Annotated in this window: 38 protein-coding genes; 22 read left to right on the top strand and 16 right to left on the bottom strand. The window is 36.0% G+C overall.

Annotated features, from left to right (window positions below; genetic code table 11):
• From OMO38_RS18675 to OMO38_RS18710, 8 genes are all read left to right on the top strand, one after another.
• Window positions 1-230, top strand: a 230-nt coding sequence (locus OMO38_RS18675; RefSeq protein WP_264751691.1) for a hypothetical protein, incomplete at its 5' end; no start/stop codon positions are given.
• A gap of 12 nt (window positions 231-242) precedes the next feature.
• Window positions 243-1,541 (top strand): hypothetical protein, encoded by a 1,299-nt coding sequence (locus tag OMO38_RS18680; protein WP_264751692.1) that lies wholly within the window; start codon window positions 243-245, stop codon window positions 1,539-1,541.
• 279 nt (window positions 1,542-1,820) lie between these two features.
• Complete coding sequence (locus OMO38_RS18685; RefSeq protein ID WP_264751693.1) at window positions 1,821-2,456, top strand: hypothetical protein; 636 nt, start codon at window positions 1,821-1,823, stop codon at window positions 2,454-2,456.
• Between the two features lie 5 nt (window positions 2,457-2,461).
• Window positions 2,462-3,046, top strand: coding sequence for a hypothetical protein (locus OMO38_RS18690; RefSeq protein WP_264751694.1), 585 nt, complete (start codon window positions 2,462-2,464; stop codon window positions 3,044-3,046).
• Window positions 3,047-3,168: 122 nt separating this feature from the next.
• The gene (locus OMO38_RS18695) at window positions 3,169-3,702 is read left to right on the top strand and encodes a hypothetical protein (protein WP_264751695.1); all 534 of its coding nucleotides are present in this window, start codon (window positions 3,169-3,171) and stop codon (window positions 3,700-3,702) included.
• 568 nt (window positions 3,703-4,270) lie between these two features.
• Window positions 4,271-4,396 (top strand): hypothetical protein, encoded by a 126-nt coding sequence (locus OMO38_RS18700; RefSeq protein WP_264751696.1) that lies wholly within the window; start codon window positions 4,271-4,273, stop codon window positions 4,394-4,396.
• 57 nt (window positions 4,397-4,453) lie between these two features.
• Window positions 4,454-7,321 (top strand): DNA polymerase I, encoded by a 2,868-nt coding sequence (gene polA, locus OMO38_RS18705; RefSeq protein WP_264751697.1) that lies wholly within the window; start codon window positions 4,454-4,456, stop codon window positions 7,319-7,321.
• A 17-nt stretch (window positions 7,322-7,338) separates the two neighbouring features.
• Window positions 7,339-8,316 carry a hypothetical protein gene (locus OMO38_RS18710; protein ID WP_264751698.1) on the top strand — a complete coding sequence of 326 codons (978 nt, stop codon included), beginning with the start codon at window positions 7,339-7,341 and terminating at the stop codon, window positions 8,314-8,316.
• A gap of 44 nt (window positions 8,317-8,360) precedes the next feature.
• On the opposite strand, the gene OMO38_RS18715 is transcribed toward OMO38_RS18710, so the two are convergent.
• The 5 genes from OMO38_RS18715 to OMO38_RS18735 all read right to left on the bottom strand — a co-directional run bounded on the left by OMO38_RS18715 (window position 8,361) and on the right by OMO38_RS18735 (window position 11,768).
• The gene (locus OMO38_RS18715) at window positions 8,361-8,747 is read right to left on the bottom strand and encodes an immunity 22 family protein (RefSeq protein WP_264751699.1); all 387 of its coding nucleotides are present in this window, start codon (window positions 8,745-8,747) and stop codon (window positions 8,361-8,363) included.
• Between the two features lie 249 nt (window positions 8,748-8,996).
• A complete protein-coding gene (locus OMO38_RS18720) occupies window positions 8,997-9,560 on the bottom strand; it encodes a DUF4256 domain-containing protein (protein ID WP_264751700.1) in 564 nt (187 codons plus the stop codon).
• Between the two features lie 26 nt (window positions 9,561-9,586).
• Complete coding sequence (locus OMO38_RS18725) at window positions 9,587-10,297, bottom strand: hypothetical protein (RefSeq protein WP_264751701.1); 711 nt, start codon at window positions 10,295-10,297, stop codon at window positions 9,587-9,589.
• An 86-nt stretch (window positions 10,298-10,383) separates the two neighbouring features.
• Entirely contained in the window at window positions 10,384-10,941 is a 558-nt protein-coding gene (locus OMO38_RS18730; protein WP_264751702.1) for a YdeI/OmpD-associated family protein, read from the bottom strand.
• Complete coding sequence (locus tag OMO38_RS18735) at window positions 10,938-11,768, bottom strand: GLPGLI family protein (protein ID WP_264751703.1); 831 nt, start codon at window positions 11,766-11,768, stop codon at window positions 10,938-10,940. The genes OMO38_RS18730 and OMO38_RS18735 overlap by 4 nt, the downstream gene beginning before the upstream one ends.
• 197 nt (window positions 11,769-11,965) lie before the next feature.
• On the opposite strand from OMO38_RS18735, the gene OMO38_RS18740 reads away from it, so the two are divergent.
• A complete protein-coding gene (locus OMO38_RS18740; RefSeq protein ID WP_264751704.1) occupies window positions 11,966-14,845 on the top strand; it encodes a M16 family metallopeptidase in 2,880 nt (959 codons plus the stop codon).
• A 151-nt stretch (window positions 14,846-14,996) separates the two neighbouring features.
• Here the strand turns inward: OMO38_RS18740 and OMO38_RS18745 are convergent, their stop codons facing one another.
• The 7 genes from OMO38_RS18745 to OMO38_RS18775 form a co-directional block, all read right to left on the bottom strand.
• Window positions 14,997-16,076 carry a GNAT family N-acetyltransferase gene (locus tag OMO38_RS18745; protein WP_264751705.1) on the bottom strand — a complete coding sequence of 360 codons (1,080 nt, stop codon included), beginning with the start codon at window positions 16,074-16,076 and terminating at the stop codon, window positions 14,997-14,999.
• Window positions 16,073-17,032 carry a polysaccharide deacetylase family protein gene (locus OMO38_RS18750; RefSeq protein WP_264751706.1) on the bottom strand — a complete coding sequence of 320 codons (960 nt, stop codon included), beginning with the start codon at window positions 17,030-17,032 and terminating at the stop codon, window positions 16,073-16,075. Before OMO38_RS18750 ends, OMO38_RS18745 begins: the two co-directional genes overlap by 4 nt.
• A 77-nt stretch (window positions 17,033-17,109) precedes the next feature.
• Window positions 17,110-19,251, bottom strand: a complete 2,142-nt coding sequence (locus OMO38_RS18755) for a S46 family peptidase (protein WP_264751707.1) — start codon at window positions 19,249-19,251, stop codon at window positions 17,110-17,112.
• A gap of 203 nt (window positions 19,252-19,454) precedes the next feature.
• Window positions 19,455-20,036, bottom strand: coding sequence for a Crp/Fnr family transcriptional regulator (locus tag OMO38_RS18760; protein ID WP_264751708.1), 582 nt, complete (start codon window positions 20,034-20,036; stop codon window positions 19,455-19,457).
• 121 nt (window positions 20,037-20,157) lie between these two features.
• Window positions 20,158-20,802 (bottom strand): MgtC/SapB family protein, encoded by a 645-nt coding sequence (locus OMO38_RS18765; RefSeq protein WP_264751709.1) that lies wholly within the window; start codon window positions 20,800-20,802, stop codon window positions 20,158-20,160.
• Between the two features lie 225 nt (window positions 20,803-21,027).
• Window positions 21,028-21,177, bottom strand: coding sequence for a T9SS type A sorting domain-containing protein (locus OMO38_RS18770; protein ID WP_264751710.1), 150 nt, complete (start codon window positions 21,175-21,177; stop codon window positions 21,028-21,030).
• A gap of 217 nt (window positions 21,178-21,394) precedes the next feature.
• Complete coding sequence (locus tag OMO38_RS18775) at window positions 21,395-22,156, bottom strand: response regulator transcription factor (RefSeq protein WP_264751711.1); 762 nt, start codon at window positions 22,154-22,156, stop codon at window positions 21,395-21,397.
• 78 nt (window positions 22,157-22,234) lie between these two features.
• Here OMO38_RS18775 and OMO38_RS18780 point away from each other — a divergent pair, with 78 nt between their 5' ends.
• Window positions 22,235-22,795 carry a sugar O-acetyltransferase gene (locus tag OMO38_RS18780; RefSeq protein WP_264751712.1) on the top strand — a complete coding sequence of 187 codons (561 nt, stop codon included), beginning with the start codon at window positions 22,235-22,237 and terminating at the stop codon, window positions 22,793-22,795.
• A gap of 16 nt (window positions 22,796-22,811) precedes the next feature.
• The gene (locus tag OMO38_RS18785; protein ID WP_264751713.1) at window positions 22,812-23,465 is read left to right on the top strand and encodes a DUF1349 domain-containing protein; all 654 of its coding nucleotides are present in this window, start codon (window positions 22,812-22,814) and stop codon (window positions 23,463-23,465) included.
• A 56-nt stretch (window positions 23,466-23,521) separates the two neighbouring features.
• On the opposite strand, the gene OMO38_RS18790 is transcribed toward OMO38_RS18785, so the two are convergent.
• Both OMO38_RS18790 and ligA read right to left on the bottom strand, forming a co-directional pair.
• A complete protein-coding gene (locus OMO38_RS18790; protein WP_264751714.1) occupies window positions 23,522-26,005 on the bottom strand; it encodes a DUF7619 domain-containing protein in 2,484 nt (827 codons plus the stop codon).
• Between the two features lie 49 nt (window positions 26,006-26,054).
• Window positions 26,055-28,058 (bottom strand): NAD-dependent DNA ligase LigA, encoded by a 2,004-nt coding sequence (ligA, locus tag OMO38_RS18795; RefSeq protein WP_264751715.1) that lies wholly within the window; start codon window positions 28,056-28,058, stop codon window positions 26,055-26,057.
• A gap of 241 nt (window positions 28,059-28,299) precedes the next feature.
• Here ligA and OMO38_RS18800 point away from each other — a divergent pair, with 241 nt between their 5' ends.
• The 9 genes from OMO38_RS18800 (at window position 28,300) to OMO38_RS18840 (ending at window position 42,724) form a co-directional block, all read left to right on the top strand.
• Window positions 28,300-31,389: a TonB-dependent receptor gene (locus tag OMO38_RS18800; protein WP_264751716.1), complete on the top strand. Its 3,090-nt coding sequence runs from the start codon at window positions 28,300-28,302 to the stop codon at window positions 31,387-31,389.
• A 65-nt stretch (window positions 31,390-31,454) separates the two neighbouring features.
• Complete coding sequence (locus tag OMO38_RS18805) at window positions 31,455-32,204, top strand: glycerophosphodiester phosphodiesterase (protein ID WP_264751717.1); 750 nt, start codon at window positions 31,455-31,457, stop codon at window positions 32,202-32,204.
• 277 nt (window positions 32,205-32,481) lie between these two features.
• Complete coding sequence (locus tag OMO38_RS18810) at window positions 32,482-35,457, top strand: SusC/RagA family TonB-linked outer membrane protein (protein WP_264751718.1); 2,976 nt, start codon at window positions 32,482-32,484, stop codon at window positions 35,455-35,457.
• Window positions 35,458-35,470: 13 nt separating this feature from the next.
• A complete protein-coding gene (locus OMO38_RS18815; RefSeq protein ID WP_264751719.1) occupies window positions 35,471-36,922 on the top strand; it encodes a SusD/RagB family nutrient-binding outer membrane lipoprotein in 1,452 nt (483 codons plus the stop codon).
• A gap of 20 nt (window positions 36,923-36,942) precedes the next feature.
• Window positions 36,943-38,529 (top strand): calcineurin-like phosphoesterase family protein, encoded by a 1,587-nt coding sequence (locus tag OMO38_RS18820; RefSeq protein ID WP_264751720.1) that lies wholly within the window; start codon window positions 36,943-36,945, stop codon window positions 38,527-38,529.
• Window positions 38,530-38,690: 161 nt separating this feature from the next.
• Entirely contained in the window at window positions 38,691-39,404 is a 714-nt protein-coding gene (locus OMO38_RS18825) for a 3-ketoacyl-ACP reductase (protein WP_264751721.1), read from the top strand.
• 422 nt (window positions 39,405-39,826) lie between these two features.
• A complete protein-coding gene (gene prmA, locus OMO38_RS18830; RefSeq protein WP_264751722.1) occupies window positions 39,827-40,672 on the top strand; it encodes a 50S ribosomal protein L11 methyltransferase in 846 nt (281 codons plus the stop codon).
• Window positions 40,669-41,505, top strand: coding sequence for an SH3 domain-containing protein (locus OMO38_RS18835; RefSeq protein WP_264751723.1), 837 nt, complete (start codon window positions 40,669-40,671; stop codon window positions 41,503-41,505). Before prmA ends, OMO38_RS18835 begins: the two co-directional genes overlap by 4 nt.
• A gap of 133 nt (window positions 41,506-41,638) precedes the next feature.
• Entirely contained in the window at window positions 41,639-42,724 is a 1,086-nt protein-coding gene (locus OMO38_RS18840) for a GEVED domain-containing protein (RefSeq protein ID WP_264751724.1), read from the top strand.
• Between the two features lie 43 nt (window positions 42,725-42,767).
• Here the strand turns inward: OMO38_RS18840 and OMO38_RS18845 are convergent, their stop codons facing one another.
• Both OMO38_RS18845 and OMO38_RS18850 read right to left on the bottom strand, forming a co-directional pair.
• Window positions 42,768-43,256, bottom strand: a complete 489-nt coding sequence (locus OMO38_RS18845; protein ID WP_264751725.1) for a YcxB family protein — start codon at window positions 43,254-43,256, stop codon at window positions 42,768-42,770.
• Window positions 43,257-43,265: 9 nt separating this feature from the next.
• Complete coding sequence (locus OMO38_RS18850; protein ID WP_264751726.1) at window positions 43,266-45,413, bottom strand: endonuclease MutS2; 2,148 nt, start codon at window positions 45,411-45,413, stop codon at window positions 43,266-43,268.
• 129 nt (window positions 45,414-45,542) lie between these two features.
• Between OMO38_RS18850 and OMO38_RS18855 the strand changes: the two genes are divergently transcribed.
• Both OMO38_RS18855 and OMO38_RS18860 read left to right on the top strand, forming a co-directional pair.
• Entirely contained in the window at window positions 45,543-46,055 is a 513-nt protein-coding gene (locus tag OMO38_RS18855; protein WP_264751727.1) for a GNAT family N-acetyltransferase, read from the top strand.
• Between the two features lie 19 nt (window positions 46,056-46,074).
• Window positions 46,075-46,411: hypothetical protein (locus tag OMO38_RS18860; protein WP_264751728.1), on the top strand; the 337-nt coding region annotated here is incomplete at its 3' end.

Here is a 46,411-nt window from a genome sequence, read left to right on the forward strand (position 1 = left end):
ATATTATAGGTTTTTATTCATATAATTATAATTTGAATACTCCTCAAAAAAAATCAGCTTTAAAATTAGAATTGCTACTTGTAAATGATAGAAAAATATTTATTGATAGTATTGAGGGAATGGATGTTAGTGTTTTGATAAATATAGTCAAAATACTACAGAGTGAACTTAATTTTGAAATCATTAAGAAGAATAAATTTAATAATAGATTTTGGTACTCCAAAAAATAAAAATATAATATTATGAGTGCTTCATACATACCTAAAGACGTATATGCTATTTGTACATTTCAAACAGATGCAGAACCCAGACAATTTGTTGATACAAGAGATGCTCCAACTGTATTTTATGGAACAGATACAACGAGACCATTGCTTACCGTTGCAGATAAAAATATAAGAGATAAAGAATTTCCCTGTAAAAGCCCTAAAAATGCAATGTGGGGATTTATTTGTTTTGGTGCAGGACTTATTGTGGGCGCGCTTTTAATTTTGTCAGGTCCTGTTGGCTGGGCTGCATTGACTGTTGGAGCTGGAGTACTCTTGTGCGCAGGAGCAGCTGTTTATCATGGTACAAAAATAAATCACTTATGTACAGGATCTCTAGAGAAAGGAAATTGGAAAATCGAACATGAAAAAGTAACATTTGACGAGCAAAAAGCCATTACTCAAAATTCTATATTAGTGTGTGATGCAGGAGGGCTTTTAAGTCCAATTTTTAGTTATGCAATAGCAAAAAAATATGCTGAACAAATTAAATCCAATAATAATACAGAAATAGGATTGAATGCTTTTGCTTCTTTCTTTGGAGGAGCTGGAATTGTTATTGCTGGAGTAGAAATGGGAATAGCAAAAACTTTACTATGGATGGGAGGAACTATGTTGGCAATGAATGAAGGAACTTATTGGGAAAGAGAAATGATCAGAAATAATTCTCTGGAAGACAATATTCATTATCAGGATATGAATGAAAGGGTTGATGAAAATAGCAGAATGCCTGGGTATCTTAAAGATCCTCTTAATGCCACACCAGGTGATCTGGCTAGTCCAGATATTTTAGAGCTTGATGAAAAGGGAGATATAAAGAGCCAAGATGGAAAGAGACCAATCTTTTTCAGCGGTAAGTGGTATGTTCAGGATTGGCAGAAAAATCTCATAGAAATAAAACAGGGTACTGCACTATCTAAGGATTTATCTGCACTTGAAGGCGTAAATTCACGGGAAGTATGGAAAACACAGGAGGGGAAAGTGATCGTAGAGAATATTCGAAATGGAAAATATTCCGAATCACTTGTACAAACAGCGAAAGACGGATTAGGTAGAGTCCGTCCTAGAAATCTTCCTAATTTAGCAAAAGAGTTACCGGCTCTAAAAATGCAAAACATTAAAAACATAGGAAAACTTGGTGTAAAAGGAGGTGGGTTCATTGGATTCTTTTTCCCGTTTATTGCAACTGGTTTTTCAGAAGACTCACGAAAAGCGTTAGCCAATGCAATGGCAGAAGATGCTGGAAATGGTATCAACATAATTTCAAACAACTAAAATACGATACACTTTATAAAATTAATGAGAATCATTTAAATATAGACATGGCTAATACTGGTGATTATTAATCTTGCGAATTAGATTACAGACCGCCCTACTATAATGTGAGGAATGTTTCAGTGAGATGTGTAGAGAAAGCAAAAGTATTTACAGCTTACGTTAATCAAGATTAATTACATAACCCCAACAAAGTATGGAACAAAAAAATCTGGTTCCCAGTTGTTGTAAAGGTATAGCTAAAGCTCAAACATCACTATGTCAAAGTACTACAGTTGTATGAAAAATTTAGTATTCACATTAATTTTTATTTTTCCTTTAATCGTTACAGCTATTTTTATTACAAGAATTATCAAAGTCGATTCAAAATTAGAGTTGGTTAAAGAAAATCCAGTTCTACAAGGAAATCTCAAAAAAAGATTAACCATAGATAAGCATGCCAGTATCGGATGTGATATTAAATTTGAAGATGGTGATAACTCGACATATGATATGGAGAAATTTAAGTCTGAAACCGAAGAAACAATCACTGAAGAAAGTATCGGGCTGGGTGCAGATGCTATCGAAGAAGGCAGTGAGATGTATAGTATTACACAGCATAATCAGGCGGTAACACGTGAGATGACGCAATACAGCACCGATGCCATTAATGCGGGGATTGCAGGCGATGCTTCAAGGCAGGCAAGCCGGGAACTGGCAGCAGATATTGCATCCCGCTCATTCAGAGATTACGGTTGGAAGAATGCATTGAAAGGTGTAGGACTTGGTCTGGGAGGAGCGGTTGTGGGCTTTGCTTTAGAGCAATCCGTGAATGTTTATGAGAATAGTTTGCAAGATGAAAGTATATTAAAACAGGGTAATTTAGATAAATCTGATTCAAATAACCATATTGGAGTTATCGCTACAACAAAATAAATATTATGAAAAAAGTGGGCTATGTAACAGGTTTATTAGTTGGTATACCTCTATTTATTTTAATTTTGAATTTCTTTTTTTTTAGAGGAAATAATCCTACAGAATCAGAAATTAAAAACTTTATTCGTGAAAGTAAAATTGACACAATAAATCTAAATAAAGCAGTAGAGCCCCAAAGTAATCAATATATTATTGGGTTAAGCAGAAGAGGTCAGCCATCAGCTTTTTTGTATAGCTATTTAATTTATAATAATAAATCATCCAAGTATTTTAATTTAATGATATTTAAAGGCTTTGATAAAAATTCTGAAAAAAGATGGGGGATTTTAGGATATAATGATAAAGGCGATAATATCACTGTTATGATCAATCAGGAACAATTAGAAAATCCAAAATATGGCACCAAAGATAATCCAATACCTGTTTTTCCAATAAATATAATTTTACCAAAAAATACTTCATCGTGGGAATCCCGTGGATACGACAGTGATCCATTCCATGTTTCAGCTGAATTAAATTACATTTTTGTAGAGCAATACTTAAAATTCTTTATGCCAAAAGAAGAATTCAAAAATATGTTCAAAGAATAGTTTTGAATGAGAAACAGATAAAAGTTAATAGCAACCGCATTTATGAAAGAAGAGGTTAAAAATAATTATCAGTTTGTTACCCAGTTTTATTTAAGACAAATTGAATTCTAAGGAATAAATGAATGTCCAGAAAAAAGAAAATTATACTCCATAATGTCTACATGCATCACGCTGCAAAGGGTACGCTGCTTGCGGTACCTTGTATGGTTCTGTTTGCATTTTTATATTACCTTTTTCTGGGAGATAATTTCAAGCTTGGTTTTGTGATGATTTTCACCGGATTGTGTTCTGGTACAATCGTGTTTATTATTAAGAAAAGCTCAAAAGATATTTTAATATGGTTTAGTGAGCAGTATATGTTTATTGAAATCGATGGAAAACAACAAAAGTATCTGAAAAATGATATATCTGGTTTTTATAGCTACGATTATCAGACACAAACAACTTTACTGAAGAAATCATTAATAAAGATCAAATTTAAATTTAAAAATGGAAAAATAATTTACCTGAATGATTCCGAATACCGTAATAAATATGATGACGAAAAAGGAAGGATACTAAACAATTTGATTCAAACTGCACAATCTGAATTAGGTTTTAAAAAAATAAAAAGTATTGGAATGTCAAATATGTATTGGTATTCAAAACCAAAATAAAAATTCACTATGAGCGCTTCGTACATACCAAAAAATGTTTATGCTATCTGTACTTTCCAGACAGATGCAGAACCAAGGAAATTAATTCCCACCAGAGCAACAATAACTGTTTCCATTGCCTTCAGTTATATTAATAATCAAATTTTTGGATCTAAAATATACAACCAATCAAACCCAATTAACTATTTTTTGCCTTTGCATAATATTTGGCTTTTTAATTATTGTAATGAAAAGTACCATGCAAAAAATAAATATTGTAAAAGTATACAAATAGGCATTTTATAAAATATAAAAACGGTAAGAGATTCATATTATCAAATGATGTAAATTATAACATTTATAATCACAATTCGAGAAAAGCTTTTATATTAAGAATTTCAGATGGAAAAGAAACAAAATTTCTATCATCTCCAGACATGGATTTAAAATTTGAAGTTGAATTTTTTTTAAGGATTTTACAAAAAAAAACACCAAAGATCTTGGAGCATTAGCATTTCCCATAATCATGTGTATCGTATATTTTATTATCAGAATAATCTTTGCATTATTTATTCCTAAATTTTAGATTATGGCAGTTTCATATATTCCACAGGATAAAGTTTTTGCAATCTGCACTTATCAGATGAGTTCAGCTCCACAGAAATTTTCTTTCAACCGGAAAGAGGCGGATCAAAATCAAAATATCTCTTTTTAAATCTTCAAACATTTTCCAGACAATCCCATTTTCTTATATTTGTTCATTATTCAAGATATGGACGCAACACAGGACAAAAGGCTTTTTCTCATCGATGCTTATGCAATGATTTACAGAGGGTATCATGCAATGACAAAAAATCAGAGATACACTTCTTCAGGAATGGAAACTACAGCTATTTTTGGTTTTATGAACTCTCTTATCGAGTTGATTAGAAAAGAAAAACCCACTCACTTAGCAGTTATTTTTGATGTTGGAGAGGCAAGTATCCGGACTAATGATTATGCTGATTATAAAGCGAATCGAAGTGATACGCCTGAAGCTATTACATTGGCAATTCCATATATACATCGAATTTTGGAAGCTATGCATGTTCCAAGTTTAGGAATTGCGGGTTATGAAGCTGATGATGTTATTGGTACAATTGCATGCAAAGCAGAGAAGCAAAATTATACAAGTTATATTGTAAGTGGAGACAAAGATTTTGCACAGTTAGTTACTGATAAAATTAAGCTTTACCGACCTGGTTTTAGAGGTGGTGAAGTTAGTATTTTAGGTGTAGAAGAAGTAAAAGCTAGATATGGTGTCGAAAATCCGAAACAGGTGATAGACTATCTGGCGATGATGGGAGACGCGTCTGATAACATTCCCGGTTTGCAAGGTGTAGGAGAAAAAACAGCCATGAAATTTCTTCAGGAATATGGAAGCATAGAAAACCTTTTAGCAAATACACATCAGTTAAAAGGTAAAATCAAAGAAAAAATAGAAGCCTCAGCCGAGCGTGGAATTTTATCTAAAAAATTGGCAACAATCATTTGTGACGCACCCGTGGAATTTCATCAGGAACAGTATGATCTTGAAACGCCTGATTTTGAAAAAGTAAAAGAAATTTTTGACGAAATTGAATTCAGAAGACTGTACGAAAATCTGTACAGAGCATTCGCACCGGCCGAAACAGTTACTGTAAAAACCACAACGGTTGAGAAAGATGGGGTAATTATCAGCGAAACCGAAGTTTCAACTTCGGAAACGCCTCAGCAGAAGGTTGCGAGAAATGTCGGACAGCTCGATCTTTTTGCCAGCTTCGAAGAACTCGATCAGGCAACTTCTACCAAAGAAACCATTATAGAAAACGATCATCTGTATCAGTTTGTTGATAATCCGAAGGCTCAGAAAATATTAGTTCAGAATCTTTTAAATCAGAGAGCAGTCTGTTTTGATACGGAAACCAATTCTTTGAATGAGCTGGAAGCCGAACTGGTAGGAATGAGTTTCTCTTACAAAAAAGGCTTGGCGTACTATGTTCCGCTTTCAGCAGATCAGGGTGAAGTTTTGCAGACGCTTGAGATTTTCAGGCCGTTTTTTGAAAAGGAAGATTTAATTAAAATTGCACACAACTTAAAATACGATTACAAAGTTCTGAAACAGTACAACATGACCGTAAAAGGTGCCATGTTTGACACGATGATTGCGCATTATCTTCTCAATCCTGACGGAAGACACGGTATGGATTATCTTTCAGAAGTATATTTAAATTATAAACCGGTTTCCATTGAAACTATTATCGGTAAGAAGGGAAAAAATCAGGGAAGTTTCAGAGATGCTGATTTGAGAACACAGACCGATTATGCGGCAGAAGATGCTGATGTAACTTTCCAGTTGTATGAACTGTTTGCGCCACAGTTAAAGAAAGAAAATCTCGAAGATCTTTTCTACAACATCGAAATGCCTTTGATGGAAGTGTTGGCTAAAATGGAACTCGAAGGAATCTCTTTAGATGAAAAATGGCTGGCTCAGGAAAGCATCGACCTTGAAAATGATTTAAGACAGTTAGAATCAAAAATATTTGAAATTTCCGGCGAAGAATTTAATATGAACTCTCCGCGACAGTTGGGAGAAGTTCTGTTTGAAAAAATGCAGCTCGACCCCAAAGCAAAAAAGACAAAGACCGGACAATACGCTACATCGGAAGATATTCTTCAGAAATTATCTTCCAAGCATGAGATCATCCAGCATATTTTAGAATACCGAACGTATCAGAAATTAAAATCAACTTACGTGGATGCATTGCCTTCGCAGATTGATAAAGATGATAAGCGTGTGCATACCAATTTCTCGCAAACTACGGCTGCAACAGGTCGTTTGGCAAGTGTAAACCCGAATTTACAGAATATTCCGATCCGTACTTTGAGAGGTCAGCAAATCCGTGGAGCGTTTGTTTCAGGTGAAGGAAAGAAAATTATCTCTGCCGATTATTCTCAGATTGAATTGCGTCTGATCGCTGAAATTTCAGGTGAAGACAATATGATCAAAGCGTTTCAGGATGGTGAAGACATTCATGCTTCTACGGCTGCAAAGCTGTTTAATATTCCCTTGGAACAAGTTTCAAAAACACAGCGTGGACAGGCAAAAACGGTCAACTTCGGAATTCTATACGGTCAGGGCGCTTTTGCTTTGGCCGAACAGACCGGATTATCAAGATCGGAAGCAAAGCAGATGATCGAGGCCTATTACGAAACCTATCCAAAATTAAAAGCTTACATGGCTTCGCAGGTACAGATTGCCCGTGATCAGGGTTATGTAGAAACAATTTTAGGAAGAAAACGTCATTTAAAAGACATCAATTCTGGTAACTTTGTAGTTCGCGCTCATGCTGAGAGAAATGCCGTGAATGCTCCTATTCAGGGAAGTGCCGCCGATGTTGTAAAAATGGCTATGATTAAAATTCAGAAAGAATTGGAAAAAGAAAAATTGAAGACAAAAATGCTTCTTCAGGTACATGACGAACTTATTTTTGAAGCTCCGGTTGATGAGGTAGAAGTTGCTACGCATATCATTAAAACTGAAATGGAAAATGCGATTGAAACGCAGGTTCCGCTATTGGTTGAGGTTGGAGTAGGGAAGAACTGGCTGGAAGCGCATTAAATTTAATCGCTGAAAAATTGAAAACTAAAACCGCATATTTTCTGATTTTTCTGCTTATTGCAGCAGTGATTTTTGGGGCATTTTATTTCAATGCTGATAAAAAAACACAGCAAGAGAAAGTTGTTTTAGCTCCGAAAGCAAAAGATTCTGTAAAAGCAGAAAAAGATTCTGTGGCGGTTTTTTCAAAGTTCGTCAAAGATTTTAATTCACACAAAGCTAAAAATTTAGATCAATACATAAATTCGAAACTGGGGATGATGATGTACTATCACGACGGCCCATATCCAATCATCAGTTTAAAGTCAAGTGTTGAAAATGAAATAGATTGGTTGGACAGTGAAATTTTTGAAAACATAACGTTTCATCAATTTCCGAATTATATAGGAGATTTTAAGTTTGCAGATACCGGTTTTTTTGTTAACGAAAATAAGGGTGCTTTCTCTTTGAAAGATTTTGATAATTCTTACACATCGCATCCAGACTCATTTTTTAAAGAAAACAGTCAGCTGGAGACTTTATGTAATTTCAAAGCAACCGGAATTTCAAAAGACCAGAAAAAGACTTTTGATTTTTACTTTGGATTAGAAAAAAATAAACTCACCCTGTTAGCATTACAAGTAGAGACTGTAGATGATATTCTGTTTGCCAATCCTGACAACGATTTTATTCCTTTTCAAAATAAAAATGAAATCGAAAATTACCTGAAAAGTCATAGAATATTTATTGATCAACAACAAAATGCTTCCATCAATTTTGATACAAAAGAGATAACGTATTACGATTATCCCAAGGACAATCCATTTATATTTGAATATTACGAAATCGGAAACATCGAAGAAAACTCATCAATAATAAAATCAGCTGAGATTATTTTTTATGCCGATAGACATGAAAAAGACAGCAGATTTATTACCTACTTTTCAAATAAGGGAAGATTTTTGGTATATCCGATGGGCGTGAGACCTCCCTATTTTTATGAATCTGTGAAAAAGTAAAATTTTTGTATCGATTGAATTTTTTATAAAAGATATTTCAAATCTTAATACTCAATCTCAACACCACCCAAATAAACCAGAGAAAATTCATCATTCTCCACAGAAACAGGCTTTGGAATTTGTCCCTGGCTTACAAAAACAAGAGAGTTGATGTCAAATTTAAGATTCATTTCATTGATTCTGTTATACAGAACCGGAAGCCACTGTTCTGCGAAAGAATATTCAGAAAAATGCTGAATGCTCTGTTCAAAACCGTATTCCATTAAATCCTGATCAAACCAAATCGTCTCCTGCGATTCTGCAAATTTGGAAATGTAGTTTTCATCAGATTCTTCTTCGATGTAATAATTCTCATCTTCTTCTACAAACTGAAAAAAATCGTCTTCTGTTCTGAAATTTCCTACCCAAAAATCTAAAATCTGTGTATTCATGCCTTATTTTTTGAAGCGTCAAAGGTAAGATTAATAGTTTTTATATTAAAAGTTTTTCGTGCGTTTACAACGTCAGTTCAAGTAGATTTTGAAAAAATCATCTCGAGAACTTTTTGATTATTGTGATTGCTGTGTAAGTATATTGAGTACATATCTCACATGTCGTCGACACATTTTTTACGTTTCATTACGAAACACATTCGAACTTTCGGACACAATTCAAATTAAAATTAAATTCTAAACCTATAACTAAACCTTCAAAACACCTCTAAAAGCTCTCGCTGCATAATACGAATTGGCTCCGTTGTGATACACAAAAACGGTGTTATAACGGCGGTCACAGAATAATGCTCCACCCAGGGCTCTTACTTCTTTTGGAGTTTTAATCCAGCTTGATGTTTTTAAGTCAAATTCTCCTAAGGTCTGCAGAAACCTGTACTGGGTTTCATCCAAAATCTCTACTCCGATTTCTGATGCGTAAGTCAAGACGTCGTTTTGTGGCTTGTTTTCTTTTCGCGAATCTAAAGCTTCACGGTCGTAGCAAAAACTTCTTCGGTTTTTTGGGCTTTCTGCCGAACAGTCAAAAAATACGTATTCATCAGATTTTTTATCATAATCTACCACATCCGGTTCACCGCCGGAAATTTCCATTTCATTTAAAGACCAAAGTTTTTGCGGATTTGATTTCAATTTTTCTTCAATTTCAGACCATTCCATTTTTGCATGGCGTTGGGTGTGTTTCTCAAAACGCTGATGTAGAATGTCAAGAAGTTCTGTAGTTTCTCTTTCTGATAATTGTTTTTTTGATGCCATGGTAATGTGTTTTTTTTAAGTTAAAATTAAGGGAAGTAGATCAGTCTGTCATCAGCCAGATCATATTCGTATATTTTATCATCTTCCGGGTCGATATAAAGCCACTGTACTGTATTGATATGATGTTCAAACTCTGTATAAATTCCTAACACGTAATACTGCTTTTCTTCTCTCTCGCGTTTTTCAACCGAATAGGCCAGATCATCCTTTTTTTTAATGATTGATTTGATTATATTTTTATTAGAATTCGCAATGTAGTACTCCGCCAATTGGTACAGATGGTCGAGATAGCTATCTGACAGTTGATCTTCTTTAGAAAAATGGTATTTTATTTCTTTTCCGTACTCGCTCCTGAACTTTGAAACACTTCCATCTTTAATTTTTTTTGCTGAGACAATCCACTGTGCATTTTGTGGAGTTTCACCGTCTCCTGCAATAAAAATAGAATCATATTTCCATGTAATCGCGATAAGGTCACCTCGCAGCAAACTGCGGTCGTTGTTGTTATCGTTAATAAAGTCGATTTCTTCTTTTCCTTTTTTACCGTTCAGTTGAGAGTAATCAAAGTTATCATTGTAAGAAATAAACTCAACGGTGTCATTTTTTACAGAATCTCTTTTGACTGTATTCTGCTTAAATTCTTTTTTTTCAAGCTCTCTCGTTTTCTGATCTTTGGTTTCCGTCTGTGAGCATGAGCAACAGATGATCAGGAGTAGAAAAGCAACAGCATCTTTCATTTTTTTGAGTTTGGAGACTTAAAAATAACAAAATTTAAATGAATGAAACAGCAATGTGCCGTACAGAACTTCTTGATTTTTGCCATTTACGTTACACGTTTTTCACTTTCACTGAAGGAAATTGTTTTTTCTAAACGTGAAATTCGTGTTTTCTCCTGCTTCGCGCTCATTATCCAGTGAATCATCACTTTTTTATAAGAGGGCGCCTGCTTTTCGAAAAATTCCCAGGCTTTTTTATTTTTTTTAAACTGTTTTTCGTAATCAGATATCAGATAAGAAGGCTCTTTTTCATGAGAATAAATCCCAGATTTATCTTCTTTTCTAAGTTTGAAAGCCTGAAGACCTTCTGTTCTCATTAAACCTGCTTCTGTAAGCATCTCAATTTTTTTTATGTTCACAACACTCCAGATACTGTCAGCTTTTCTCGGTGTAAAACGGATGCTGTAGCTTTCTTCATCAATCGATTTTCTCACCCCGTCAATCCACCCAAAACATAAGGCCTGATCAACAGATTCCGACCAGGTCATCGAAGGTTTTTTGGTTCCCACTTTGTAGAAACCCACAATGAGTTCCGTTTTTTTCTGGTGGTTTTCTTCCAGCCATTTGCGGAAGTCCTGATAATTTGGGAAGAAGGTTGCTGTCATTTCACAGGATATTTTATCGCCTTGTTTCTTTCAATAGGGTTGTTGTATCTTCTGATGTAGTTTTGCTCGTCTTTCATAAGTGGAATCAGATCGTTTGCGTCAGTATACCTCACTCCGTTGTAATCAAAGCTGGAACTAGTTCCTGTTCTCAGTTTCTCTCTCATTCTATGCATCGGATCATTATAATATTCCATTTGTTTTTTCACAAATGTTTTTTCAGCAACAAGAAGTGGGCTGTTTCCGTACCGCACTTCCAGTATATTGGACGTGTCGTAGGTCTGAGCTAATTTTTTGCTTTTCATTAAATTGAAAACGTATTGCTGTTGACTGTCTTCGAGCGTAACAATTAAACCCGGCAAACCTTTAAATTTATAAGGTCCTTCCGAAAAAGGAATTTCTTTGGTAAACCAGGCGGTCCACTTTCTTCCACCGAAATTGGTTGTTGCTTTTTGAACGGTAAAATTACCGTCTTTTTTTGTTTCTTCAGACAGTTTCCAATGGATGACATCTTCAGTAGCATAGCTGTACAGTTGAAAATCGATGGTTCTGAAATTAATATTTTCATTGGAGTTTTTCTTTCTCGTCACAGGGATATGTTTCGTCCAATTAAGACCTTCACTCTGATTCGCTTTATTGATTGAGTCTTTTTCAAGAAATACGTAATCGTAGTATTTGGTGTTTTCGGGGTTAATGTCCAAAACCATGTAGCTTTTCAGGGGTTCAATTTGTGTAGAATCCTGTTTGAATTTTAATTCGTAAAAATAACGGTGGGTCTGCGCATGTGTAAATCCAATGACGAAAAATAGGAGGAAATAGGTCAGTTTCATTATTTAAAATTAATAAACAACTAAGATAATAAAATCCCTTTAAATGATTTAAAAATGAGTGAATTGAGAAGAAGAATTTAACTTGAGATGTAAGATTAAAAATAAATCAACATCATAGATTTAATATAAACAATTGTGGTAGCTTTTATTTTTTGAATCCTTACATTTGTAAGGCATTCGATTTGAAAAGAATGAAAATGAATTTAAATATGACTGACAGAAGATATAAGGAAACGATTCATACCGACGATCACAACTACGAATACATCACCGTCACTCACGACGAAAATAAGGTCAGAATTTACACCCTCAAAAACGGATTGAAAGTTTTTTTGGCGCAGAATTTTGATGCACCCAGAATTCAGACTTTTATTCCTGTAAGAACAGGAAGCAATAATGATCCTGCTGATAATACCGGATTGGCACACTATCTTGAACACATGATGTTCAAAGGAACCTCGAAAATTGGAACTCAGGATTGGGCAAAAGAGAAAGTACTGCTTGATCAGATTTCAGATTTATACGAAGACCATAAAGCCGAGCAAAATCCTGAAAAGAAAAAAGAGATTTACAAAAAGATAGATGAGATTTCTCAGGAAGCAAGCCAGTTTGCGATTGCCAATGAATATGATAAAATTATCTCATCTCTTGGCGCAAGCGGAACCAACGCGCACACATGGTTTGATGAAACGGTTTATAAAAACAATATTCCCAATAACGAACTTGAAAAGTGGCTGAAGGTTGAGAAAGAACGATTTTCAGAAATGGTTTTAAGACTTTTTCATACTGAGTTAGAATCGGTTTATGAGGAGTTCAACCGGGCACAGGACAACGACTCCCGCCTGGTGAACGATTCGCTGATGGAAGCACTTTTTCCAACCCATCCGAACGGACAGCAAACCACATTAGGGAAGCCTGAACATCTCAAAAATCCTTCGATGAAGGCGATTCATAAATATTTTGACGAATATTATGTTCCCAACAATTACGCAATGGTGTTGGTCGGAGATTTGGATTTTGAAGAGACTATACAGCTGGTCGATCAGTATTTTGGTTCGATTCCGTATAAAGAGTTACCAAAAAAAGAAGCAATTGTTGAACAGCCGATGACGGAAATTGTTGAGCTCACAGTTTACAGTCCTACAACGCCGAGAATTCAACTGGCCTGGAGAACGGATAGTTATGGTTCTAAAGAAGCAATGCTGGCCGATGTTGTTGCCAATATTTTAAGCAATAGAGGAGAAGCTGGTTTGCTAGATCTGCATATTAATCAGACACAAAAAATGCTTTGGGCTCAGGCATATTCTTTAGGTTTAAAAAATTACGGTTTCTTTTCAATGGTTGCTGTTCCGAAAGAAAATCAGACTTTATCGGAAGCCAGAGAAATGATACTTCAGCAGATTGAATTGGTAAAAAAAGGAGATTTTCCGGACTGGATGCTTCCCGCCATCATCAATGATTTTAAACTTCAGAGAATGAAAGCCCTGGAAACTGCCGGAGGCCTGGCCAATAATCTTTACGATACCTACATCAAAGGCAGAACCTGGGAACAGGAACTGAACGAGATGGATGAATACGCGGAAATTACCAGAGAAGAAGTGATTGCATTTGCGAATGATTTCTTTAAAGATAATTATGTGGTCATCAACAAAGAGAAAGGTGTAAATGATAAATTATTGAGAGTTGACAATCCTGGGATTACGGCCATCAAAATAAACCGTGATGCACAGTCTGAATTCTTAAAGGAAATCGTCAGTGAAAAAACAGCAGACATTCAGCCTGAATTTATCGATTACCAAAAAGAGATCACGACTGATGTTGTGAAAGACAAAAAAATCAGTTTTGTTAAAAATAAATATAACGAAATTGCGCAGGTTCATTTTATTTTTCCATTTGGAAGTGATAACGACCGTGAACTTGGAATTTCTACTCAGATTTTACAGTATCTGGGAACAGAAAAACTGTCACCCGAAGATTTGAAGAAGGAGTTTTTTAAAATCGGAATAACAAATGATTTTAAAACAACTTCCGACCAGCTGCACATCTCACTTAGCGGACTGGAAGAAAATATGAAGCAGGGAATTGAACTGCTTCAACACTGGATGAAAAACGTGCAGCCCGATCAGGAAATTTACAATCAGTTTGTAGAAACGATTCTGGAAAACCGTGAAGCAGGTAAGAAAGATAAAAACCGTATTATGACTGCTTTGACGAATTATACAAAGTTGGGTAAAGGTTCAAGGTTTTTAGATTTCCTTTCCAAAGACGAGCTTCAGAATGCGAAAGTTGAAGAATTTACAGACAGAATCAGAAACATTTTTAAATTCCAGTATCAGATATTTTTTTACGGAAAAGATTTTGAGAAATTTAAACAGGAAATAGAAAGCTTTATTGAAACACAGAGCAGAAGTATTCCTGATGCAAAGAAATATCCCGAGCCGGAAACTGTTGGAAATGTCTATTTTACCAACTACGATATGGTGCAGATGGAAATGAGCAAAATAGGAAAAGGACACCATGTGAACACGGAAAATTTTGGTAAAATCAATGTGTTTAACGAATATTTCGGGCGTGGTTTGTCGTCAATTGTTTTTCAGGAGATTCGTGAAAGCAAGAGTTTGGCGTATTCGGCTTATGTATCATACTCTCCAAGTGCAGAAGTTGGTCATCCCGATTATATTTCAACATATGTAGGAACACAGCCGGATAAACTGCAGATTGCCGTCGATACGATGACCGAACTGATGGATGAACTTCCGGAGGTGACCACTCAGTTTGAAAATGCTAAAAATGCAGCTTTGAAACAGATTGCATCAACAAGAATTACAAGAACCAATATATTTTTTAATACATTGAGACTGCAGAAATTAGGGATCACGCACGATTTCAGAAAAGACATTTACAGTCAGATTGAAAGCTTAAAATTTGATGAAATCAAACAGTTTTATCAGACTGAGATTAAACCGATTCAGTTCAATACCGCCATTATAGGGAAAAAAGAAAACCTGAATCTGGAAGCGGTAGAGCAGATGGGAAGTTTTAAAGAACTTGATCTGGAAGAGATCTTTGGATATTAAAGATCATTTTAACTATAGAAAAAAAGCGGGCGAAATCTTAGATTTCGCCCGCTTTTTTTCTGTAACATCATTTACTGTAATCACTGCTGACACCAAATGTATCTTCTGAGAAATCTGCAAGTAATAAGGCAATGCAATATACCTGTTAAATCTAAGTCATCAGGCAGTCACCGTCACCATCCTGAAACGCCGGTTCGAAATTTTCAGGGAGATGGTCTAAGAGGTTTTGATGAAACATATATCTCCGTTCAATATTACGCTGATGGATGTCTGGAAAAGCGAGATGTGTTTTTATCTTTTGATTGAGATCATTCTGATAACTCGTCATCACCTTTACTTTATTTGCTACGATAAAATAGCTTAGAAGATCTATAAACTGCGTCAAATCTGAGTTGGTATATAGATACGGAATTTTTAAATGACCATCTCTCAGTAGCAACAGGGCGCAGGTGATCAGATTATTATTTTCACAATATACTTTCACCCAAAAGTACTTGAAATTTTTAGAATGACTTGAAAACAGATACTTTTTGTTTACCGTATCACCTTTCAAAATCCAAGGGTTTTCCATTGCCCAGAGGATTTCTTCCGCAGTTCGGTTTGTTTTAAATTTTGAAATAAAATCTGCACTTTCCTTGTCAATTTTAGCAATAATTTCAAACGGAAAGCTCGGCTGTTTTACAAAACTGTTTTTAATGGAAATAAAAAAATTGGCGACAGAATCTGCAATTTTGAAAACCGGCTGAAAGGGTTTTGTATTTTTCTTTTTTGCTGGAATAATGGTCTCAAAATCTGTTTTGAAATAATATCTCTTCCCCAGTTTGGGTTCAATATATTTAAAAACTCCGAGTTTGTTGTATAAACTTTCGGCTTCCTTCGTAAATTCGGTTATCGCAATATTTCCCTGATACTCTTCAAACGCTCGATTCAGCAAGGTTTGTGCAATTCTTTTTCCCCGGAATTGATCACTGACAAACAGAGTGCTCAGCCATGCAAAACTTAATACTTTACCATCAACGATAAAAGAATCAGGAAGACAACCTAAATATCCCGCCAAATGACCGTCCTCAAATGCCAGAAAAAGTAAGGTCTGATCATCATTTGCTTTTGGATTTTTAATGTGCGACTGAGCGCGGTGTCTCGTAATTGGAAGAAAATCATAGCTCTCAAATTCTCCAGACGATATAAAATCTTCAAGCTGCTTTTTATTTAGGGTTTTTAAATGAATCATTTCCTGATGATGGTATTTTTATTGAGAAGCTTTTTGAATTTAAAGTAAGCTATTTCTTTTCTTAAAGTTTGAGAAGCGCTTTCTCCGGTTTCCATGGGGATCCGCTGAAGATTTTTATTAAAGCTGTCTGTTTTTATTCCTGCACATCCAAAACTGTACGAAAGTGGTTCTATTTTAAATAAACCTTCAAAAAAATCTTTTTTCACTCCAAAATCGGTAAAGGGAAATGCAAAACTGTCATCCAAAAACTTGTTTTCTTTAATGTAATTTAAACTTTTTACAGTGTTTCGAATCTGATCCTCAAGCGACATTTCACAATACAGAGGATGATCCCAACTGTGGGCGGAAATCCCGAAACCTTTTGTGGTAAGTTCTTTAAGCTGATCAGAATCCAGATAAGGTTTTTGTTCTTTTAAATATTTACCAAAATCAATCTCCAGTTTTTCTGCAATTTGATTCAGCTTGCTTTTATTTTGGTAGTTAATTTTCAGAACTTTCTCAAGAGAAATTCCTGTATTCTTAGTAGTTGACTTTTTAATGGAATCTACAATTAAACTGGTTTTGCAGCGGAACATTAAATCTTTATTATCGATAAATGCAGGATTGACAAAGTTGATGGCGTAAATTCCTTTACGTTCTAAAATCGGTGCCACAATATCGTAAAACTCTCTGAAACCATCATCAAAAGTGAGCAGTGCAATTTTCTTTTTTGCTTTAAAATTTCCTCTGAAGTAGTCTTTAAATTCTTCCCAGTTTACAAACTGAAAATATTTCGAAAAAAAGTCTAGATCATTTTCAAACTGCTTTACATTTTTGTAGTTGATTATATGATTGAGATGGGGAAGATTTTCATCCGAAACACAGTGATAAACAGGCAAACAGTAATCTAAGGGAAAAGATTTTTCAATATTTTCCTTTTCAAAAACGGCTAAAAAATCGATCACTTTACTTTTCATGAAAATAAAAAAGAATCCATTTAAATAACTCAGGAAATGAGATTTAAACAGATTCTTATTAAGTTTTTTATGGATATTTATTTTACAATTTTCATCTCATCGATCAGCCATTTAGAGTCGGCAAATTTATCGATGATGAAAAGGATATATTTTGTGTCAACCATAATGTTTCTGCTGAATCTTGGGTCGTAATTGATGTCGCTCATCGTACCTTCCCACTGTCTGTCGAAGTTTAGTCCGACAAGATTTCCCTGCGCATCCAAAGCAGGACTTCCGGAATTTCCACCCGTGGTATGGTTGGTTGCCGTAAATCCTACAGGAACGTCACCGGTTTTATCTTTGTAGTTTCCAAAGTCTTTTTTGTCATAAAGATCAATCAGTTTTTTAGGAACATCAAATTCATAATCTCCGGGAACATATTTTTCCATAACTCCGGCTAAATGCGTCTGATAATCGTACGTTACCGCATCTTTCGGTGATGATCCTTTTACTTTTCCGTAGGTTACACGAAGCGTAGAATTGGCATCCGGAAAGAATTTTCTGTCTTTATCTGTAGACATCTGCTGCGCCATGTATTTCTTCTGTAAAGCATCAATTTTTGTCTGCAATGAAGTAAATTGTGGATCGGCATTTTTCATATAAGTATCTTTCATACTCATGAAAAGCTGGTATACAGGATCTTTCTTAATCGTTTTAATCAGTTTATCCTGATTAGAGAATGCTTTGTCAATATCAACATTTAAAGAAGCTCCGTTTACTGCAGATCTTCCGCTGATTACTGAGTTTTTAGAAATTTCTTCAATCGCAGTGATATTTTGAGCTTCATTTTTATACTTGTCGAAGCCAACAGGCAAAAATTGTGGAGCTGTTTTGTTTGCATACAGAGCCAAAAGTTTCGCAGTGACTTTAGCATCCAGCTCGGCGCTGTAGTCTTTGTAGAATGACGTAAGTCTGCTTTTGAAAGCTGCAGTTCCTTTCTCATCCATTCTTCCTGCTTCTACCGCAGTGATATAGTTAGAGAAAAGGTTGGCAAGTGACAGAGTTTCCGCATTTCTTACAACTTCAGAATAATATGCGTTGTTTAAAGCAAACGGTGCCTGCTGAGCGTACAAATTATTAAGTTCTGTAATTGTGTTTTTGATCTCCGGATTTTTTGCAGATAAGGTATTCTCGTAATTTACTTTTTTCTGTACAGCATTTGATTTTTTCAAACCCTCAACTTCACCAATCCACTTTTTCCAGTAGTTGGCGACAGAAGCAAATTTTGATGCATATTTAATACGTGTTGCATCATCAGTACGCATTTTTTCGTCTAAAGTTTTCAGAGCCACATCACGTACAGCAATTCTTGCCGGATCAATCTCTGTCATAATCTTCTCTACGGCAATAGCTGGAAGGTATTCTGTAGTTCTCCCCGGAAAACCGTACACAAAGGTGAAATCATTTTCCGCTTTATCTTTTATAGAAACCGGAAGATAATGTTTGGGAGTATACGGAATATTGTCTTTAGAATATTCTGCAGGCTTGTTGTTTTTGTCGGCGTAAATTCTGAACATTGAAAAATCTCCCGTGTGTCTCGGCCATACCCAGTTGTCGGTGTCACTTCCGAATTTACCGATGCTTTGCGGCGGTGCACCAACCAGACGAACGTCTTTGTAGGTTTCTATTACATAAGCATAAAATTTATTTCCGTAGTACATCGATTTTACAGAAATCGACTGGTACGGTTCTGTTTTCTGAGAGTTTTTGTAAATCTCAATATTGTTGGCGATCTTTTTTGAAAGTTCGGGCTCCTGAAGTTTGTCTGTATTTTCAAGGATCTGAGTGGTAACTTCTTTGATATCAACGATGAAATCAACGGTCACTCCCGGATTTGGAAGTTCGGTTCCCATATTTTTTGCCCAGAATCCGTTTGATAAAAGATCATTCTGAACGGTAGAATGTGCCTGAATCTGACCATAACCACAGTGGTGATTGGTTAAAAGCAAGCCTTTTGGCGAAATAATCTCAGCAGTACATCCACCGTTGAACTGCACTACCGCATCTTTTATACTGGGTTTTTGTGTGTTGAAGATATCTTTGGCAGAGATTTTCATTCCAAGGTCTTTCATTTCCTTTTCATTCAATTCTGTGGGAATCCACATTCCGCCATATTGCTGAGCAATTCCCAGTGAAAAACTGAAGAACGCCGCGGCAATAAAAATATTACGTTTTATCATTACAAAAAAATTTTGTCTAAAATACGGATTTAATTTTCTACAGAAAAAGAAAACCCTTTCGAAATTTTCATTCTGAAAGGGTTTGGGAATTTATATCTTTAGATTAGCAATCTTGCTCAGTGTACAAATAAGATCTCATCATTTGTGTTCCTTAAGCATCAGCAAAATTATATAATATTCTAATGTCAAAAAATGAATCTAGGTTAAGAAATCTGCTTTCGGATACGGCTCAGTGCCTGTGGAGTAATCCCCAGATAGGATGCAATATATTTTAAAGGAATCTGCAGAATGTACTCCGGATAAGATTTCAGTAAATTCAAATACCTTTCTTCGGCATTGTGCGATACGAGGGAGATTTCCCTTTGCGCCTTTTTTAAATAAAGCTGCTCTGCTGAAATCCGGCCGATGTAGTTTCCAAATTTTGTGTTTTCGTACAGATCCTGAACATCGCTGTGATGAATTCTGTAAACCACAGTGTTCTGTAATGCCTGAACATTGTACTCGCAAGGATTTCTTGTAATGAAAGAATCGTAGGCGCTGTAAAACATATTTTTGGCAATAAAAGAAAATGTAACCTCTTTGGATGGTTCTGTGGGATGGGTTTTGTGTATGAAAAACCGAATTATGCCTTCAGCAATAAAATACAGGTAGTTTTCTGTTTCTCCGCAGTTTAAAATAATTTCTTTTTTACGAATTGCTATCTTCTCAAATTTTACCGTCAGGCGTTGAGCGTCTTCAATAGAAATTCCGAGTTTGGTTATGTAAAAATGCAATAAATTCTCCATAAAAATATGGATGCAAATTTAAAGAATTACGTCTGATTATCAATGTTCTTTCGATGTTTTTAAATCTAGCTTAATGGAATTAGAGGTTAAATTTCAGAAAATTATATTAATATTTACCTTTTTAGAATTCGTAGGCAAAAACTCTTTCATCATTGCGAAGCTGCTGAATAAACAGATTATGATTGGTGTGCTTTCCCGTCAGGATCCATGTAGTTGTGATATTTTCCTGACTGAATTTCTGTCTCACCACAAAAAATTTTAGATGATACTTTTCTAATTCACTTTCAAAATATTTCACATCTTCAAAATTATTGAGTACAATTTTATATTCTCTGATTTTGTGATTGTTGTCGATAAAATTCTGCAAATAGGTGAGGGAGCTCAGAATGAGAAGCACCAAAAAGGTTCCCAGCAATGATAAATAAACATATCCTGAGCCCACGGCCATCCCGATGGATGCAGTTGCCCAAATTGTAGTTGCTGTAGTAATTCCATCAATTTTATTATCACCTTTAAAAATTACGCCGGCGCCTAAAAAACCGATTCCTGTAATAATATTTGCTGCCAGACGGTCGGGATCTTTTACTCCAATTTTAATGGAAAGAATAGTGAAAAGACACGAGCCGAAACACACGAGAATGAATGTTCGTAAGCCTGCAGATTTGTTTCTGTATTCTCTTTCAGCCCCGATGAAAAGGCCGAGAATAACAGAGATGAAAATAAGCAGCAGCTCGTTCTGTACAGAATGGTCTTTTAGAAAATCCATTATATTTGATTTACTTAAAATTACAATATTCTTTTTTAAATAGTGTTACTAAGGCTGAAATAAAAAGACTGCCCAAAAAAAAGTCTTGATTTCCCTATTTTAAAATAATTAATTTTTAATGAATATCTGAGCTATCGATCTGTTTTTCTTAGACAATCTGATGATATTGTTTCCTTTAGAAAGCTGAGAAACATTAAGGGAATTTTCTTTTACATATGTAGAATTTCAAATTCTTCCTAAAGAATCAAAAATTTCAGCTTTTGTAAATTCTTCTTTAGATTTGATATTTAAAATATCTTTTACAGGATTTGGGTAAATACTGAATTCTGTATTGTTATTATTGATTTCAGACGTTCCCGCTACATTCTGAACCATAGTTGTAATCGTGTTGGTAATAATCAGATTGTAATCAAAATAAATACTGGCAGTATTGCTGAAAGTACTGCCGAGTGGAAATTGGTATCAATTTTTATATTATTGAAGTTATATCCTGCGCAATATTATTCATTGTATTACCCTGCCAGAAGTTTGGCTTATAGTCAATTCTGCAATCGAATAATGGTGAATTAGAATACATACTATTTTCACGGACCTAAATCCATTTTAACTTTGCTGCCATAACACACGCCTCTGTCATATTTCCGACTCTCAGTTTTTCCAAAATATTCTGTCTGTGCCGGTTGACGGTATTAATGCTGATGAAAAGCAGTTCGGCAATTTCTTTACTTCTTTTTCCATCCTGAATCATTTTTAAAATTTCTTTTTCACGAACAGAGAGAAATCCCCTGTTTCCATCTTCTGTCTGATGAATAACAGCACTGTTAGCTGTATTGATAATCATCCCGTGGTGAAGAGACGAATTCAGAAAATCAAAATGATAAAGGCAAAGCGCCAGTTCCACATTTTTATCAGTGGAGTTTGTAAAGTAAAACATCTTATGCAAAAGCGCCTTCTGATTGGGATTGTCAGCAATCCTCAATCTGCTCACCACACAATAATCTTTGTGCTCTTCAAACGGAATGGTTTTAATAAACTGAAAAAACTGAAGCTCCAGCAAATGCTTCTGCAAAACATCTTCAGCATTTAATTTCGCAAAAAGTTCTTCCTCCCAGATGCTCTCAATTTCCTGCGTACTTTCTTCCTGAAAAATGTCCAACGCATCCGCCAACTTCCCTGAATAAACATAACTTCTATTATTCTGAAGGTCACTGAGAACTGCAATTCCATTTTCTAAATCCACAAAATTCTGTGCAATTTCCTGACATTTTTTAAGCTGTAGATTTTCGTTTTCTAAAATAGAAGAGAATTCTTGTTGGAGGAGTTTTTCGTTAAGGTCGGATTGGATGGTCTTCATTAAAGAAATGGTTATTTATCAGTATTGGTTTGCAATTTTTAAGCTTGTAAATTTGCCCATTATCAACGTAAAAATACAATGAATAATCTGAACGAAAAAGAAAAAATGCTGAGCGGAGAAATCTATGACGCGTCAGACAAACATCTCATCAAAGAAAGAAATATCGCCAAAGACCTCTGTTTTGAATACAATCACCTTCAGCCTTCCAAGCTTAAAGAAAGAAAAGCCTTAATAAAAAAACTCTTCGGCAAAACCGGAAAAATGTTCCATATCGAGCAACCCTTCTACTGCGATTATGGCTACAATATCGAGATTGGTGAAAACTTCTACACCAACATCAACGTCGTGATTCTTGACTGTGCAAAAGTCACTTTCGGGGACAACGTGATGATTGCACCCAACTGCGGATTCTACACAGCCGGTCATCCATTCGACGTCGAGCAGCGCAACAAAGCTTTGGAATACGCATATCCAATCACGGTTGGAAACAATGTCTGGATTGGCGCAGGCTGCAGCATTCTTCCGGGCGTCACGATTGGTGATAATACAGTGATAGGAGCGGGAAGCGTGGTGACAAAAGATATTCCCGCCAATGTTTTAGCGGTCGGAAATCCGTGCAAAGTCATTCGCGAACTATAAATCAATCTAGATTAAAATGAAAAAAATAATACTGTCCTCCATCATATTTCTGAATTTGTTATCAGGACTAAATGCCCAATCTCTTGAAAAAATGACGTGGTTCAACGAGCCTTCTCAGTGGGAAATCAAAGACAAAAAACTGATCATGAACGTCACGCCACAAAGTGACTACTGGCGTATTTCGCACTACGGTTTTACCGTTGATGATGCACCATTTTATTACTCAACCTACGGCGGAGAATTCGAAACCAAAGTCAAAATTACCGGCGATTACAAAGCCCGCTTCGACCAAATGGGACTGATGCTGAGAATCGACGAACAAAATTACATCAAAGCCGGCGTAGAATTCGTGGACGGGAAATTCAATCTCAGCACCGTCGTAACGCACAAAACCAGCGACTGGAGCGTTATCGTTTTAGAAAAAACGCCACCTTTTGTCTGGATAAAAGCAGTACGAAGACTCGATGCGGTCGAGATTTTCTACTCCTTCGACGACAAAGAATATGTGATGATGAGAAATGCCTATTTACAGGACAACAGACCTGTACAGGTCGGATTTATGGCGGCAAGTCCGGATGGAAACGGCTTCAAGGCTACTTTCGAAAATTTTTCTGTCAAACATCTTCCGGATCAGCGTCGTTTGGAATGGCTGAAGAAAAATCAGAATTAGAAATAAAAAAACTCTCGGACATCTAATCTGAGAGTTTTTTTTTAAGTTGGATAAATTTAATTTTTAATAAATTTCTGGGTTACAGATTGATTTTTAGTAGAAAATTTAATCAGGTAATTTCCTTTAGGAAGTTCTGAAACATTTATTGAATTACCGTTTACACTTACAGAATTCAAAATTCTGCCGGCACCGTCGTAAATTTCAGCTTTTACGATTTTCTCTTTAGATCTAAAGTAAAGAATATCATTCACAGGATTCGGATAGATGCCGATTTCTACTTTATCTTTTATGTTTTCTGCAGTTCCCAAAACATTCTGTACCGTGGTTGTGTATGTATTGGTAATAATTGGATGGTTATAATCAAAATAGATATTTGCAGTATTACTGAAGCTTTCTCCGAGCGTCAAAGTAGATTTTGTTTTGATTTTAAAAGCTATATAACCGTCATTAATGGCATTAGCAAAAGGCAATTGAATGTTTTCAAAAATGAATTCCACAGTATTTGGGTTTGTAATTCTCGTTACAAAGCTGTGACTACCATGCAAAGCTTGTAAAGTATTAATATCAAATTTTGATGTATCGATCACGTCTTTTACTACAATATTTTGTGCATTTGCTGTTCCGGTATTCTCAAATCTGATTAAATAATGAACGTAATCACCAACGTTTGCCTGAGTGATGGTAGCTCCCTCCAGACATGTTTTGTCATTCGGATCAAAAGAATTAACAACAGTTTGGTTTAGCGTAAATGTATTGTCTATAGGAGTTTCATCAGAAAGACCACTAATTTGTGTTGTATAATTTAAAATATTTCCTCCAACTAAAGGTGGAGTCTGTATCGGTGTATTTAAGGTAAATGTTAAAGTGATTTCTCTCGTTTCAAATGGAAGAAGATTGGCGAAATTCCAGTTTAAAGTTCCTGTAGATGAAGAATTTGGGGTAAGTGTAGAACTTAGGAAGTTCATTAAATTGTCATCAAAACTGTATGCCAGTGTCCCTGATTGTGTAGCTGTTCCTTTGTTTTTATAGATCACCTTGTATTTTACATTAAAGCCTGGCACTGCGGCTCCTATCGGAATGGTAACCACTTCAAGATCATTGTGAACTCCGTTGGCAGATAAGCAGAAATTTTGTGTAAGCGGACTTGTCTGCATAGGAAAATTTGCAGTGAAACTTGCGGGTGATATGTTGAAATAGCCCGGGTTTTCCAATACCGGTGTCATGGTATGAGATCCTGCGTTTACAGGAATTGAGTAATTTCCGGAAGCATTGGCAATTACGTTTCCGGACGCTGTTCCACTGGTAATTGTAAATTTTTGAAAAGATTTATTTAAATCATTGACATCACATCCGTTATTATTGCTGTCATATTTTGTATTTCCCTGGATGGTATAGGAAGTTCCGCCCGGCGTGAACGAGCAGTAAGTGTTTAATGTTACATTATTATATCCGTACAAATTAAGCATATTGGTAACTAAGCTGATGTCGGAGTCGTCGCAACAGATGTAGCTGATATTTGGATTATTTGAAAAAAGCACACTGTTTGGCTTTCCGTTTTTAATAAATAATGACTGTAAATTATTATTATGAACTGTGAAAGAACCTAATAATGTATTTTGTCTGACGTCGAGACTCGTCAGTTGATTATTACTCAGATTGAGCGTGGTCAAGAGAGGTGAACTGGAGAGATCAATGTTTGTCAGTTGATTATTTGTCATGTTTAAATAATTGAACAGGGGACTTTGAAGGTTGATCGATGTTAAATTATTAAAATTTGCCTGAAGCATTTTCAGTTTAGGGGTGTTGGAGAGATTGAGGCTAGTAAGTACATTTGCCGCGCATGTCACATTTTCTATATTAGGCAAATTACTCAGATTTAATGACGAAAGATTATTAGAAGTAACATTGATACTGATTAGACTTGCAAGGTTGCTGACATTCAGGGAGGTGAGAGCGTTGGAATTGGCGACTATTACCTGAAGCTGATTATTATTTGAAAGATTTAAACTTTGAATTAAATTGTTATTACAGTATAAAATTCTTAATAGTGGTAGTGAATCTGTATTCAGACTTGTAAGTTTTGCGTGTTCTACATGTAAATTTGTGATAGCAGTACAGCCGTTTACATTTACATTTGCTAAATTTTGCCCCTGATATACAAACAGAGATTTGAGATTGGTCAAATTGCTGACGTCCAGAGTAGTAAGCTGATAAAAGTTTCCCAACGCTATATTTGTTGCATTTGAAAACGCTTTGATCCCTTCGAGGGACTGTATATTTGAATAGAGTAGAGGGAAAGTCTGATAAACGTTAAATAACTCAAGGTTTCCAATCGCCGCCGCTTCAGACTGCTGGATCTCTCCGTCATTATTGGTGTCAATGCTTACCCAGACATTAGGATTGGCTGTTGATTGAGCAATGTGATTCGTCGCACTTGCAGATAAAAGCAAGGTTTTGAAGTTAGCATCCGGAATATTGACAATTTGGGAATTAAAATAGGAGCAAAATAGCAATGTTGCTAATAAGTAGATATTTTTCATGATAATTGGTTTATACTACCAAATATATGAATTAATTTTAACAAAAGTGCTATTTTGCAATCAAATCCAAAAACTCCTGTTCGTCCAAAATCTCAATTGTCCCAATATCCTGTGCTTTTTTCAATTTGCTCCCTGCTTTTTCTCCAACTACCAGATAATTCAGATTTTTAGAAACCGCAGAAATGTTTTTTCCGCCGTGTTTTTCTACCATTTCTTCCGCAGATTCTCTTGTGAACAGCGATAATTTTCCGGTAAACAAAAACGTTTTTCCTTCCAAAGCATTCGATAAAACTTCATTGGTATTTTCTCCTTTTTCCAGCTGAACACCGTAGGATTTTAATCTTTCGAGCATTAAAATATTTTCAGGATTATTAAAGAAATCAACGATGCTCACCGCGATTTTCATCCCGATATCTTCCACCTGACAGAGTTCTTCGGCAGTCGCTTTTTTTAAATCGTCAATCGTGTTAAAGTTCTTCACCAATTTCTTGGCAACTGTTTCCCCAACGTGTTTAATGCCTATTCCGAACAATACTTTTTCAAAAGCAATTTCTTTCGATTTTTCAATACCGTCGATAATATTCTGAGCCGATTTTTCTGCCATTCTTTCCAGGGGAAGAATCTGTTCTTTCGTTAAAGCATAAAAATCTGCAGGATTTTCAATTAATCGGGCATTATAAAGCTGTTCGATGGTTTCACTTCCCAGATTATCAATATTCAATGCCTTTCGCGAAACATAATGAATCATTCTTCCGACTACCTGAGGAGGACAGTGTAAATCATTCGGGCAAAAATGAATCGCCTGATCTTCCAATTTTATCAGTTCAGTTCCGCATTCCGGACAGTTTTTGATGTACTCGATTTCTTTGCTGTCAGAAGTTCTTTTCTCCTCGTTAACGCCGACAATTTTGGGAATAATCTCACCACCTTTTTCCACGTAAACGAAATCGTGCTCGTGCAGACCGAGTTTTTTAATAATATCTTCATTGTGAAGAGATGCGCGCTTAACGGTCGTTCCCGCTAATAAAACAGGTTTCAGATTCGCAACAGGCGTTATAGCACCGGTTCTTCCGACTTGGTACGTTACTTTTTCAAGTTCGGTTTCTACTTTTTCAGCTTTAAATTTATAGGCCATCGCCCAACGTGGAGATTTTGCTGTGTAACCGAGCTGTCTCTGCTGTTTTAATGAATTAACTTTCAAGACAATTCCGTCAATCTCAAAAGGCAGATTATGCCTTTCCGTATCCCAGAAGTTGATGAATTCTTTTATTTCATCTAAATTTTTGCAGAGTTTTGCCTGTTCTGAAATTGTAAACCCCCAGTCGTGAGCTTGATGAAGCAGTTCCCAATGGGTTTCCGCCGGAATTTCCTGCGAAACAAACTGGTACAAAACTGATGACAATCTTCGTTTTCTCACTTCACCGCTGTCCTGCATTTTCAGACTTCCGCTTGCTGTATTTCTTGGGTTCATAAAAAGGTCAAGGCCTTCTTCTTCACGCTGTTTATTGATTTTATCGAAGTTTTTTCTTGTCAAATAAATTTCTCCACGCATAAAAAAGCGCGCAGGAAAATCTCCGGTCAGTTTTACCGGGATATCTGAAATGGTTTTCACGTTCGAAGTAATTTCGTCTCCCTGAAAACCGTCACCACGCGTCACTGCCTGAACCAGCTTTCCGTTTTCATACAAAATAGAAATCGAAGCACCGTCATATTTTAATTCAGCTACAAATTCTACCGGTTCATCAATGGTTTTAATGATACGTTTCTCCCAGTCTGCCAAGTCGTCATAATCGTAAGAATTATCCAGAGAATACATTCTGAACTGATGCTGAATGGTCGGGAAAATCTTGGTTATACCGCCACCAACGCGGACAGTCGGAGAGTTGTCATCATGAAATTCCGGATGTTTGGCTTCCAGATCCTGAAGTTCTTTTAGTAATAAATCAAATTCAAGGTCAGAAATGCTCGGTTCATCCATCAGATAATAGTTTTCGTTATGCTGATTGAGTTCTTTACGGAGCTGATCTATCTTTTGCTGAATGTTTTCGGACATCGGAAATTTATTTAAACGCAAAAATAACCAAAGTAATTTCAAATTAAAAAAATAAAATAATTAAATGATATGAGAATATTAAAATAGCTTAATACAGCTTAACTCACTGATATTTCACTTTATAAAATGTCTGTTGACGATGCGTTAATATTAGGTTGCAGTTTAATTAAAAAAATGTTAAAAGTCCCTTAAACAAAGGGATGACAAAGTCAGGATACCTTTGCGCATCTAATTTAAAAAAATGAAAAGAGTAAAGATTGTATTAGGATTATTATTTTTAGGAATGGGTACGATGGCTTATGCTCAGACCACTCAGGCTTCTATCACCGGGAAAGTAAATGGCGCAGGAAACGTAGGGCAAAATAAAATTAAAGTAACAATTGTAAATGAATCTACCGGTTTTAGAACAGAAACGGAGACTAATTCTCAAGGGGAGTATATTTTTAAGGAAATTCCGTTGGGCGGACCTTATACAGTGATTGTAAATGATGAGAAAAAAGAAGGTTATAATGTCAATTTTGGTGATCAGGTTACGGTAAATATGAGTCTGGAGAATTCCGGTGAAAAAACAATTGAAGAAGTTGTGCTTGTCGGAAATCTAAAAAACAAGATTGGAAATTTGGGCGCAGCCACAGCAATAACTGCAAAAAATATCGGAATCTTACCTGTAAACGGAAGAAATTTTACCAATCTCACCGAATTATCGCCTCTAAGTGGTAAAGGCGGAAATTTATCGGGTCAGCTGGGATCTTCAACCAACTTTACGATAGATGGGATGACTGCAAAAAACCCTACTTCTGCAGGTTCTACCACAAGCCGAAGTGGTGCTCCGTATTCAATTTCTATCGAGGCCGTGCGTGAATTTAAAATTACAACCAACCAATATGATGTTACTTTGGGAAGAAGTGGCGGTGGAACGGTAAGCGCAGTAACAAAATCGGGAACAAATAAGTTTACCGGAAGTGCATGGGAATATTTAAGAACAGGATGGCTGTCGAGTAAATACGATATCAGAGGGAATGAGCGAGTGAATGACTTCTCAACATCTCAGTTTGGGGTTTCTTTGGGCGGTCCGATTATCAAAAATAAGCTTCATTTTTTTGCAGCCTGGGATCATCAGATAGAATCAAAACCACTGTTGATTGCAGATATTCAGAGCAATGCTGATGCGTTGAGACTTGGGGTAACCAATGAATCACTGAATCAGGTACTCAATATCGCAAGAGCAAAATATGGTGTTGGAAATACACAGCAGTTCGGATCATTTGACAGAGTCAGAAATTCTGATGCAGGATTTTTGCGCTTAGATTGGCAGATCAATGAGAAAAATCTTTTGACTCTTAGAAATAATTTCACGTATGATTTTAATAAAAACGGACTTCAGGATAACACCGCAATCAATTTCTTCGAATCGTACGCAAACGATAAAAACTTAGATAACAGCCTTTTGATGACTTTGAGATCAAATCTAAAGCCTAATTTAACCAATGAATTAAAAGCTCAATATCTATACACTTTTCAGGACAGTTACCAAAATAGTGAGTTGGGCAGAACGGTTCCTAGAGCTATTGTAGAACGTGTAGCTTCTACGATTGACGGAACGAATTTAACCACAAATATTCAAATGGGAGGACATCGTTTTGCCCAGGAAGGATTCAAAAATAATGTTTTCCAGCTTGTAGATAACGTCTACTACAATACTGATAAAATAAAATATACCTTCGGTGTCGACCTGATGTATACCCGTTCAAAATCTGTCTACGGAAGCGAGGTAAACGGTAGATTTCAGTTTTTAGGAATTGATAATTTTAATAATCTTACGCCTTACAGATTTTACAGAGAGGTGCCTTTGGTAGAGGATACATCTGTGAAATCGAATATTTATAATCTTGGGCTGTACGGACAGATGCAAACTAAAATCGCAAAAGGTTTAGATTTAATGGCAGGAGTAAGATTTGATTACGGAGGCTATCCGAAAGCAGGATTCAACCAGAAATTGTTTGATGAAATGGGAATAAGAACCGACAACAAAATAAAATCTTTTATCATTCAGCCGAGATTCCAGTTTGACTGGAATATCAATGAAGGAAATAAAGATTTCTTAAAATTCGGAGCCGGAATTTTCTCATCAGATATTAATAATTATATGGTGATCAATAATTTAGTGTTTGACGGAAATCATTTTGCAACGGTAGATGTTAATCCTACACAAATTGGTCTTACCCCGAATTTCCCGGGATACAGAGCAGATTATTCTACAGTTCCTTCGCTGCCACAGTATCAGCTTCCAACGATCAACTATACCGGAAGTGATGCGAAAATTCCTATTGTTTATAAAGCAAATATCTCCTATACGCACTTCTTCAACGAGAGATTCAGAGCAGGAATCGCAGGATATATGGCTTTAGGAAGAAATAATTATTTCTATTACGACAGAAACATGGTTGCCAATCCTTTTTTCACTTTGGGTAATGAGGGTGGAAGAGGAGTTTATGTTCCTTTAAACACGATCAATACGGCAAATGGAACCATGAACTGGAAGGACGGAAGAATCAATCAAAACTTCGGCCGTGTACTGGAACTTGTGAGTGACGGTAAAGTCAACCAGTTTTCATTTGTAGCTGACACAAGCTACCGTTACTGGAGAGATGGTGAAATTACGGTGAGCTACACATGGTCAGATATTAAAGACAATACTTCGTATAATGGTAACGTAGCCAACTCGGCAACTTTGTCTACTTTGGTACAAAGTGATCCGCGGGATTTGAGAATGTCTTATTCTGATAATCAGTTCAGAAATAAAGTAGTGGTCTACGGAAACTCTCCAACCATTGCAGGATTTACTTTAGGAATCAGATATTCAGGTATTGGAGGAACGCGTTTCTCTGTAACTTCTGGAGGAAACATCAATGGGGATTTCGTAGATACGAATGATCTTGCTTATGTTTTCCCGAATCTTACTCAAACATTACTTGATAATCCGGAAGTGGGTGACGCGTTGAAAAACTATATCACAGACTACAACAACCAGATTGCAGAAAGGAATGGCGGTAAGAATGGTTTCTTTGGTGTTTGGGATCTTCGTATTGCCAAAAAAATTAAATTTGAAAAGATTGGCGGGTTTGAGCTTTCAGTAGATATCTTCAATGTAGCCAATATGCTGAATAAAGAATGGGGTGTAAACAAATCGTACGGAAATACAGCGCTGTATAGAATTAATGGTTTCGATCCGGTAACCAAGCAATTTAAATATAGTCTGAATACAAGCGGTCTGGAGCCATTATCAGGAAATCCTTACCAGATTCAGTTAGGAGCCAAATATACATTCTAAAAATTTAATATTATCTTTATGTAAAAGTCTCCCGGGGCTTTTACATTTAATTTCTACTTTATATTATGAAAAATTTTATCTTAGGGTTAGCCGTTTTAAGCGCAGGAATTATGAATGCACAAACCCAAATTATCGCTCACAGAGGATATTTTCAGACCAATCCTCCTACAACAGAGAATTCACTGAAATCGTTAGAAAATGCTCAGAATCTGAAAATTTACGGGGCTGAGTTTGACGTAAGAATGACCAAAGACGGAGTTTTGGTGGTAAATCATGATGAGCATCATGCAAAGATGGAAATCTCAGAAACAGATTTTAAAGAACTTAAAAAGGTGAAACTTTCAAACGGAGAACAGTTTCCTACTCTGAAAGATTATCTGAAGAAAGGAAAAAAAGATCAATCTCTGAAACTGATTGTAGAGATCAAGCCTGACAAAACAAAAGAAAAAGAAGATGAGTTGACGGCAAAAACGATAAAAATGATCAAAGACCTGAAGCTGGAATCTCAAAGTGAGTTTATTTCTTTCAGCTTAAATATCTGTAAAGAGATTAAAAAACTGGAGCCTTCATTTAAAGTTCAGTATCTGAGAGGAGAACTGTCGCCGCAACAGATCAAAGACGAAGGGTTAGACGGTATAGATTACCACTACAGCATTTTCGAAAAAAATCCAACCTGGATTGCTGAAGCAAATGCACTGGGATTAATTACAAATTCCTGGACGGTTAATGATATTGCAATTTTTAACAAACTGAAAGATCAGGGAATCGGATTTGTCACTACCAATACACCTGCAGATTTTAAAGACTTAAAATAGATTCCGAATTTTTAAAATTACTATGCCTTACAGATTCTGTAGGGCATATTTTGTATCTGATAGTGTCTGAGAATAAAAGGGATTAAAAATACATATTTCGGTTACTATGTATTGCATTAAGCTTTGATAATGTCTCTAAATGAGTGTTTGATAGGGTTTTAAAATTTCTGTTCACACATGATTCACATCACGTTCAATAATTGTTTAAAATATGTTAAATTCATGTTAAAAGCATCGTCATAAAGTCGTTCTAATTTTGCACAAACAAAAATTAGACATGCGTAAGGAGACTCAAAAATTACTTCTGTTATCCGTTTTAGGGTTGGTAAGCGTCAATATGGCGGCTCAGCAACAGGTAAAGAAAGATACGGTGAAGAATATTGAAGAGGTTGTTGTTACAGCCCTCGGGATTAAAAGACAGGATAAATCTTTAGGTTATGTAGCTGAAAAGGTGAATGGAGAAGAATTTACAAAAACCCAAAACAACAACTGGGCGCAGGCGTTGGAAGGTAAAGTTGCAGGTTTAAAAATTCAGACTGCAGGTGCGGGACCTCTTGGATCTGCAAAAATCACATTACGTGGAAGCGCATCGATGAATATGGACAATAATCAAGCTTTGATTGTTGTAGACGGTGTTCCTTTGGGTGGAACCAATACAGGAACAGGTAATGCAGCATACGGTGCTGGAACAGGTGGTGATCTGCCGGTGGATTTCGGGAATAATTTCAACAGCATTAATCCTGATGATATAGAATCCGTTACGGTTTTGAAAGGTGCTACGGCAGGAGCGCTATACGGTTCGCGAGGTATGCATGGAGCTATTATGATTACTACAAAATCAGGAAAATCTAAGAATGGAAAAGTATCGGTAACTTTTAATTCGAATACAAGTTTTGATTCAGTTTTGCACTGGCCAGATTATCAATATGAATACGGGCAGGGCACATTACAGAAAAATACGGCAGGACAATATTACTACTCGTATGGAGCTTCGCCGGATGGTGTCAATACAGGCTCTACAAGTAGTGCCTTTGGACCGAAGTTTAACGGACAGTCATTTTTTCAATATGATCCTACAGTAGAAGGGCAGAGTCTGCAAAAACAAGAATGGAAACCTTACAGAAATAATATCAAAGACTTTTGGGAAGTTGGAACTACGTACGCTAATAATTTGTCAATCGAAAGTTCTACCGAAAAAACAGCTTTCAGAGCATCACTGAATTATACAAAGAATAACTGGATGATGCCAAACACTGGTTTCGACAGATTTAACGGAGCTTTGTCAATTGATCATCATGCCAATGATAAACTTCACATTGTAACTAAATTTGCATACAACAGCACAGAAAGCGACAATCTTCCGGCAACGGGCTACAATAATCAGTCGATTTCTTACTTTATGATTTTTCAGAATCCCAATGTTGATCTAAATTGGTATAAACCAATTTGGAAGAATGGGCAAAATCAAATTGACCAAATCCATCCATTCAGTTCTTTTATTGACAATCCTTACTTAATTGCTTATGAAATGCTTAATGGTGTCAATAAGAAATTTATTACCGGAAACGTAACGGCTACTTATAAGTTTACCAAAAATTTTGATGTCATGTTGCGTTCAGGGCTTGAAATTACCGATGAAGAAAGAACGACGAAAAGACCTTATAGCTCTGCCAATTATCTTCAGGGATATTACAGAGAGCAGCATATCAATAATTCCGAATTCAATACAGATATCTTATTCAGTTATAAAAACAATTTCGGCAAATTTGGCTTTAATGCTTCCGCAGGTGGAAACCTTAGATACAATGAATACACCTTAAATGATTACCGTGCAACCGGATTGAAAATTCCAGGACTATATGAACTTACCAACGGTATTTCTTTGCTTACCAGAGTTCCTCAGCCCAGAGATAAAGAAATGAACAGTTTGTACGGTTTAGCATCTTTAAACTACGATAATGTCTGGTTTTTAGATCTTACAGCCAGAAATGACTGGAGCAGTGCGCTGCCAAAGGCTGACAGGTCATATTTCTATCCTTCAGCTGCAACATCACTTATTCTTTCAGATATTTTTAATTTAAAGTCAAATAATTTTAATTTCTGGAAATTAAGAGCTTCATGGTCGATGGTGGGAAGTGATACCGATCCTTACAACCTCCTGCAGACTTACAATACAAGCGACTTTAATAACTCTGCAGAGGTTGCCTCAATTTATTTCAATCCTAATCTAAAACCTGAAATGAATACCAATATCGAGGCAGGTATGGATTTTAGTTTCCTTAAGAATAGATTGACTTATGGTGTTACAATATATGAAAGTAATACAAAAAATCAGATTATTACTGTTCCAACATTGATTGAAACAGGATATTCAAACAGAATTATCAATGCAGGCGAAATCAGAAACAGAGGGATAGAAATGACTTTGGGAGCATATCCTGTTAAAACTCAGAATTTCTCGTGGAACGTCAATGCCAACTGGTCGATGAACAGAAACAAAATTCTTTCTTTACCAGGTGAATTTAACGGGGAACCGTACACCATGTCTTCAGTAGGAGGTGTCGTTTTCTTTAATGCTGTGGTCGGCGGATCTCTGGGTGATATGTATGGCGCAAAACTACAAAGATCTCCGGATGGGCAGGTAATTTATGGTTCTGATGGACTGACAGCGAAATCAACTAAGATAGAATATGTAGGCAACGCCTATGCAAAATGGAGAGGAGGTTTGCAAAATACATTTAAATACAAAAACGTTTCTTTCTCTTTCAGTCTTGATGGTCAGTACGGTGGAATGGTATATTCTCAGTCTCACCACAAAATGTCTGAACAAGGAAAGCTGGAGCACACTTTGGCAGGCCGGGATAACCCGAATGGAACAATCGTGGGCGCAGGTGTTATTCAAAATGCAGATGGAAGTTTTTCTGCCAATACCAAAGCAGTCGCACTTCACACTTATTACGGAGATTATTACAGAAGAGCCAATATAGAAACCAACAGTTTCGACGCCAGCTTTATTAAATTGAGAGAAGCGACAATTACCTACGATTTTCCACAGGATATTGTGAGAAATCTTAAAATGTCTAATCTAAGCCTATCTCTCTATGGTAGAAATCTTTTAATGTGGACTAAAAACTTTCCACTCTTCGATCCTGAAGCTGCAACTCTGAACGATTCTTCTATTACACCGGGCGTTGAAGTCGGTCAATTACCAACCGCAAGAACAATTGGTATACAACTGAATGCTAAATTTTAAAAAAAGAAAAATTATGAAAAATAAAGTTTCAAAATTCTGCACAGCTATTTTAGCAGCCGCAATGCTTACTTCTTGTGACAGATCTTTCGAAGAAATAAATACAGATACCAGCAAAATCAATACGCCAACTGCAGGAAGTCTTCTGATGCCAATTCAGTATAACATGGCGGCAAATGCATATACGAGAGCCAATAATTTCACTTTTGACATTATGCAGGTTGCCATCGACTTTCCTAACGAAGGGAATACAATCAGCAGATACTATATTACAGAAACTTCAGGAAACTCTTATTGGAACGCTTCCTATAAATGGCTGAAGCAAAACAAAGAAATGTACGACTTCGCAACAAAGCAGGATGATAAGAACTATCAGGCAATTGCGTTGGTAATGAATGCGTGGATGTTTGCAAATCTTACTGATACTTTTGGTGACGTTCCTTTCACTGAGGCTTCACGCGTTGAAGATGGCATTACACAGCCAAAATTTGATAAACAGAAAGACATTTACATTAAACTTCTTGAAGATTTAAAAACCGCAAATTCTCTTTTTGTAACTACAGAAACGATATCGGATCCAGATTTATTCTTTGGCGCAAGTACATCCACAGCTGGAATTGTAAAGTGGAAAAAATTCTGTAATTCATTATCTCTGAGATTATTAGGTAGAATTATGAAGAAAAACGGGGAGATTGATGTTTACGGAAAAATTCAGGAGATTGTCAACAATCCGACTTTATATCCTTTGATGACGAGCAATGCAGATACTGCAGGTTTAGATATTTCAGGAGTTGCGCCACTTTTGTCACCAATTGCAAGACCGCAGGATTTTACGACAGGCAGAGCTGCTGCAGATTTTTTTGTGCAGACATTGAAAAATAATAACGACCCGAGGCTGGCTACTTTCTTCTCTCAGGCTAAAGACATCGTTTCTCAGGCAAACCTTGGTTATAAAGGTGCTCCTGCGGGATATATTCCGGGAACGGCATTTACTTACCAGCCTTCCAATATGAATCAAAATCTGGCAAAAGCGCCATTGAAAATTCTTATTTATCCCTATGCAGAACTTCAGTTGAGTCTCGCGGAATTTGCTCAGAAGGGAATTATTTCAGGAAACGCCCAGACTTTCTACGAAAATGGAGTAAAAGCAGCAGTAGAACAGTGGGGCGGTGTGGTTCCTGCTAATTACTTTACTAATCCGAATGTTGCTTATAATGGAACTTTAGAAAGAATTATGCTGCAGAAATATGTTGCTCTTTTCTTTGTAGATCAGCAACAGTGGTACGAAAAAAGAAGAACAGGTTTCCCGGTGCTCCCCAATAACGGAGGTTTGCTAAACAATGGAAAATTACCACAAAGACTTATGTATCCTGTTCAAACCAAAATTCTTAATACAACAAATTATCAGGCGGCAGTTCAGTCGATTGGTGGAGATGATATCAACGTCATCAACTGGTGGAATCAATAATTAATTTAAGTAAATAAAAAATGAAAAAAATAAGATTAGCAATTCCGTGCCTGTTGATCTCAGCAATGGCATTTTCTCAGACATCAGTTTCAGGATATGTTTTTGAAGACAGCAACAAAAATCAGAAGAAAGAAAATAAAGAAAAGGGTGTAGAAAATGTAGCGGTTTCTAACGGAACTCAGGTCGTTATAACAGATAAAAACGGGAAATACAGTTTGCCGATTCAGGAAGATCAGACGGTTTTTGTGATTAAGCCTTCAGGATATAAACTGGCTTTAAACTCAAACAATCTTCCACAGTATTATTATCAGTACAAACCGAAAGGTTCGCCGACCGATTTTAAGTATAAAGGAGTTGCGCCAACGGGAGCACTTGCCAAAGAAGTAAATTTCGCACTGCAGAAGCAGGAGGAAAGCAAAAATTTTGACATCCTCGTTTTCGGAGATCCGCAGCCTTACACAGAAAAAGAATTAGATTATTTCAAAAGATCAATTGTCAACGAAGTTAAGGGCAACAAGAAAAATGCTGTTTTCGGAATCAGTTTAGGAGATTTGGTGGGTGATAATTTAAGCCTTCAGAAACCTTACGCCGATGTGATGAGAGAAATCGGGCTGCCATGGTATAATGTGATGGGAAATCATGATATGAACTACGAAGCAAAAGAAGATCTGGTTTCAGATGAAACTTTCGAATCGAACTTCGGTCCGGCCAATTATTCTTTTAATTACGGAAACGTTCACTTCATGGTTTTAGACGATATTTTATATCCAGATCCAAGAGATGGAAAAGGCTATTGGGGCGGATTCCGTGATGATCAGATTCAGTTTATTCAAAATGATTTAAAACTTGTAGATAAAAATAAACTGATTGTAGTTTCTTTCCACATTCCATTGGATCACAACAACGAAGACAATTTCAGAAACACAGACCGTCAGAAATTATTTGATGCGCTCGCACCTTTTCAAAATGCTTTGATGCTGTCGGCACACACGCATATTCAGCAGCAGATATTTTACGGAAAACCGCAGGGCTGGAATGGCGCAAAAGAATTACATGAATACAATGTAGGAACTACTTGCGGAGACTGGTGGTCAGGAACTTCGGATGAAATAGGGTTACCGACTTCCACGATGAGAGACGGTACCGCAAAAGGGTATTCTTTTATCAGTTTTACTGATAATCAGTATAAAGTGAAGTATAAAACTGCCGGCAAGCCGGAAGATTATCAGATTAAATTGTATGTGCCGAAAGTAATTCCTTTTCCATCAAAAACGTCGGCGAAAGTTGTCGCGAACTTCTTTATAGGGAGCAAAAAAGATAAAGTGGAATACAGAATCGATAACGGAGCATGGGAAACTATGGAGTATAATGAGACCATCGATCCGAATTTTGCACAGTCAGTATTTAAATGGGATACAACGCAGGAGCTTTTCCCTGGAAGAAGACCTTCAAACCCTGAGTTTTCAAGACACATCTGGGTGGGAGGATTTGGAAATAAATTAGCTCTCGGTAAACATAAAGTTGAAGTAAGAGCTTACGATATGTACGGAAATCAGTTCACTTCTTCAGAAGATTTTGAGGTGAAGGACCGAGTCCTGATTCCTTAATAATTTCAATTTTTTATATATTACTTTCAGAAACCGGCTTATTCGTAAGCTGGTTTTGTTTTGATATAGAATTTCCTAATGATTCATTTTTAATAAATCAAAATCATAAACACCTGTTTAAAAAAATGGTTTCGTAAATTTGCACTATCAAAATTTAAACAATGAATCTAAACGGAAAAATCGCCATAGTAACAGGTGGTGGCAGAGGTCTTGGAAAAGCAGTTGCTTTAATCCTTGCCAGCGAAGGAGTAAACGTCGGAATTACCGGTAGAAACGAAGAAAATCTTAAAATGACTGTGGATGAAATCAAGAAATTGGGAGTCAATTCAGCATATGCAGTTTTCAGTATAGATAATGAAATTCACGTAAAAGCCGGAATTGAATCTATTGTAGAGCAATTGGGCGGTGTAGATATTCTAATCAATAATGCCGGAATTGGAGATTTCGGTTCGATCGAAGAAATGTCTTCTGAAGTTTGGGAGCAGGTGATTAAAACCAATCTTTTCGGAGTGTATTACGCAGCAAAAGCTGTCTATCCTTATCTTAAAGAAAGAGGTGAGGGCGATATTATTAACGTAGCTTCAACGGCAGGTCTGAAAGGCGGTCCGAATATGTCAGCATACGCAGCATCAAAAGCAGCGGTTGTTTCACTATCGCAGTCAATGATGGCTGAATGGAGAAAACAGAATATCAGAGTAGTGACATTGACGCCAAGTACAATTGCATCAGATATGTCGATTGAAGGAGGTTTAACAGATGGAAATCCTGATAAAGTTCTTCAGCCCGAAGACTTCGCAGAATGGGTAAGAGATATTTTGAAAATGAACAGACGTGCATTGATTGCCAACGGATCTATTTTCTCAACAAATCCATAAAAAAGAAGTTAGTTAGCAACGGTACATAACTAAAATTCCTTTTCCCTGAAACAATGGATTTTTGTGAAATAAAGAAATAGTTTTTAGTTTAAAAAGCAACTTATAGTTGTTGTTAACATCAATAAATCAATAGGAGCGGGCTTTAGCCCGCTTTTTTAATGCAATACTTATTGGCTTTAGCCGAAACTTAAAAGTATCACACATAAACTAATTTCATCTAAAAATTTGACAAAATTCTCAAGTCCTGAAACTGATCCAATACTTTTATGTAAAAAAAGGATACTTAGATAAGATATAAAAATAATCTTTCAAAAGAACGAGTACTACAGTTCGAAGAAAAAATAGGAAGCTTCCTGCTAACATTTTTCATTTTCTAAATCTTTCAATTTTTAAATTATCTATTTTTGCAACAAATTATTCACATGCAAAATTATTTAGAATTCGATTTCAAAATTTCTCCGCTTCAGCCCTGGAGCGATATATTAATGGCCGAACTTATAGAAATCGGTTTCGACAGTTTTACAGAAGAAATTCACGGTATTTTAGGATATATTCAGAAAGATCTTTTCAAAGAAGAAGAATTGAAAGCCTTACCGCTTTTACAAAATGAAGAGGTGAAAATTGAATATACATTCACCGAAATGCCCAATATCAACTGGAACGAAGAGTGGGAAAAGAATTTTGAACCCATCAATATCGACGATAAAGTTTTAATTCGCGCAGAATTCCACGAGTCTGTAGAAGGAATGCACGAAATCATCATTCAGCCTAAGATGTCCTTCGGAACGGGACATCACCCAACCACACACCTGATGATCCAGCAAATGATGGATATTGATTTCTCAGGGAAAAAAGTTTTGGACATGGGCTGCGGAACTTCAGTTTTGGCAATTTATGCAAAACAAATTGGTGCAGGAGAAACCAAAGCAATTGATATCGATGAATGGTCAGTAGAAAATTCAAAAGAAAACGCTGTAAGAAACAACGTAGAACTGGATATCGAACTGGGAACTGCAGACAATTTAGGACATGAGAATTTTGATATTATTTTAGCGAATATCAATAGAAATATTCTTATCTCAGATATTCCAACTTACGTTACTGTTTTGAATGATGGCGGAAAATTACTGCTTTCTGGCTTATGTTTCTTTGATGTGGATGATATTCTGGAAGTTTGCAGAGAGAATAATTTGGAGCTTAAAAAGAAATTGCAGCGTGAAGAATGGGTGAGTTTACTCCTGGAAAAAAAACTAAATTACAGATTATGAAATCTTTTTTAATCACTGTATTTCTGTTTGCTTTTCAACTGTTTTCTGCACAGGAAGAAATCTATGCAAACGGTGTTTTTAATTTTGAAGAAAACAAAACACAGAAGATTTTCACAGATTTCACCAGAGTAAGACAGCAACCCACAGTAAATTCCAAAATACTGGATTCTTTACCGTCGAACCAGCAGGTTTTAATTATTAAAAAAGAAGAATCTTTACTGCAGTTAGGTGAAAGGGCTGCACACTGGTATAAAATTTCATATCAGAAAAACAATCAAACTGTAGAAGGGTATATTTGGGGTGCTAATCTTTCAGTAGGGTACAGAAATAAAAATGGGTATGACTTTTTGTTTGGTCTGACGAAAACGCTGAGCAAAAAAAATCCGGACGGTGACGGTTCATATCAGCAAAACTATGCATCTGTGAAAGTTTTGAAAGGAAATCAACTGGTGGATGAAGCCAATTTTGAAACCGGATTGGGAGAAAGTTTGAATTTCGGAACCTTCACAATCGAGAGTAATCATCAACTTAAAAATGTAGATTTTACTCTTAAAGCTACGGTGTCGGGTGAAGCCTGCGGAATTGCAGGGTATGATCAATATGTTCTCTTCACCAATAAAAAACTGATTGCACTCCCACAATTGATGAACGTCGGAGATGCAGATATCTATCACCACAGCGAAGAATTTATTTTTCCGAATGACAAAGGAGGAATTCCAAATGCTTTTATTCTGAAAACAGAAGAAATGGAAAAGGACGAGAATGAAAGAGAAAAAACCAAACGATCGTCTAAAACCTATCTTTGGAATGGAAGCTCTTATAAGCTGAAATAATAACTCGTATAAAAACCACTGTAGATTTGCAGTGGTTTTTCTTTTATCACCAATGAAAGATATTTTTAATTTTATTGAGAAAAATTTCAATATTTTGTTATAATTTTAATAAATCAACTCAAAATTATTAAATATGACAAAAAAACTACTTCTTTTATTACTTATCTTATCCGGAATTTCATTGTATCAGGGTAAAAATCTGTGTAATAGCCCTTTAGAAAAGTTGTTAACAGTTCCTACCAATGTCGTTATTTCAAATATAAACACATCGACAGTCCACGTTACCTGGAACTCCATTTCTTCTAATCAATATATCTTAAGATGGAGAGTTGTAGGAGCGAGTGCTTGGGTTTCCGTAAGTTTGACCTTACCTTACTACACATTGGCGGGATTAATGTCCTGCAAAACTTACGAGATTCAGGTTATAGATTCATTAAATAATCCAACAGATAACTCAGGATCATTCTTCTTCACGACACTGTCTGTAGACAGCTGCAACTCTGCGTCTACAGATTCAGCAATAATGCATATTTCAAATGTAACCGTTACTCCAAGCCCTACGTCCGGATTTTCTCCAATGGTTAGCAGTTCCGGAACTTCTAATTATACCGATTACCGACCTGATCCTACCAGAAGAGTGGATTTGGTTTATGGATCTGTAAATAATGTGTTTTCCCTTACAAAAAGCGGCCCTGTTAGTCCCTCTGCTGCTTACGTGAACGTCTGGATCGATTATAATGCAAATGGTATTTTTGAATCTTCTGAGTTGACTGTAAGTACGACATCCAGTTCCGGTAATCTGATAACAAGTTCATTTAATGTTCCTGTTTCAGCGGCAACAGGTGGAACTATCAATTGTGCAGTTACAATGCGGGTTATCTTTTCAAATACTTTTGTTCCCAACGGATGTGGAAATTTTGGCTATGGCGAAGTAGAAGATTATGGAGTGTATTTTTCAACAGCTCCGAATCTTGCAGTCAGTGAAGCCGATAAACACAGAGAAATTAATATTTATCCAAATCCGGTTTCAGATATTTTACATATTTCAGGAATTTATTCTGATGTAGAATTTGAATTGTACAGTGCTGTCGGGCAAGTGATAAGTCAGGGGAAAACAAAAAATCAATCTCTTTATGTTCGTCATTTGGATAAAGGTGTTTACTTTATTCAGTTAAAAAACAGAGAAGATTTCACCAGATTGAAGTTTATCAAAAAATAAAATGAAAAAGAGAGTGATGATAAAACACTCTCTTTTTTTATAATTAATCTTTTCTCAATTTAGATTTTACTCCGTTATCAGTAACCATTTTTCTGAATTCAATAATTTGATCTTTATCCATATTTTCTTTCGCGATCATATTCATCGTTCGGGCACTTTGGTAAATCAAAAACCAGTCTTTCAGTTCTTTTACTTTAAAAACAGTGTTCCAGGTGAAATCTGTTTCGAAAGTCTCACCCTTTGCCTCAACTTTGTCATTGCTAAAAATATAGGTGATCTGTTCCTGAATCTTCTTGTTAGAAAAAAAAGCATTTTTCAACCGGAAGTACGTGCGGACAAATATAAAAATAATGATGACAGCAAGCCAAACAGTAGCAGTTTTAAAGCTTTCCTGCATCGCATTTTCAGCATTGTACAGATTCAGACAACAGAATAGTAACAGGATTAAAGAAAATATAATAATTCGTGACAGTGAATTTTTAATATTGAATTTTAAAAAATCCTTAAATGAAATGTGAGTTTTAATAATCATTATTACATTTTAAATCCTCTCTAACTCATCTGCACTGATCACGGTTTTAAAACTTCCATAATTTACAGTTACTTTATTCTTGGAAATAGTCTCAATCGTTCCAACACTTGTACTTCCGGTAATTCTTACACGCTGACCGATTTTCATCCACAACGCTCGGTCCGTTTTACGTTTTTCCTCGATTTTTTCGTTGGTTTCGCTTATTTTTTCGATGACTTCCTCTTTTTTCAGCTGCTGCGTGATTTTTCTTTTCACGACCTGCAAACGCTTGGTTTCGTCTTTATCGGCACCGATTTTTCTGAATTTTTCCTGTTCAAGAATTTTCACGAAATCTTTTACCACATCTTTTCTGGATCTTCCTTGAATGTAGCCGTCGATAAATGCCTCAATTTTATTTCCGAACTGGAGCTTTCTGTGTTCATCTTCGTAAAGTTTCTGGAAGTTAAAAAGCTTTTGCTGAAGCTGTTCGTTCAGTTTCTGAAGATTATCGCGTTTGTCTTCTACAGAACCTTTTCTTTCAGCAAGATCAGTTTTTAGTTTTTCAACTTCGTATTTTTCCTGCTGAAGCTTGACGATGGTTTTATCTAAATTAACGATGTCATGTTCCACTTTTTTCTTTGCAGAATGAATGATGAATCTTGGGATTTTATTCTTCTCCGCCACTTCGAAGGTGAATGAACTTCCTGCCTGTCCGACTTCCAGTTTATACATTGGCTCCAAAGTTTCTTCATCAAAAAGCATCGCAGCATTGATAGCGTTTGGAAGCTGTTCTACTACCAATTTGATGTTGGTATAATGCGTTGTGATAATCGCGAAACTTTTTTTATCGTAAAAGAATTCTAAGAAACTTTCTGCTAAAGCGCCACCCAATTCAGGATCAGATCCGGTTCCGAATTCATCGATCAGCAAAAGGGTATTAGGGTTAGACTCACGGATGATGCCACCCATTTTCTTCAATCTGGATGAGTAGGTCGAAAGATGGTTTTCAATCGACTGATTATCGCCAATATCGGTCATGATTTTATCAAAGAAAAACATTTCTGATTTTGGATGTGCAGGAACCAAAATTCCGCTCTGGATCATCAGTTGAAGCAATCCAACGGTTTTCAGAGTAATTGATTTTCCACCAGCATTAGGCCCGGAAATACAGATGATTCTGTTATGTTCCGTTAAACTTAAGGTCTGTGGGAAAATGGTTTTATTTTCTGCTTTATTTCTCAGCCAAAGTAGAGGATGAAAAGCATCTCTCAGCTTTAAAGTTTTATGACGGTTGATTTTAGGTAAAATTCCGTTTACCAGTTCACCAAATTTAGCTTTAGCTCTTGTCAGATCTAAATCAAAAATATACACCTGATATCTCCAAAGTTGTGGCTGAAAAACCGCCAGTTCCGCAGTAAGCTGTCTAAGAATTTTGTCAATTTCCTTTTTTTCTTCTTCCTGATCTTCGCGAAGTTTAAAATAATGCTTCACCACACTGTCAGGCTGAATAAAAGTGATAGAACCTGTTTTGGAAAGTCCTAAAACTCTTCCCGGAACTCTTTTTTTATACGCCGATTTTACTGCTAAAACCCTCTGATCTTCAATGATGCTTTCACGGATATCGTCTAAGAAATCACTCTGACTATAGTTAAACAGCACTCTGTTGAAATTTTCCTGGATCGCTTTTTTGGATACCTGAATTTCTGCGCGCAGAGTTTTCAGAATCGGGGAAGCTTCACTTTTCACTTCTCCAAAACGGTTGAAAACCTTATCCACTTTATCAATAATTTCTTTTTTATATTCCAAAGCAGCCGCATCCTGCATCAATTTTGGAAAAGTATCAGGCATGGTCGGGAAAAACTTTTGAAGCTTTCCTATCTGTTCTGTGAGGGTTTTTATTTTGATGAAAGCTGAGTTTTCGAGACGGTAATTTTCGATCAGCATCAGTTTCAGTTCGCTCTCTATATCTTCATATTCATCAAACGGGATCGCATTTGAGCTCTCAAAACTCGACAGGTATTCTGAAGTTTTTTTCAATGAAATTTCTGCTTCATCAATTTTCATCGGAAGAAGCTCATTAATTTTTTCTCTCGTTTTCGGAGAATAGGCAAAAGGAGCAATTTCCGCGAGCAATTGCGGAAACTCCAGTTCGTTTAAATCTGCTTTATTAATATACACAGTGCAAAGATAATTAATTTGGAAATGAGAATTTAATTTGAAAATGTGTTTAATCTGAGAATTTGAAAATGTGTTATAAATCTCAAATCTCAAACTTCAAATTTCAAATCATTTAGTTACATTTGAAATATGAGAATAGAAACCGACCGTTTGATCTTAAAAGAAATTGATGAAAGCAATGTCGAGGATATTTTAAAGATTCGAAGCAATGACGTTGTTAATGAATATGTAAAGAGAATTCCACCAAAAAACAATTATGATGCGCTTGATTTTATTTTAACCATCAAAAAACGAACTCAGAACAATGAAACATTCTATTGGGGAATCACTTATAAAAACCAACAGAATCTTTTAGGAACGATTTGTCTTTACAGATTTTCTGAAGACCGTACAGAAGCAGAGGTCGGTTACGAACTGCTGCCTGATCATCACCGAAAAGCAGTGATGTCTGAAGCGCTTTCTGCGGTTTTAAACTTTGGTTTTAATGAATTAAATTTGCAGACGATTTTAGCTTTTACGAATAAGTTTAACGAAAATTCTAAAGGTCTTTTAGTAAAACATGATTTTGTTTTGCAGGAGGGGAGATTTGATGAAGGCTTTCCGGAGAATTTGGTTTTTAGTTTGAAGAGAAAAGTTAATTGATAAAATTATTCAAATTTAAATGTCGAAAAATATTATCGCAATATTAATAAGTATTCTTATTCTCTTTTTTTCAGTAAAGGACTTTGGATTTATCTTTATTTCACTGCCAATTTTTGTTTTGTTATCTTATAACTTATCAAATTTAATTCTACAATTTAGTTCTAAGAAATTAGATAAAAGAAAAACTAAAAATTTTGAATGGATATTTCTAATACCTCTTTTTATTATTTTGATACTTGGCAGGTATTTTGAAAATACAATTGGAGGTTATGAGTTGTTTTGGAAATCTGCTTTTGCAAGTCTCATTTTTAGCAGCTCCACAGTTTATATCCTATCATTATATTATAATTTTAGTA

It is taken from the genome of Chryseobacterium kimseyorum, assembly GCF_025971945.1.
GTDB classification, from domain to species: Bacteria; Bacteroidota; Bacteroidia; order Flavobacteriales; family Weeksellaceae; genus Chryseobacterium; species Chryseobacterium kimseyorum.

What these genes read in the sequence shown, in the direction of transcription:
- OMO38_RS18680 (WP_264751692.1), top strand. Translation starts at nt 243, where the DNA reads ATGAGTGCTTCATACATACCTAAAGACGTATATGCTATTTGTACATTT.
- OMO38_RS18725 (WP_264751701.1), bottom strand. Translation starts at nt 10,297, where the DNA reads ATGAAAGATGCTGTTGCTTTTCTACTCCTGATCATCTGTTGCTCATGC.
- OMO38_RS18800 (WP_264751716.1), top strand. Translation starts at nt 28,300, where the DNA reads ATGAAAAGAGTAAAGATTGTATTAGGATTATTATTTTTAGGAATGGGT.
- OMO38_RS18825 (WP_264751721.1), top strand. Translation starts at nt 38,691, where the DNA reads ATGAATCTAAACGGAAAAATCGCCATAGTAACAGGTGGTGGCAGAGGT.
- OMO38_RS18735 (WP_264751703.1), bottom strand. Translation starts at nt 11,768, where the DNA reads ATGAAACTGACCTATTTCCTCCTATTTTTCGTCATTGGATTTACACAT.
- OMO38_RS18840 (WP_264751724.1), top strand. Translation starts at nt 41,639, where the DNA reads ATGACAAAAAAACTACTTCTTTTATTACTTATCTTATCCGGAATTTCA.
- OMO38_RS18750 (WP_264751706.1), bottom strand. Translation starts at nt 17,032, where the DNA reads ATGAAAAGTAAAGTGATCGATTTTTTAGCCGTTTTTGAAAAGGAAAAT.
- OMO38_RS18785 (WP_264751713.1), top strand. Translation starts at nt 22,812, where the DNA reads ATGAAAAAAATAATACTGTCCTCCATCATATTTCTGAATTTGTTATCA.
- OMO38_RS18790 (WP_264751714.1), bottom strand. Translation starts at nt 26,005, where the DNA reads ATGAAAAATATCTACTTATTAGCAACATTGCTATTTTGCTCCTATTTT.
- OMO38_RS18730 (WP_264751702.1), bottom strand. Translation starts at nt 10,941, where the DNA reads ATGACAGCAACCTTCTTCCCAAATTATCAGGACTTCCGCAAATGGCTG.
- OMO38_RS18745 (WP_264751705.1), bottom strand. Translation starts at nt 16,076, where the DNA reads ATGATTCATTTAAAAACCCTAAATAAAAAGCAGCTTGAAGATTTTATA.
- OMO38_RS18720 (WP_264751700.1), bottom strand. Translation starts at nt 9,560, where the DNA reads ATGGCATCAAAAAAACAATTATCAGAAAGAGAAACTACAGAACTTCTT.
- OMO38_RS18810 (WP_264751718.1), top strand. Translation starts at nt 32,482, where the DNA reads ATGCGTAAGGAGACTCAAAAATTACTTCTGTTATCCGTTTTAGGGTTG.
- polA (WP_264751697.1), top strand. Translation starts at nt 4,454, where the DNA reads ATGGACGCAACACAGGACAAAAGGCTTTTTCTCATCGATGCTTATGCA.
- OMO38_RS18740 (WP_264751704.1), top strand. Translation starts at nt 11,966, where the DNA reads ATGAATTTAAATATGACTGACAGAAGATATAAGGAAACGATTCATACC.
- OMO38_RS18855 (WP_264751727.1), top strand. Translation starts at nt 45,543, where the DNA reads ATGAGAATAGAAACCGACCGTTTGATCTTAAAAGAAATTGATGAAAGC.
- OMO38_RS18765 (WP_264751709.1), bottom strand. Translation starts at nt 20,802, where the DNA reads ATGGATTTTCTAAAAGACCATTCTGTACAGAACGAGCTGCTGCTTATT.
- OMO38_RS18755 (WP_264751707.1), bottom strand. Translation starts at nt 19,251, where the DNA reads ATGATAAAACGTAATATTTTTATTGCCGCGGCGTTCTTCAGTTTTTCA.
- OMO38_RS18805 (WP_264751717.1), top strand. Translation starts at nt 31,455, where the DNA reads ATGAAAAATTTTATCTTAGGGTTAGCCGTTTTAAGCGCAGGAATTATG.
- ligA (WP_264751715.1), bottom strand. Translation starts at nt 28,058, where the DNA reads ATGTCCGAAAACATTCAGCAAAAGATAGATCAGCTCCGTAAAGAACTC.
- OMO38_RS18780 (WP_264751712.1), top strand. Translation starts at nt 22,235, where the DNA reads ATGAATAATCTGAACGAAAAAGAAAAAATGCTGAGCGGAGAAATCTAT.
- OMO38_RS18820 (WP_264751720.1), top strand. Translation starts at nt 36,943, where the DNA reads ATGAAAAAAATAAGATTAGCAATTCCGTGCCTGTTGATCTCAGCAATG.
- OMO38_RS18770 (WP_264751710.1), bottom strand. Translation starts at nt 21,177, where the DNA reads ATGGTTCAGAATGTAGCGGGAACGTCTGAAATCAATAATAACAATACA.
- OMO38_RS18760 (WP_264751708.1), bottom strand. Translation starts at nt 20,036, where the DNA reads ATGGAGAATTTATTGCATTTTTACATAACCAAACTCGGAATTTCTATT.
- prmA (WP_264751722.1), top strand. Translation starts at nt 39,827, where the DNA reads ATGCAAAATTATTTAGAATTCGATTTCAAAATTTCTCCGCTTCAGCCC.
- OMO38_RS18775 (WP_264751711.1), bottom strand. Translation starts at nt 22,156, where the DNA reads ATGAAGACCATCCAATCCGACCTTAACGAAAAACTCCTCCAACAAGAA.
- OMO38_RS18695 (WP_264751695.1), top strand. Translation starts at nt 3,169, where the DNA reads ATGTCCAGAAAAAAGAAAATTATACTCCATAATGTCTACATGCATCAC.
- OMO38_RS18700 (WP_264751696.1), top strand. Translation starts at nt 4,271, where the DNA reads ATGGCAGTTTCATATATTCCACAGGATAAAGTTTTTGCAATCTGCACT.
- OMO38_RS18685 (WP_264751693.1), top strand. Translation starts at nt 1,821, where the DNA reads ATGAAAAATTTAGTATTCACATTAATTTTTATTTTTCCTTTAATCGTT.
- OMO38_RS18690 (WP_264751694.1), top strand. Translation starts at nt 2,462, where the DNA reads ATGAAAAAAGTGGGCTATGTAACAGGTTTATTAGTTGGTATACCTCTA.
- OMO38_RS18815 (WP_264751719.1), top strand. Translation starts at nt 35,471, where the DNA reads ATGAAAAATAAAGTTTCAAAATTCTGCACAGCTATTTTAGCAGCCGCA.
- OMO38_RS18845 (WP_264751725.1), bottom strand. Translation starts at nt 43,256, where the DNA reads ATGATTATTAAAACTCACATTTCATTTAAGGATTTTTTAAAATTCAAT.
- OMO38_RS18715 (WP_264751699.1), bottom strand. Translation starts at nt 8,747, where the DNA reads ATGAATACACAGATTTTAGATTTTTGGGTAGGAAATTTCAGAACAGAA.
- OMO38_RS18835 (WP_264751723.1), top strand. Translation starts at nt 40,669, where the DNA reads ATGAAATCTTTTTTAATCACTGTATTTCTGTTTGCTTTTCAACTGTTT.